The sequence below is a fragment of the Desulfobacterales bacterium genome, assembly GCA_034003325.1.
In the GTDB taxonomy this organism is placed as follows: domain Bacteria; phylum Desulfobacterota; class Desulfobacteria; order Desulfobacterales; family JAFDDL01; genus JAVEYW01.
In genome coordinates this window covers 115,343-173,013 of sequence record JAVEYW010000003.1, presented here as the reverse complement: position 1 = coordinate 173,013, position 57,671 = coordinate 115,343, and the positions used below count along the sequence as shown (strand labels likewise).

At 48.3% G+C, this 57,671-nt stretch carries 46 protein-coding genes, 2 tRNA genes and 1 other RNA gene (2 of these 49 running past the window's edge); 38 read left to right on the top strand and 11 right to left on the bottom strand.

The features are described 5' to 3' along the window. The 12 genes from htpG to RBT11_04370 all read left to right on the top strand — a co-directional run. Positions 1-1,763: the 3' portion of a molecular chaperone HtpG gene (gene htpG, locus RBT11_04425; protein MDX9785991.1), read on the top strand. Its footprint begins 166 nt before the window's first position; 1,763 of the gene's 1,929 nt are visible here — the last part of the coding sequence; its start codon lies off the left edge, out of view; the stop codon is at positions 1,761-1,763. A gap of 235 nt (positions 1,764-1,998) precedes the next feature. Next, complete coding sequence (gene hisB / locus RBT11_04420) at positions 1,999-2,592, top strand: imidazoleglycerol-phosphate dehydratase HisB (protein ID MDX9785990.1); 594 nt, start codon at positions 1,999-2,001, stop codon at positions 2,590-2,592. 22 nt (positions 2,593-2,614) lie between these two features. Then, entirely contained in the window at positions 2,615-3,316 is a 702-nt protein-coding gene (locus RBT11_04415) for a hypothetical protein (protein MDX9785989.1), read from the top strand. A 258-nt stretch (positions 3,317-3,574) separates the two neighbouring features. Then, entirely contained in the window at positions 3,575-5,392 is a 1,818-nt protein-coding gene (gene dnaG, locus RBT11_04410) for a DNA primase (GenBank protein MDX9785988.1), read from the top strand. Between the two features lie 103 nt (positions 5,393-5,495). Further along, positions 5,496-7,253: an RNA polymerase sigma factor RpoD gene (gene rpoD / locus RBT11_04405; GenBank protein ID MDX9785987.1), complete on the top strand. Its 1,758-nt coding sequence runs from the start codon at positions 5,496-5,498 to the stop codon at positions 7,251-7,253. A 77-nt stretch (positions 7,254-7,330) separates the two neighbouring features. Further along, positions 7,331-7,403, top strand: a tRNA-Ile gene (locus RBT11_04400). A 206-nt stretch (positions 7,404-7,609) separates the two neighbouring features. Further along, positions 7,610-8,443 (top strand): Nif3-like dinuclear metal center hexameric protein, encoded by an 834-nt coding sequence (locus tag RBT11_04395; protein ID MDX9785986.1) that lies wholly within the window; start codon positions 7,610-7,612, stop codon positions 8,441-8,443. 74 nt (positions 8,444-8,517) lie between these two features. Then, entirely contained in the window at positions 8,518-9,231 is a 714-nt protein-coding gene (locus RBT11_04390) for a C4-type zinc ribbon domain-containing protein (protein ID MDX9785985.1), read from the top strand. A gap of 6 nt (positions 9,232-9,237) precedes the next feature. Further along, an RNA gene (gene rnpB / locus RBT11_04385) (RNase P RNA component class A) lies at positions 9,238-9,616 on the top strand. Positions 9,617-9,670: 54 nt separating this feature from the next. Continuing rightward, positions 9,671-11,017, top strand: a complete 1,347-nt coding sequence (locus RBT11_04380) for an HPr family phosphocarrier protein (GenBank protein ID MDX9785984.1) — start codon at positions 9,671-9,673, stop codon at positions 11,015-11,017. Positions 11,018-11,049: 32 nt separating this feature from the next. After that, on the top strand, positions 11,050-11,751 hold the full coding sequence (gene ispD / locus RBT11_04375) for a 2-C-methyl-D-erythritol 4-phosphate cytidylyltransferase (protein ID MDX9785983.1): 702 nt from the start codon (positions 11,050-11,052) through the stop codon (positions 11,749-11,751). A gap of 56 nt (positions 11,752-11,807) precedes the next feature. Then, positions 11,808-13,415, top strand: a complete 1,608-nt coding sequence (locus RBT11_04370) for an FAD-dependent oxidoreductase (protein MDX9785982.1) — start codon at positions 11,808-11,810, stop codon at positions 13,413-13,415. A 24-nt stretch (positions 13,416-13,439) separates the two neighbouring features. Here RBT11_04370 and RBT11_04365 read toward each other — a convergent pair whose 3' ends face one another. After that, positions 13,440-13,889, bottom strand: a complete 450-nt coding sequence (locus RBT11_04365; GenBank protein ID MDX9785981.1) for a DnaJ domain-containing protein — start codon at positions 13,887-13,889, stop codon at positions 13,440-13,442. A gap of 616 nt (positions 13,890-14,505) precedes the next feature. On the opposite strand from RBT11_04365, the gene RBT11_04360 reads away from it, so the two are divergent. The 16 genes from RBT11_04360 to RBT11_04285 all read left to right on the top strand — a co-directional run bounded on the left by RBT11_04360 (position 14,506) and on the right by RBT11_04285 (position 34,419). Continuing rightward, positions 14,506-15,270 carry a DUF2760 domain-containing protein gene (locus RBT11_04360; GenBank protein ID MDX9785980.1) on the top strand — a complete coding sequence of 255 codons (765 nt, stop codon included), beginning with the start codon at positions 14,506-14,508 and terminating at the stop codon, positions 15,268-15,270. A 62-nt stretch (positions 15,271-15,332) separates the two neighbouring features. Continuing rightward, positions 15,333-17,159, top strand: coding sequence for an Hsp70 family protein (locus tag RBT11_04355; protein ID MDX9785979.1), 1,827 nt, complete (start codon positions 15,333-15,335; stop codon positions 17,157-17,159). Then, positions 17,149-19,947 carry an Hsp70 family protein gene (locus RBT11_04350; protein ID MDX9785978.1) on the top strand — a complete coding sequence of 933 codons (2,799 nt, stop codon included), beginning with the start codon at positions 17,149-17,151 and terminating at the stop codon, positions 19,945-19,947. The genes RBT11_04355 and RBT11_04350 overlap by 11 nt, the downstream gene beginning before the upstream one ends. A gap of 216 nt (positions 19,948-20,163) precedes the next feature. Then, positions 20,164-20,655: a 2-C-methyl-D-erythritol 2,4-cyclodiphosphate synthase gene (ispF, locus tag RBT11_04345; protein MDX9785977.1), complete on the top strand. Its 492-nt coding sequence runs from the start codon at positions 20,164-20,166 to the stop codon at positions 20,653-20,655. Between the two features lie 107 nt (positions 20,656-20,762). Then, positions 20,763-22,199, top strand: a complete 1,437-nt coding sequence (gene cysS / locus RBT11_04340; protein MDX9785976.1) for a cysteine--tRNA ligase — start codon at positions 20,763-20,765, stop codon at positions 22,197-22,199. A 40-nt stretch (positions 22,200-22,239) separates the two neighbouring features. Continuing rightward, entirely contained in the window at positions 22,240-24,234 is a 1,995-nt protein-coding gene (gene uvrB, locus RBT11_04335; protein ID MDX9785975.1) for an excinuclease ABC subunit UvrB, read from the top strand. Between the two features lie 15 nt (positions 24,235-24,249). Continuing rightward, on the top strand, positions 24,250-26,067 hold the full coding sequence (uvrC, locus tag RBT11_04330) for an excinuclease ABC subunit UvrC (GenBank protein ID MDX9785974.1): 1,818 nt from the start codon (positions 24,250-24,252) through the stop codon (positions 26,065-26,067). Positions 26,068-26,377: 310 nt separating this feature from the next. Then, the gene (locus tag RBT11_04325; protein ID MDX9785973.1) at positions 26,378-27,295 is read left to right on the top strand and encodes a hypothetical protein; all 918 of its coding nucleotides are present in this window, start codon (positions 26,378-26,380) and stop codon (positions 27,293-27,295) included. 134 nt (positions 27,296-27,429) lie between these two features. After that, entirely contained in the window at positions 27,430-28,044 is a 615-nt protein-coding gene (locus tag RBT11_04320; GenBank protein MDX9785972.1) for a GTPase domain-containing protein, read from the top strand. Positions 28,045-28,069: 25 nt separating this feature from the next. Continuing rightward, the gene (locus RBT11_04315; protein ID MDX9785971.1) at positions 28,070-29,254 is read left to right on the top strand and encodes a cyclic nucleotide-binding domain-containing protein; all 1,185 of its coding nucleotides are present in this window, start codon (positions 28,070-28,072) and stop codon (positions 29,252-29,254) included. A 29-nt stretch (positions 29,255-29,283) separates the two neighbouring features. Then, positions 29,284-29,637, top strand: coding sequence for a PilZ domain-containing protein (locus RBT11_04310; GenBank protein ID MDX9785970.1), 354 nt, complete (start codon positions 29,284-29,286; stop codon positions 29,635-29,637). Positions 29,638-29,816: 179 nt separating this feature from the next. Further along, positions 29,817-30,716 carry a phosphoribosylaminoimidazolesuccinocarboxamide synthase gene (locus tag RBT11_04305; protein MDX9785969.1) on the top strand — a complete coding sequence of 300 codons (900 nt, stop codon included), beginning with the start codon at positions 29,817-29,819 and terminating at the stop codon, positions 30,714-30,716. After that, entirely contained in the window at positions 30,703-31,671 is a 969-nt protein-coding gene (locus RBT11_04300) for a ParB/RepB/Spo0J family partition protein (protein ID MDX9785968.1), read from the top strand. Before RBT11_04305 ends, RBT11_04300 begins: the two co-directional genes overlap by 14 nt. Before the next feature lie 134 nt (positions 31,672-31,805). After that, positions 31,806-32,468, top strand: a complete 663-nt coding sequence (locus RBT11_04295; GenBank protein MDX9785967.1) for a TetR/AcrR family transcriptional regulator — start codon at positions 31,806-31,808, stop codon at positions 32,466-32,468. Between the two features lie 183 nt (positions 32,469-32,651). Next, complete coding sequence (locus RBT11_04290; GenBank protein MDX9785966.1) at positions 32,652-33,266, top strand: cytidylate kinase-like family protein; 615 nt, start codon at positions 32,652-32,654, stop codon at positions 33,264-33,266. 49 nt (positions 33,267-33,315) lie between these two features. Next, positions 33,316-34,419: a DNA photolyase gene (locus RBT11_04285; protein MDX9785965.1), complete on the top strand. Its 1,104-nt coding sequence runs from the start codon at positions 33,316-33,318 to the stop codon at positions 34,417-34,419. Between the two features lie 117 nt (positions 34,420-34,536). Here RBT11_04285 and fusA read toward each other — a convergent pair whose 3' ends face one another. The 6 genes from fusA to xseA all read right to left on the bottom strand — a co-directional run bounded on the left by fusA (position 34,537) and on the right by xseA (position 42,010). Then, entirely contained in the window at positions 34,537-36,600 is a 2,064-nt protein-coding gene (gene fusA / locus RBT11_04280) for an elongation factor G (GenBank protein MDX9785964.1), read from the bottom strand. A gap of 151 nt (positions 36,601-36,751) precedes the next feature. Further along, on the bottom strand, positions 36,752-37,489 hold the full coding sequence (locus tag RBT11_04275; protein MDX9785963.1) for a TlyA family RNA methyltransferase: 738 nt from the start codon (positions 37,487-37,489) through the stop codon (positions 36,752-36,754). Beyond that, positions 37,486-39,381, bottom strand: coding sequence for a 1-deoxy-D-xylulose-5-phosphate synthase (dxs, locus tag RBT11_04270; protein MDX9785962.1), 1,896 nt, complete (start codon positions 39,379-39,381; stop codon positions 37,486-37,488). Before dxs ends, RBT11_04275 begins: the two co-directional genes overlap by 4 nt. 70 nt (positions 39,382-39,451) lie before the next feature. Beyond that, positions 39,452-40,345: a polyprenyl synthetase family protein gene (locus RBT11_04265; GenBank protein ID MDX9785961.1), complete on the bottom strand. Its 894-nt coding sequence runs from the start codon at positions 40,343-40,345 to the stop codon at positions 39,452-39,454. Positions 40,346-40,366: 21 nt separating this feature from the next. Beyond that, the gene (xseB, locus tag RBT11_04260; protein ID MDX9785960.1) at positions 40,367-40,600 is read right to left on the bottom strand and encodes an exodeoxyribonuclease VII small subunit; all 234 of its coding nucleotides are present in this window, start codon (positions 40,598-40,600) and stop codon (positions 40,367-40,369) included. A 42-nt stretch (positions 40,601-40,642) separates the two neighbouring features. Continuing rightward, complete coding sequence (gene xseA, locus RBT11_04255; protein ID MDX9785959.1) at positions 40,643-42,010, bottom strand: exodeoxyribonuclease VII large subunit; 1,368 nt, start codon at positions 42,008-42,010, stop codon at positions 40,643-40,645. Positions 42,011-42,323: 313 nt separating this feature from the next. Here xseA and RBT11_04250 point away from each other — a divergent pair. After that, positions 42,324-42,411: transfer RNA gene (locus RBT11_04250), tRNA-Leu, on the top strand. Positions 42,412-42,612: 201 nt separating this feature from the next. Then, complete coding sequence (locus RBT11_04245) at positions 42,613-43,593, top strand: calcium/sodium antiporter (protein MDX9785958.1); 981 nt, start codon at positions 42,613-42,615, stop codon at positions 43,591-43,593. Between the two features lie 21 nt (positions 43,594-43,614). On the opposite strand, the gene RBT11_04240 is transcribed toward RBT11_04245, so the two are convergent. The 3 genes from RBT11_04240 to RBT11_04230 all read right to left on the bottom strand — a co-directional run bounded on the left by RBT11_04240 (position 43,615) and on the right by RBT11_04230 (position 46,862). After that, a complete protein-coding gene (locus tag RBT11_04240) occupies positions 43,615-44,781 on the bottom strand; it encodes a site-specific DNA-methyltransferase (GenBank protein ID MDX9785957.1) in 1,167 nt (388 codons plus the stop codon). A gap of 50 nt (positions 44,782-44,831) precedes the next feature. Further along, on the bottom strand, positions 44,832-45,914 hold the full coding sequence (locus RBT11_04235; GenBank protein MDX9785956.1) for a 3-isopropylmalate dehydrogenase: 1,083 nt from the start codon (positions 45,912-45,914) through the stop codon (positions 44,832-44,834). A 204-nt stretch (positions 45,915-46,118) separates the two neighbouring features. Beyond that, positions 46,119-46,862, bottom strand: coding sequence for a DUF4197 domain-containing protein (locus RBT11_04230; protein MDX9785955.1), 744 nt, complete (start codon positions 46,860-46,862; stop codon positions 46,119-46,121). Positions 46,863-47,103: 241 nt separating this feature from the next. On the opposite strand from RBT11_04230, the gene RBT11_04225 reads away from it, so the two are divergent. The 5 genes from RBT11_04225 (at position 47,104) to RBT11_04205 (ending at position 50,833) form a co-directional block, all read left to right on the top strand. Further along, a complete protein-coding gene (locus RBT11_04225) occupies positions 47,104-47,583 on the top strand; it encodes a cytochrome c3 family protein (protein ID MDX9785954.1) in 480 nt (159 codons plus the stop codon). Between the two features lie 313 nt (positions 47,584-47,896). After that, the gene (locus tag RBT11_04220; protein MDX9785953.1) at positions 47,897-48,172 is read left to right on the top strand and encodes a hypothetical protein; all 276 of its coding nucleotides are present in this window, start codon (positions 47,897-47,899) and stop codon (positions 48,170-48,172) included. 213 nt (positions 48,173-48,385) lie between these two features. Then, the gene (locus tag RBT11_04215; protein MDX9785952.1) at positions 48,386-49,528 is read left to right on the top strand and encodes a methionine aminotransferase; all 1,143 of its coding nucleotides are present in this window, start codon (positions 48,386-48,388) and stop codon (positions 49,526-49,528) included. A gap of 166 nt (positions 49,529-49,694) precedes the next feature. Further along, positions 49,695-49,925 (top strand): KH domain-containing protein, encoded by a 231-nt coding sequence (locus RBT11_04210; protein MDX9785951.1) that lies wholly within the window; start codon positions 49,695-49,697, stop codon positions 49,923-49,925. 113 nt (positions 49,926-50,038) lie between these two features. Further along, on the top strand, positions 50,039-50,833 hold the full coding sequence (locus tag RBT11_04205) for an amidohydrolase (protein MDX9785950.1): 795 nt from the start codon (positions 50,039-50,041) through the stop codon (positions 50,831-50,833). Positions 50,834-50,888: 55 nt separating this feature from the next. Here RBT11_04205 and RBT11_04200 read toward each other — a convergent pair whose 3' ends face one another. Further along, a complete protein-coding gene (locus tag RBT11_04200) occupies positions 50,889-52,310 on the bottom strand; it encodes an exonuclease domain-containing protein (GenBank protein MDX9785949.1) in 1,422 nt (473 codons plus the stop codon). A 346-nt stretch (positions 52,311-52,656) separates the two neighbouring features. Here RBT11_04200 and RBT11_04195 point away from each other — a divergent pair, with 346 nt between their 5' ends. The 3 genes from RBT11_04195 to recC all read left to right on the top strand — a co-directional run. Continuing rightward, positions 52,657-54,708 carry a radical SAM protein gene (locus tag RBT11_04195; GenBank protein MDX9785948.1) on the top strand — a complete coding sequence of 684 codons (2,052 nt, stop codon included), beginning with the start codon at positions 52,657-52,659 and terminating at the stop codon, positions 54,706-54,708. A 274-nt stretch (positions 54,709-54,982) separates the two neighbouring features. Then, on the top strand, positions 54,983-55,954 hold the full coding sequence (locus tag RBT11_04190) for a membrane dipeptidase (protein MDX9785947.1): 972 nt from the start codon (positions 54,983-54,985) through the stop codon (positions 55,952-55,954). 59 nt (positions 55,955-56,013) lie between these two features. After that, positions 56,014-57,671 carry the start of an exodeoxyribonuclease V subunit gamma gene (gene recC / locus RBT11_04185; GenBank protein MDX9785946.1) on the top strand. Its footprint extends 1,699 nt past the window's final position, so only the first 1,658 of its 3,357 coding nucleotides appear in the window; its start codon is at positions 56,014-56,016; its stop codon lies beyond the right edge, outside the window.

Below are 57,671 nucleotides of genomic sequence, written 5' to 3'. Positions count from 1 at the left end.
ACTTACTGGGGAATGATACGGAATTTAAAATTCGAATTGATGCGGACAAGGGCAAAAACACATTGACCATTACCGATAACGGTATCGGTATGACCTACGATGAGGTCCTTGAAAATATCGGCACCATTGCCAAGAGCGGAACCGCCGGTTTTCTGAAAGCGATCGAGCAATCTAAAAAAGAAAATTCACTCTCCCCCGAGCTGATCGGACAATTCGGTGTCGGCTTTTATAGTGCTTTCATGGTGGCAGATCGCGTGGAGCTCATTTCAAGATCTGCCGGATCACCATCAGCGGTTCGGTGGGAGTCCACCGGAGGTGGCACTTATACCATTGCGGAAGACGAAAGAGACGCCCGCGGAACGGCGATTGTGCTGCATTTAAAAAAACCGGAGAAAGAAGAGCAGGACTACACGGACGAGTGGACCCTTCGGCAAATTGTCAAGAAACATTCGGACTTTGTAAACTATCCCATTGTGATGGAGTTGGAACGCACCGAGCCCATTCCTGAAAACGAGCAACTTAAAGATAAAGACGGAAAGCCGATTGGTGAAACGACACGCAAGGTATTACGGACCGAAACCCTTAACTCCATGAAAGCCATTTGGGCAAAAGACAAAAAAGAGGTTTCGGAAGAAGAATACAATGAATTTTATACCCATATCAGCCATGATTGGGCACCCCCTCTCGCGCACCTGCATATTAAGTTGGAAGGGGCGACCGAATACACGGCCTTGTTATACATTCCCGGTCAGGCCCCGTTCGATCTCTTTCATCCGGAGCGCAAGCATGGCGTGAATCTGTATTGTAAACGAATATTTATCATGGATAACTGTAAGGAGCTGATGCCGGAATACTTCAGCTTTGTTAAGGGGGTCGTTGACGCAGCGGATTTGAACTTGAATGTAAGCCGGGAAATTCTGCAACAAGACCGGATTGTTCGAAATATCCGCAGAAATCTTGTCAATAAATTATTTGAGCTATTAGGGAATCTCGAAAAGGACAAATATGAATCATTTTATCAAAATTTCGGACAAATTCTTAAAATCGGCATTCCTACCGACTCTGAAAACCGGAACAAGATCGCTGATCTTATCCGTTATCAAAGCACGAAGTCCGATGGCCAGGTGGTTTCGTTAAAAGATTATGTCAGCCGAATGAAAGCGGATCAAAAAGAAATTTTCTTTATAACGGGCGAAAATGCCACGCTGCTGCTCAATAGTCCTCATCTGGAGCGGCTTAAGGCCGATGATATCGAAGTGCTGATCATGACGGATCCGGTGGACGAATGGGTGGTGCAAACGCTCTCGGAATATGACGGAAAACCGTTTAAAAGTGCTGAAAAGGGCGAGCTAGAAACGATCGATGAAGGGAAGAAAAACGAGTACTCAGCCGTATTCGGATTCATAAAATCAAAACTTGACGGCAAAGTGAAAGAGGTAAAAGCTTCTACGCGGCTGAAAACATCCCTGGCATGCCTATCAGGTGATGCTGCGGATATGAGCGCCTATATGGGAAAAATCTTAAAAGCCACCGGTCAGGAGGCGCCAGAGGTCAAGCGCGTGCTGGAGTTAAACGTGGATCATCCGGTACTGCCTAAAATTAAAGAGATTTATGAAAACGATCGGGACAACCCGATGCTTCCGAATATCAGTACCCTTTTGTTTGACGTCGCTGTTATCTCCGAGGGGGGAAAGGTGGAAGACCCGTCTAAATTCTCCCAAACCATCGGCGAGTTATTGTCTCGCGCACTTGTTAAATCATGAAAAAATCACGGTGGGTACACTTAACGTGTTGAATAATCATTGCTTGCTTTTTTGGAACAGAAAATATAACGTTAAAAACCGGTAAATATTTTATAATCCATTATATCAATAGGTTGTCTTCTTGAAACCGATTGCGTGCGTCTATGTGCCGGACAGTACCATTGCCCCTTAGTGTGCTGTCCGTTTTTGCGTGTATGTTTTCGATGGATGGCCCGGAATGTGTGAGGATAATGCTATGAAAGATCGTACGGCGCGTGTCGAAAGAAAAACAACGGAAACCGACATTCGAATTGAGCTGAATCTGGACGGTCAGGGAAAAACAAATGATATCGCCACCGGAATTCCTTTTTTCGATCACATGTTAACGCTTTTCAGCCACCATGGCTTTTTTGACCTTTGCGTATACGCAAAGGGAGACTTGGAGGTTGATTTCCACCATACAGTGGAGGATTTGGGTCTGGCACTGGGCGATGCCTTTTCCATTGCCTTGTCGGATCGAAAGGGAATTTGCCGGTATGGCCACCAGGCAACGCCAATGGATGAAGCCTTGGCGGTTGTTACATTGGACTTATCCAACCGGCCGTTTCTCGTTTACGACGTCCCCGAGGAACTGCTAAAAAACGGGGTGAGTTTTTCCTGCCTCGCCAAGGAGTTTCTGAGAGCCTTTGCCGTTAGGGGTGGAATCACCTTGCATGTGAATGTTGCCTATGGTGAAAATGAACACCACATTCTGGAGGCTGTTTTTAAATCATTGGGCAGAGCGATGGACCAGGCTGTCTCGATGGATGCACGCATTAGCGGCGTTCGGTCATCCAAAGGTCGCCTTTAAACCAGATACGATGCGGGGAATAATGGGAACTGTTTTTAGCCGTGCGATGGCACTCGCGGTGATCGGCATGATGGCCCTATTGATAGGTTCCGGCTATGCAGAACAAAACGAAAACATGGATCAAAATATAGAACAGTCCCATTATCGCAAAATACTGTTGCTGCCGATCAGCAATGCCGTTGATATATATGGCGAGGGTGAGGTTGGAACATGCAGAATTTGCGGCGCAAGTTATGTAACCGGACCGGTCATGGCCTCAGCGCCGGCATTTCTGACTGAAAACCTTAGAACAGCCTTGTCGAAAAAAAAGCCCATCACCGTTATTTCCGAAGAGCATTACCGGGATCTGCGGTCCCGCATTCTGCTGTTGAAGCCGGACGGAGTTTCGGAAAAAGAAATTATGATGACCATCGGTGCGGAGCTGGATGCGGATGCGATTCTCACGGGAAGCGTATATCGTTTTCAGGAGCGCATTGGCAGCGACTACGCCGCTGAATCTCCGGCATCCATAGGGTTTGGCTTGGACCTGATTGAAACGAAAACCGGTAGTATTCGATGGAGTCGACGGTTTGAGGATACGCAGCGGGCCTTATCCGAAAATTTATTCAGCCTGGGGGCTTTTATTAAAAGAAAAGCCAGATGGGTGTCCGCCGAAGATTTGGCGCTTGAGGCCATTGAGCGGGTACTTGAAACGATCCCTATTCAGAATGAAAATGAAAAATGAATTAATAACGATATTGACAGTCACCACCTGAAAGATTATGTTAACAGTTTGACAAAAAATGAAATGCGGTGTTGCTGTCCGTTGATGGCCAAAAAATAACGAGCTACTATACCGGTTTTCATTTATTTTGCTCACTATGGATACCGTTTAAAAGAAAGCATTTGTGGCACGTGATCAGCAATTCAATATCGGGTGCCATTCACACGTCCTTCCTTAATCGTCAAAAAATCTTTTCCCTGACATTGGGGGGTGCTGTTATTGACCGTTGCAATCCCTGAGGATAAAATCTCTGAAATCAAGAACGCGGCTGATATTGTTGAAATCGTATCGGAAACGGTTATTTTAAGGAAAACCGGGAAAGATTTCCAAGGGCTGTGCCCTTTTCACACGGAGAAAACCCCGTCTTTTACCGTAAGCCCGGCAAAACAGATATTTTATTGCTTCGGCTGTGGCGCAGGCGGCAACGTTTTTAATTTTTTAATGAAGAAGGAAGGGCTGACATTCCCTGAAGCACTGAGTAAGCTTGCCAGACGGTGCGGCATTGAATTGCCTTCGGCTCAATTATCACCGACCCAAAAGCAACGGTTAAACGAACGCGAAAAACTATTGACCGTGAACGCAATGGCGATGGCGTTTTTTAATACGAATCTAAAAACAGCCATCGGGTCATCAGCAAGGGTGTATTTGACAAAAAGAGGGATTAACGAACAGACAATTAATCAATATAAAATCGGTTTTGCCCCGGAGGGATGGGACCATCTTGCACGTTTTTTAAAATCAAAAACCGTGCCGCTTCAATTGGGAGAAAAATCCGGATTGTTGCGCGCCAAACAACAGCAGGGTCGCTATTACGATAATTTTAGAAACCGGATAATTTTCCCGATTTTTGACATGGAAAACCGTGTCATCGGATTCGGGGGAAGAGTGATGGACAAGGCGCTGCCCAAATATCTGAACTCTCCTGAAACCCCGGTTTATAACAAACGTCGCTCCTTATACGGAATGCAGGCCGCTAGATCAGAGAGTCGCGCGCGGGAATGTGTGTTTGTGGTTGAAGGGTATTTTGATTTGCTGGCGCTTCATCAAAACGGCATTCAAAATTCCGTTGCCACGTTAGGCACCGCCTTGACGCCCGAGCATATTCAGATTCTGAAAGGATTTATTGGGAGTACCGGTCATATTATCCTGGTATTTGATTCCGATGATGCGGGAATTAAAGCCGCTGAAAGGAGCGTTGAGGTTTTCTCGAAAGGATTTGTTGATGCCAGGATTATTGTCTTGCCGACGGGGCATGATCCGGATTCTTTTATAATGGAAAAGGGACGAGGCGCCTTTCTTGAAAAAGCGTCCCATTCTCTTTCGATTATCCCGTTTTTAATCGAATCCGCCATTAAACGGCATGGGCTTTCAACCGAGGGGAAGGTGCGTATTGTCTCCAACTTGAAAGATGCGCTTGCGGCCATTGAAGATGGGTTGACCCGATCGCTCCATATTCGTGATTTGGCGGAACGGCTTGGTGTGGATGAGACGGCCGTCAGGGAAAAGATAACCGCCGCTATCACTGAACATACGGGCAGGAGAACGCAAAACGCATCGCCGGTCGATAGCAAAAGGGCCATTAACACGGATGCAGGCGGATTGAATATATCGGGTCGTAACCGGATAGAACGCAACATCATTGCGATGATGTTGCAGTTTCCCGACATTATCGCAGAAATTCGGAAAAGAAAATTGCTTGATTTATTTGAAAATACTCAATTAAGGCATCTCGGTGAAATCATACTGGATCAAATAACATCCAGTGGTGAAGATAAAAACGTAGCCGATATCATATCGGCTATTGGCGATGACGCGCATAGAAATGCCGCTGCATCTTTGGCGATCGGCAATGCCCCGTGGGATGATGTCGGTTGCCAAAAACTGATGGACCAGTTTGAAACAAGCTGCGGCAGATACGATAAAAACCTGATACAAAGAATCCGATCTGCTGAAAGCGCGGGAGATTATGAGTTGGTGACGCAATTACAACGGCAATTGCTCGAGGGAAAACAACCCTTGAATGGTCGAACACATTAATTTTTAATATGATGGGTTCTTGCCGGCGCAATGCCTTTTTTCGGCATTGTGCCGGAATAAATACCAAACTGAAACCACCTGAGCCAACAGGAGGCGAGTGTCTATGACGAAGAAGACCGCCCAAGATGAAACGAACGATAAAAAAGTGGACCCAAAGGTGCTGACGGAACTTATCACTCGTGGAAAAAAACAAGGGCATTTAACATATGATGAAATTAACGCTGTCCTGCCGGACGAGATGCTCTCATCGGACCAGATAGATGAAACGCTCATGATGTTCGATGAGCTCAATATAGAAATATTGGACGATGAAAAAGGGATATTGCTTGAAAAGCCCGATAATGCCCCTGTCCTGAAAGAAGACAGTGATGATACCGATTTCGGGACTGTAACAGATCCCGTGAAGATGTATTTGCGCGAAATGGGTATGGTGACCCTTCTCAGCAGGGAAGGGGAGGTTGAAATTGCCAAAAAAATCGAGGCCGGAGAGCAGGAAATCCTTAGATCCCTTTTGGAAACACCAATAGGCATCGACTCTCTCATTACGCTCGGAGATGAAATTGAAAAAGAGGTTCTTCGCCCCAAACATGTTCTCAGGGATTTGGATGAAGGTGATGCCTACATTGACGAAGCACTTCAAATCGAGAATTTTCTCAGTACCATTCACGAGATTAAAAAAATAAACGTCGAGTGTATTGAGTTGCGAGATAAGCTTTTCGAGATCGATATGCCGCAAGATGAGAGGCGTCGGGTTCGACGAAGCGTGGGGCGCCGGAACAGAAAGATTTTTGAACTTCTCAAAGGCTGGCGACTTGAGAGCAATGTCATCGAGCGAATTGAAAATAAAATAAAAAAACACATCGATTGGTTTGATGAAAGGGAAGACCAGCTTACCAGAAGCGCCAATGCCCTCGGTGTGAGCGTAAACGATATACGCATTCAGATGGGTTCAGGGGAAGATGTTATCACATGGGCCGCTGGTCAGTGTGAAAAGGGTAGCGATGAAATCGCCAATCATTTTGAAAAAATAAAAAACACCTTATCTGAAATCGAAGTAAAGGAAAATGAAATCCGGGCAAAGAACCGAGCCCTGAAACGAGTGATGAGCGGCGTTGAAGATGGAAGAATCCGTGCCAAAACCGCCAAGAGTGAATTGATAAAAGCAAATTTGAGACTGGTGGTGAGCATTGCCAAAAAATATACCAATCGCGGGCTTCAATTTCTTGATTTAATTCAAGAGGGTAATATCGGCCTGATGAAAGCGGTGGACAAGTTTGAGTATCGGCGCGGATATAAATTTTCGACCTATGCCACCTGGTGGATTCGCCAGGCGATTACACGCGCCATTGCGGATCAGGCCCGTACGATCCGTATTCCGGTGCACATGATAGAAACCATCAACAAGCTGATCAGAACCTCCCGATATTTGGTTCAGGAACTTGGCCGCGAGCCGTCGCCTGAAGAAATTGCTGAAAAAATGGAAATCCCATTGGATAAGGTTCGAAAAGTATTAAAAATAGCCCGGGAACCCATATCCTTGGAAACCCCCATCGGTGAAGAGGAAGACAGCCATCTTGGTGACTTTATTGAAGATAAAAAATTCATGCTGCCTTCAGACGCCGCTGTCAGCATGAATCTGGCAGAGCAAACCCGAAAGGTACTTGCCACCTTGACACCGCGTGAGGAAAAAGTGTTGAGAATGCGATTCGGGATCGGCGAGAAAGCAGACCACACGCTCGAAGAGGTCGGCCAGGACTTTGCGGTGACTCGTGAGCGTATTCGACAAATAGAAGCCAAAGCGCTCCGGAAACTCAGGCATCCGACCCGAAGCCGAAAGCTGAAAAGTTTTATTGAAAATTAAATCCGATTCAAAATGTGGACCGACACTTGACAAAACAGTATTCTAAAGTTAGATAAGCACTTTCATTACAGCGCTGTGGGCCCATAGCTCAGCTGGTAGAGCCACCGGCTCATAACCGGTCGGTCCCTGGTTCGAATCCAGGTGGGCCCATGTTTTGCTACAATACGATGATGAAGGGCAAACACATATGGCGCGAAACCATAATGAGCGCGATGAACGGGTGGGCGTGGTCGTAAAAACCACGCCTTTTTTTTGTTTTAAAATTATAAATCAACAGATGAGTTTCACTAAACCCGGCTATCGGCTTCAGGTAAGTAAATTGTTAACGATCTATTATAGAGATCGATGATTCGATTATGACCCTATTCGTACAGGATATCATATCCATCATGGAGGCAATTGCGCCCCCCGAATTGGCTGAAAAATGGGATAATGTCGGCCTTCAAATCGGAAAACGAAATTGGCCCGTTCAAAAAGTGGTGACAGCCCTTGATCCATGCCCGGAAGTGTTTCGTGATGCAATCCATCAACAAGCGAATTTACTGATTACACACCACCCCTTGTTATTTAGCCCCATCAAAAGCATTGATCTTGATAGCCCCGTTGGTGCGATGATTGACGATGCGTTGAAAAATCGACTGGCTGTTTATGCCGCTCACACCAACCTGGACAGCACCGCGGATGGATTAAATGATATCCTGGCGCAACGCATCGGCTTAACGAATATTGCCGTCTTGCTGTCTGCTGAAAGGCCTGGGGAAAGCCCTAAAAAAAATTCCTTGCCGGTTCTCCAGGGGTTAGGGCGAATCGGAACTCTGCCTCAGCCCACCAATCTGAAAACGTTGGCGTTAACGATTAAAAAAAGCCTATCCCTCGATCATGTGGCCATGGTCGGCAACCCGGAAATGGCGGTTTATACAATAGCGGTTTGTACCGGCAGCGGAGCAGGCCTTTTGAGTTCTGTTTATGCTTCCGGGGCCGAGGTGTATGTTAGTGGTGATCTGCGATATCATGATGCACGGGAAGCCGAAATGAACCGTTTGGGACTTATCGATATCGGCCATTTTGCCTCTGAACACCTTATGGTGGATGCGCTTGCGGCAAGACTGACGGAAGTGTTCAATGCCCGGGGAGATTCCGTTATAGTTCAAGCGAGTCATGTTGAGAACAATCCGTTTGTCATTTTGTAATCATATAAAAAAACAAAAATGCGCCGAGAAGGAACCGCTCGGCCTGAAAACAAACTACGAATTTACAGGGTGCCATGAAAAATAAACTTGATGTTCTGATTGCGTTCCAAACGCTGGAAACTGATTTGGCCCGCCTTGGTGCTGCACTTGAAAAAATTCCGGAAAGAATCGAAGCGTTGGATGTCGTTTTTTTGGATTTAAAACAAAGAATATCCGAAAAATCCGACAGTCTTGCCGCTCTCAAAAAAGAGTATCGCGCTAAGGAAATCGAGGTGGAAACCAACCTTTCCCGAATCAAGAAAAGCAGGGAAAAGATGGATGCCGTGAAAACAAACAAAGAATATCAATCTATCCTGAAGGAAATTCAGGACATGCAAGACAAAAACTCCCTGATCGAAGACGAAATGCTTGCCGTGTTGGATCGTATCGAAAGTGGACAGAAGGATCTGAAGCAATTAAATGAGAAGATGCTGGTACTGGAAAAAAAGGTGACGGACCAGAAAGCGATTATCCAAAAAGAGGCGGATGAATTAAAGCAACAACTTTCTATAATAAAACAGAAAAAAGATGACCAGTATCTATTGGTTGACCCAAAAATGCTTGAGACCTATAACCGGGTCAAGTTGCGCGTGGGGGCATTTGTTGTGGTGCCGGTAACAAAAGCGGTTTGTAAGGGCTGTCACCTGACCATTCCCCCACAGATGTATAATGAGCTTCAACGGCAAGATAGCTTGCAGTTCTGTCCGCATTGTCATAGAATTATATATTCTGTATCAGAGGAAACATAACCGGTCGGAGTCGACTAAACGATCGTCGGCCTCGAAAGAGGTCGGAGGAAAGTCCGAACACCACAGGGCAGGGTGCTCCATAACGTGGAGTCGCGGTAACGTGAAGGAAAGTGCAACAGAAAGTAAACCGCCCGTCACCAATTGGTGCCGGGTAAGGGTGAAACGGTGCGGTAAGAGCGCACCAGTCCTCCGGGTGACCGGGGGAGCTCGGTAAACCCCACCCGGTGCAAGACCAAATAGAGAAGCGTTTGAGGGTTGCCCGCCCGAGCTTCCGGGTAGGTCGCAAGAGGCGCCTGGCAACAGGCCCCTTAAGATGAATGATCGTTCCTCAGCCTTCGGGTAACCGGGGTTGAGCACAGAATTCGGCTTATTGGCGGCTCCGACCGGTTTTTTCCGCTTTTTACAACGTCGTCGCTATTAACGCGTGGAAATACGATATATGAACGTTTTGGAAACCATTGCATCATCGGGCGCTAACGCCGCCGAAAATGAATCATGCGGCATTTCTTTCTCCGAAAAGGTCAGAATATTTTCTCATGATTATTTGAAATGTTGCCGTTATATTGCCGCATTTACCACCCCCCAGCATTTTTTCACTAAAAAACTTTATTCCACATTGATTTCTTCCTCTCAACTTCTGGAAGACTTTCTGGATTTTCACGGGGCTAAAAACAGCAAGGATTGGTTTTTTTACCGTGAATTATGTGCGGCTGTTCGCCATCTGGGGGCTGCCGGCTATTCACAGAAACACATCTCCAACCGTCTGGATTTTTATTTTCTTTCGGATACGGACGAATTTGAACGAGAAGGCGCTGAAACGCTTGATTTTTTAACCAATACATTGATGAAGATGGCGCCGGTGATATTGAACGAGGCCAAGCGTCTTAATATTCAGTTGCCGACGGATGACTATAAGGCCGATGATTTTCCGGGGGTTACGACCAGTGAGATGCTCCCTTATGACATTGATGATCTGGATAAGGAAAGTCAAAAAGAAAATATTGTTTATATCGCCAGTGAATTTTTAAATATTGCGCGCAGTTTCGATCAGCTCGGGTTTTATGATCCTTATGATATTCAGGAAATCATGAGCATTATTCCCGACAAGGTAAACGAAGTCAAAATGCGCAGTTTTGAAATGATGGTTCACAATCTGCAATCCCAGTTCGATACCTATGTCATTCATGGCGGATACCTGTTCGGGAATCGAAAAATGAAGCAGCTTCGCGGACATTTTTCCGTTGTTTTTCACCTGTTGCAGGTAATTGGCAGGCTGCTTCATTTTTATGAACGGCATCTTCATGATGCCGGATATAAAAACATTTACAAACAGGTCAGCGACAGGCTGTCGGAACTCATTGATTCTCAAAGACTTTTAGATCGAACCATCAATTACGGACTCTATTATGTTTGTCATTTTCTCACGACCGGTAAAGAATTGGCGCGGGAAATTTTAAATGAAAATATTGAAAAAGGCAGCATAACCGTCGGCATTCCCCAAAAATTGGGTTTTCATAGCCGACCGAGCCTTCTGGTCGCTAAAATTGTTCAGCATTACGGTGGCCATGTGGAGCTGTGCATTGATAAGGACCGGTTTGATGCCAGCAGCGTGTTGGATATTCAATGGGCCGGCGGAAAAATTCAAAAAGAAAATATTATCCATGTCGTTTTTCAAGGCGATATTCGTGCGTTACGGGATATTGAAGTGTTGTCGGAGGTCAATTATGGTGAAGACACGATGGGCAAAGGGATCCCTTTGCCTCAAGAATTAAATTACTTAAAATGATTTTAGTCATATAACGCATTCTTTATTATCTTATGAATTCCGCTGTAATTGTCGCCGCCGGTCAAGGCCTTCGAATGGGAGGGCTGGTACGAAAACAGTTTTTACAATTGGACGGCCTGCCGATTCTATCTCATACGTTGCGTGTTTTTAATCAAAGCCGGGAAACAGATCATATCGTATTGGTAATTCCGGAAAGCGATTTTGATTTTTGCAGACAGGTTGTACTACCTCCCGTTTCACCTAAAAAGCCCATTACGCTGGTTCCCGGCGGTAAGGTGCGGCAGGAATCCGTTTATAATGGGTTAAGAACCATTAATGACCCAACCGGCTTGGTTGCCATTCATGACGGGGTTCGACCGTTTATCACCACGGCGCAGTTATCCGCCTGCTATAAAGCAGCCCGGAATCATCACGGTTGCATATTGGGCATACCGGCCTCGGATACGTTAAAGGTCATTTCGGAAAATGGCGGTATTATTCGCACCGTTGACCGGGCAAATGTCTGGTTGGCACAAACCCCTCAGGTATTTCGATATGATTTGATCCGGCATGCCCATGAGCAGGCACTGGCGTCGGGCATTTTGGGAACGGATGATGCGGTTCTTTTGGAAAAGACCGGCCACCGGATTAAAATGATTCTCGGGAGTCGAAACAATATTAAAATTACCACGCCGGAGGATCTTTTGCTTGCCGAGGCCCTTCTTCAATTGATGAGACAAAACGAAAGTCGCTAAGGCAACCGGCAATTTTATTTTTATGGTTCCAAAACGAAGCGGAAAGGAAGGCTATCATGGATACGCACGAACAAGAATCTGAAAATGCCAATATCATGAAACAGCTTCGAGCGACCTTTGAGAAGCTTCCCAATGAAATTCCCGTTTATCATTTTGTATCTCGTGGCGATGACAGCCTATTTGTTCAGACCAATCGGCAAATCATGCGGGCATTTAGAGAGTTGACGGATAAAATAAAATTCAGGGAATATTTTCTGGACAACGAACTGGCCAAAAAATGGAATGCGACAAGATCGCCAACGCTTTTAATCGCACCCGAAAAATACAAGATTAGATGGCTTGGTGCCCCTTTGGGCGAAGAAGGCCGAACCATGCTGGAAACACTGATTCTGGTTGGTCTAGGCAGCAGTCAATTAAGTGATGAAGCTAAAAAAGTATTAAAAAAAATCGATTCTCCCAGAGATGTTAAAGTGTTCGTGAGCGCCACCTGTCCGTATTGCCCACAAGAAGCGGTCAATGGCGTTCGGGCGGCCATCGAAGCACCGGAAACGGTATCATTGGAAATTATAGATATTCAAAGCAACATCGATCTGGCTGAAAAATATTCGGCCATGAGTGTGCCGCAATGTTATGCCAATGATATTCTGGTAGGCCAGGGAGCTCGGCCCGAAGAGCTTTTTATGGCATCATTGCAAAAGCTGGAGCCGGTGACCGTTTTTATACCGGAAAGCGACGCTGCGCTGGTTGAAACCGATCTGGTCATCGTCGGTGGGGGACCCGCCGGGTTGACGGCCGGTATTTATGCCGAAAGATCCGGTTTAAAGGCCGCCGTCATCGAGCGTGATGCACTGGGCGGGCAGGTGGCCACAACGCCTATTGTTGAAAACTACCCCGGTTTCACGCAAGTCGGCGGCAAAACCCTGGTGGATATTATGGTCAGCCATGCCCTTGAGTATGTGCCGATTTTTCAGGGTGAGGAGGTTTTGAATGTCGCTCCCGGCAATCCCATGGTCGTCACCACCACCCGCCGCAAGTTTCATACCAAGACCCTTCTGTTGGCAACAGGCGCCACCCACAGACTGTTGGGCGCAGAAGGTGAAAAGGAATTTAGCGGCAAAGGTGTCAGCTATTGCAGTACCTGTGACGGTCCTTTGTTTAAGGGAAAAGAAGTGGTGATGGTCGGCGGCGGCAACAGTGCGGTGACGGAGGCCTTGCATTTGCATCATATGGGGGTTCGGGTGACGCTGATTCATCGTGGGGATAAATTGCGGGCACAGGAATTTCTTGCCAGGAATTTATTTGAAAATAAGATCCCCATTCTGTGGAATACTCGGATTCAAGCCATTCAAGGCAAAAAGCAGGTGGAATCCGTGCTTCTCGTCAACACCAAAACCAATGAAACCTCCGAATTTAAAACGAACGGCGTTTTTATTGCGATCGGCTATGAACCGAGCGTGAAACTGGCTCAAAAAATCGGCGTTGAGCTCACGCCTGACGGATTTATCAAGCACGATGGCCATCACCGGACCAATATTCCCGGAATATATTCGGCCGGAGATGTGGAGGGCGGATACAAACAGATTGTTACGGCCACCGGGCAGGGATCTGCGGCCGCCTTGGCCATTTTTGAAGATCTGATCAACCCCTACTGGTTGAAAAAATAGGATTCGCGGAAAAGCAGGGGAGATCTATGGTTTCATCAAGGATTGATAGGCTTCCTGAATTTCTTTAAACCGCTTTTCCGCTAATAGTTTAAACTCATCACCGAGGTGGCTGACCTTGTCTGGATGGTATTGATTCGCCAATCGCCGGTAGGCTTGCTTTATCTCCTCTCCGGAAGCATTCGGCAAGACCCCCAAGATGGTATGCGGGGACTTTTTAAATTGTTTTCCGTTGGTTTGGTCTTTTGACTCGTGCGCTCGACCCGCATCATTTTGTCGGGCGCCTTTCCCGTCATGTTGATCTGCAGACCCGGATTCCATGAGACGTTGCTGAATCCGCTTATACAGATGCCATAGGAACCATATAACGGCGATATCATCAAGCCACCCCCAGCCCGGAATGAAATCCGGAAAAATATCATAGGGGGAGGCTCCGTAAAGGACCGCCAATAATATGAGTAAGACTGTTTTCCACATCGTATGGTGACGGTTACCGGTAACAGGTTATGCTTCTGGATAAAACAGAATGGAGTTTATCCAATACTTGACAGGACTCTGCGCAATTCGGCAATTCCGGCTGATTCGCACAGATGCGACACGGACTTTTTCTAAGATAGCCGATGTCAAAATCAAATCTGAATTGATAACCGGATGCGGGGGATAATAGAGACTCATTGCCGGAACCGGACTCAATCGGTATTGAAGGGATACCGGATAAGAGTTGCTCAGGTGCAATTAGTTCGTTTTGAAAAGTCTTTTTTCCGTATTTTAAGGTCATTACTTTAAATTTTGATATTTGTTCCCGTTGTATTCGGTTCGTTGTCCACTTCCCTGACGCTTGCATCATTTCCTTAGCATGGAGTACCGGCGCAGGTAAAGCCTCAATATCCACTTATTCGCGCACAGCTTTGTCGATACAACAAAAAACGGAAGATGATAGGGGGAGAAGCCGCAAAAGCCCCTTGACAGCAGCATTCGATGTATTTAGTGTCCAAACGAAAACAGGCACTTCCCAATCGGAAGCGGTATGTTTCAACCTCATTCAACACGATAACTGCATGTTATAAAATCTGCTGTGAAGGAGATAGTGATTTTGGATATTTTAAAAATGTTTTCACGCCGCGCTTTTTTCAGAATTATCATTTATTTTTTTCTGCTGGGCGCTTTGGTATTTCTACTCATGTTTTTTGGCATGACGCTCTTGAAAACCGACCTGCCGGGAATGATCGGCATCACCCCTGATTCCGAGCTATTTCCGAAAATCACCCAGCTGCTGGCGTCAACCGAAAAGCATCTGTTTCAGTGCGCGCTGCCGACCTTGGCCATTGTTTTTTTGATTACCGCTCTTTCCCTGTGGATGGGGGTTAGAAAATCGCTCAAGAAATTGATGCCGCTCTCAATTGACAAAAAGCAGGGGCGGACGCTAACACCCAAAAAATCGGATGACAGTGAGCTTCACGCACAAAAGCGCCGCCATGATAAACAGATGTATTTTTATTTAGTATCACTGCTTCAGCGTGAAGGGCGCCTGATCGACTTTATGGCTGAAGATTTGAGCTTGTATGACGATGCGCAAATCGGTGCCGCGGTCCGCGGTATTCACGAAAGCTGCAAAAAAATTATCGATAAATCCCTTGCTCCCAAACCGATCATCGATAAAACCGAAGGGGACGCCGTTACGGTTGAACCGGGGTTTAATCCGGCAGCGATCAAACTGATTGGAAATGTGAGCGGGGAACCGCCATTTCAGGGCATTTTGCGTCATCGCGGATGGCAATCCAAAAAAGAGGAGTTGCCGACGCTATCCGGAACCCAGGATGAAGGAATTCTGGCCCCTGCGGAAGTGGAAATCCAATAATATCTCTTTTATAAACCCGTACCGCCCCAGTCGGCGCCATGAGTTGGAAATACATAACCTAAATGATGGAATCTGAATATATCATCGGGATCGATCTCGGTACCACAAACAGCGTGGTCTCGTATACGAAAGCAAGGTTACAACCCGGTCAAACCCCGGTTGTTCATGTGTTGAATATTCCTCAGACCGTCGGGCCCGGCGTGGTGGAAGAACGGCAGATGCTTCCGTCGTTTATTCTGGCCCCGGGTCCGCATGATGTGCCGCAAGACGCGTTATCGCTTCCCTGGCCCGATGAGGCCGCGTTTACCGTGGGAGAATTTGCCAAGACAAGAGGCGTTGAAATTTCTCAACGGCTCATATCCTCTGCAAAATCATGGCTTTGCCATACGCACGTGGATCGCAATAAAGCCATTCTTCCCTGGAAAGGCCCGGAGGATTGCCCGAAGCTCTCACCCGTGGAAGCGTCCGCCAAAATTTTACATCATATTCGACAGGCCTGGAACCACTTGATGGCACAAAAGGACAACGGGGTCGATGAACGGCTCCTGCTGGAAAACCAGGACATTTTGTTGACGGTACCGGCTTCCTTTGACGCCGTCGCCCGGGAACTGACCGTTCAAGCGGCCCGGTTGGCCGGACTTTCGCATGTGACCCTTTTGGAAGAGCCACAGGCTGCTTTTTATGCCTGGATCGCCGCGTCTGGTGAGTCCTGGCGGGAACAGGTTTCCGTTGGGGATATGATTCTGGTGTTTGACATTGGTGGCGGCACCAGCGATTTCAGCATGATTCGTGTGTCCGAAAGTGAAGGGGAGTTGGCCTTGGAGCGAATCGCCGTGGGCGAGCATTTGCTGGTGGGAGGCGACAATATGGATCTGACCCTTGCCTATTCGCTTTCAAAACGGCTTTCAGATCAGGGAAAACGTCTGGACGCCCGCCAAATGCAAGGATTATGGCATAGTTGCCGAAACGCCAAGGAAAAAATATTGGCCGCCGATGGTCTGGCACAGCACCCGATTTCCATTCTCGGTTCCGGAAGAAGCTTGATCGGGGGCACCCTTCGAACGGATCTCACACGGCAGGATGCCGAATCGATCATTCTGGACGGTTTTTTCCCCGCCTGTGACAGGAGCGAGACACCGAAGGCGCCGCAACGGATCGGATTAAAGGAGATTGGCTTGGCCTATGAGGCTGATCCCTCTATTTCCCGGCACTTGGCGCGTTTTCTAAGCAGGCTGGATGCGCATTTGAAGGCACCGGCCCATCCGACGGCCGTGTTGTTTAACGGCGGCGTGATGAAGGCCGATGAACTGCGAAAACGTGTGTTGCATATTCTCAATCAATGGCAAGATTCCGAAAAAGCCGCTCCGGTCAGGGAAATAGCCGCGACCGATTATGATCTGGCGGTCGCTAAGGGGGCGGCTTATTATGGTCTTGCGCGACGCGGCCACGGCATCCGAATTCGCAGCGGTCTTGGAAAATCTTATTATTTGGGTATTGCCGCGGCCATGCCGGCAGTTCCAGGCATGCCCACGCCCATTCGCGCCTTATGCATTGCGCCATTCGGCATGGAGGAGGGGAGCATGGCGGTTGTGTCTTCCCGGGAATTCGTGCTGGTTGTAGGCGAGCCGGTTATGTTTGATTTTTTGGGTTCCGCAGAGCGATTTGACGATGCGCCCGGTACCATTATCGATGATTGGGAAGGGCAGATCGAACCGATTACGACCTTGGAAACCACCCTGGATGGCGAACTGGGCTCTCTGGTTCCCGTTACCCTGGAAATCGCGGTAACGGAAATCGGTACATTGGAAGTCTGGTGCGCTTCCACGACAAACGATCGCAAATGGAAGCTCGAATTCAACGTTCGAGAAAGGGACAGCGGTGGCGATTGATCAGCGGTACATCATCGGTATTGACCTGGGCACAACCAACTCAGCGGTATCCTATGTGGATTTACAGGAAATCCCCCCCCATATTTCTCAAAAAGCCAAACAACAAGCAATCAAGCTGTTTCGCGTGTCCCAATTAACTGGTCCCGGCGAGATAACCAAGCTTTCCGTGCTGCCTTCCTTTTTATACATTCCGGGGGAGTACGACATTTCAAAAGAAGCCGTTGCGCTTCCCTGGTCGGATTCTCCCGCGCATGTGGTGGGCGCTTTTGCCAGGGACCATGGGATCAAAGTGCCTGCCAGATTAATTTCTTCCGCCAAAAGCTGGCTTTGCCACAGCAACGTGGACCGGCAGGCGAAAATTCTTCCCTGGGGCGTTTCCGGAAATATCAATAAGGTGTCGCCAGTGCAGGCGACGGCCGCCTACCTTTCTCATATTCGCAATGCCTGGAACCACGGCAAGGGAGACAACGACGATCTGTTTTTCGAAAACCAGATGATCATTATTACCGTGCCGGCGTCTTTTGACGAGGTGGCCCGGGATCTGACGGTTGAAGCCGCCGCCATGGCCGGTTTAAAAAATATCACCTTGCTCGAAGAACCCCTGGCTGTTTTTTATTCCTGGCTCATTCGGCATGAACACCATTGGCAAGACTTGGTCCGGCCCGGTGAATTGATTCTCGTCTGCGACGTGGGGGGCGGCACCTCCGATTTTACATTGATCAGCTTGCGGGAGACAGATGGCAGCCCTCGTTTTGAAAGAATTGCGGTGGGCGATCATTTGATTCTGGGCGGCGACAATGTTGATCTCGCGTTGGCCCGCACAGTAGAAATGCGGTTTTCCGGCAAGTCCGCATCGCTTGGCGCGGATCGTTGGAAATCTCTCTGCCATCAATGCCGTCAGGCCAAAGAAACCCTTTTGGATGGCCATGCCGCAGCGGTTAAAATTACCTTGATGGGCGAGGGCGGAAAGCTTATTTCCGGTACCTTGTCCGCCGAGCTGACCCGAAAGGACGTGGAGTCGGTCGTGACGGAGGGATTTTTCCCGTTGGTACCCTCCGGCACGATCAGAAAGCGAACCGAACGAAAAGGCATATCGGAACTCGGTCTTCTTTATGAACCCGAAGCGGCCGTGACCAAGCATTTATGCTGGTTCATTGAGCAACACCGAAACGATATCACGATGGCGCTGCAGCGCGAGGATCCCGCCCCCAACCATATCTTATTCAATGGTGGATCTTTAAAGCCAGATATCATTCAGGATAATATTAGAGAAGCGCTGCGTCACTGGTTTGGTGAATCGAACAAGGGACGTCCCAACGTGCTGGATAACCCGGTTCCGGATCTGGCGGTGGCCTTGGGCGCCGCTTATTACGGACTGGTTAAAACCGGTATCGGTATTCGTGTCGGCTCCGGCAGCGCCCGGGCCTATTATCTTGGTGTGGCCACCCAAACGGATAGTCCGGAAAATACACCCGGTGAAGCCATATGTCTGGTAGAACGCGGCCTGGATGAAGGATCGGAAATTGAACTAAGAGACCGTAATTTTAAGGTGCTGGCCAATCAACCGGTTCGCTTTGATGTCTATAGCTCCAGCTTTCGGTCCGGTGATGCTTGCGGTGATCTGGTAACTGTGGATGATTCGTTGACCCCCATGCCGCCATTGCAAACCGTGATTGAATTCGGAAAAAAGAGCCAGCAAACCGAAATTCCGGTTCAACTCGAAGCGACCTATACCGAAATAGGAACACTGTCGCTCTGGTGCCGCAGTCGAGCGACCAATCACCGCTGGCAGCTTCAATTTCAACTTCGGGACCGAGTGAATGTATCCCCTACGGTGGCCGATACACGCGTGATAGAGGCCTCGATTGTGGATGGGATTCGCCATAAAATCGAACGGGTGTTCTCATCACAAGTCAATCGAAATGAACTTGAGTCGGTTGTCAAGGAGATCTCGCAGACGGTGGGGCATGCAAAAGAACACTGGCCCTTGTCCTTTATCCGTATGCTGAGCGATGATCTGCTTGAATTGGAATCGGCCCGCTATATCGTTGCGGAGCAGGAAAGCCGCTGGATGAACCTCGTGGGATTTTGCATGCGGCCTGGGTTCGGGGACGCATTTGACCCCCAACGGCTTAAAAAACTATGGAAATTCCACAAACAGGGGCCGATTCATTCAAAAAACGCACAGGTGCGCTCCGAGTGGTGGATTATGTGGCGCCGAATTTGCGCCGGGCTTACCGCAGGCCAACAACGGCAGTTGAGTCAGGAACTGACATCCGTACTGATGCCCAAAAAAGGGGCGCGAACCAAGATGCCGGCCCAGGAGGTGCTCGAAATCTGGCTGCTGCTGGCCAACCTGGAACATTTGCAGCCGACCGACAAAACGCGATGGGGTGAGATGCTGCTTTCTGAAATTACGCCTAAGAGGAGCAATCCGCAGATGTTTTGGGCGCTCTCGCGCTTCGGCGCAAGAGAACTCCTCTATGGTTCCGTGGACCGGGTTATTCCACCGGACCAAGCCTTTCATTGGTGTCAAGCATTAATGGATCAGTCGTGGCTTCACGTCCGACCGGTTGGCATGGCAGTTTCTCAATTGGCCAGAAAAACGGGCGACCGAATGCGCGACCTGGCCGATGACCAGTTGACGCGTATCGTCGATTGGATGAAAAGATTTCCGGAGCTATCTTCCTGCCTGCCGTTCGTCACTGAAACAACTCCCTTGGCGGCGATAGAAGAAAGTGCGATTTTTGGAGAGCAATTACCATCCGGTCTCATCCTTCACGATTGACCGCATTGTAAAAATAGAAATATCGCCTCGAATGAGATTTAAGTGAGAATAAAAAAATGAATATGCCGCCATCACCCTATAACCTTGCCGTGATTGGCGCCGGTCGATCGACTATCTGGTCGGCTTTACGTATCCCCCTATTTATGTTAACAGTCTGTTTCTCGCGCACTCCGGCGCGGATGCTTATTGATCAATTCATCGATCGGAAATAAATCTATGCGGGTCGGAACGGGATATGATGTCCATCGGTTGGTTCCGGGACGAAAACTGGTCATCGGCGGTGTAGCCATTCCTTATGAAAAAGGGTTGTTGGGCCATTCGGATGCAGATGTGTTGATTCATGCAATTTGTGACGCATTGTTGGGTGCGGCCGGCTTAGATGATATCGGTGTGCATTTTCCGGATACCGCCCTTGAATATCAGAATATCAATAGTATTCGCTTGCTGGAACAAACTAGAGATATCCTATCTGATCACGCCTATTTGATCGAAAACCTCGATGCCGTTATATTGGCGCAAGCACCCAAAATGTCTCCCCATCGCCTCCTTATGCGTCAAAGAATTGCGACAGCGTTGGGGGTGAACGAAGATCAGGTCAATATCAAGGCGACCACGACGGAAGGGCTTGGTTATATCGGAAAAGGTGATGGGATCGCCGCCATGTGCACCGTACTGATTCGTCGGCGGGAACCTGATAACGAGACTTGATTCAGCCACAACTCAGCTTATATTTTGTAAACATTTAAAATCAATTTAATCCAAGCGCATCGTATGGCCGAACAGGATGCTGAGGGTTACTCGATAAGGAAAAAAGAATGTCGATCCGTATTTATAATACGCTTACCAGAAAAAAAGAACATTTCGAACCGCTTCAGGCCGGAAAGGTCTCCATGTATGTCTGCGGACCGACAGTCTATGATAGTTGCCATATCGGCCATGCGCGATCCGCGGTTGTCTTTGACGTTATCATTCGATATTTCGAAGCTTGTGGATATGATGTGACTTATGTCCGGAATTTCACCGACGTGGACGATAAAATTATTCAGCGGGCACAGAAACTCAATACGGATTACAAAATTATCGCGGAAAAGTACATTGCTGAATTTTATAACGATATGGATGCGCTCTATGTGCGACGAGCGACCATCGAACCGAAAGCCACAGATCATATCGCACATATTATCCATATTATCGAAGCCTTAATAGAAAAAAACTTTGCCTACAGGATTGATGGCGATGTATTTTTTTCAGTGAAGTCCTTTGACGGCTATGGAAAACTTTCGGGCCGGAAGTTAGAGGATATGGAAGCCGGTGCTCGGGTGGATGTCGACACCCGAAAACACAATCCGTTTGATTTTGCACTCTGGAAAGCTGCCAAACCCGGGGAGCCATTTTGGGAAAGCCCATGGGGAAAGGGCCGGCCCGGCTGGCATATCGAATGCTCGGCCATGAGTTCCTCCTATCTGGGGCAAACCTTTGATATTCACGGCGGAGGAAAGGATTTGATTTTTCCCCATCATGAAAATGAAATTGCCCAATCCGAAGCCGCCAACGGCAAACCCTTTGCCAGATACTGGATCCATAATGGATTCGTTAATATTGATCATGAAAAAATGTCCAAATCCCTTGGAAATTTTTTATTGATTCGCGATGTATTGAAATCCTTTCACCCGGAGGCGGTTCGTTTGTTTCTCCTGTCCAACCATTACCGAAGCCCGGTTGATTTCACGGGAAAAGCCATGGAAGAAGCCGATAGTGCGCTGGATAAAATATACGCCCTGCTTGAGCGAGTTGAAAAAGAGTTGCCCGGTGCGATAAAGCAGGCCTCCGATGCCGACATTTATTGGCAGCGATTTAAACAGGCCATGGATGATGATTTTAATTCCGCGCTGGGCATCGGTATCCTTTTTGAGGCTGTTCGCGCCATCAACCGTCTATTGGATGAAAACAGGGGCACTGACGCGGTGGATCATATTGAATTTGTCGAAACCGCCGTTTTTGAAATAAAACGAATGGGGAATGTGCTCGGGTTGTTGACTGAATCGTGGAACGATTATTTTAGCAAAAAACGGGAACGAGCTCTTACCGAAACAAAGATCGACCCCGTTAAAATTGAAACGATGATTCAGGAGAGACAAGCAGCGCGAAAAGCCAAGGACTGGGCAAAGGCGGATCAAATCAGAGACCGGTTGGCCGAATTGAAGGTGACCATAAAGGACGGTCCCGAAGGTACGACCTGGAAGGTTGATTAACCCCAAAACGCGATGGCCAGAAGAAACTCTGAGAACCTTCATGCCGTTATTCGAACTTACCTCGCCTTTTACACCCAAAGGCGATCAGCCCGCCGCTATCGCCGAACTCAGCCGCAGTATATTATCCGGTGAAGCGCACCGGGTATTGTTGGGCGTGACCGGCTCGGGGAAAACCTTTACCATGGCACATGTGATTGCCTCTGTTGAAAAACCGGCCCTGGTGATCGCCCCGAATAAAACCTTGGCTGCGCAGTTGTATAACGAGTTTCGGTCGTTGTTTCCATTTAACGCCGTCGAATATTTTGTCAGCTACTACGACTATTATCAACCGGAAGCCTATATTCCCGCCAGTGATACCTACATTCAGAAAGACTCTTCCATCAACGAAATGATCGATAAGCTGCGGCACAGCGCGACCAGATCCGTTCTGTCGCGTCAAGACGTGATCGTGGTGGCCAGCGTGTCGTGTATTTACGGCTTGGGTGCCCCGGAAGACTACCTGGGCATGCGCATCAACCTTAAAACCGATGGGGAATTAAGCCGTGAAAAACTCCTTCGCGGCCTGGTGGATATGCAATATGAACGAAATGATGTTGATTTTCACCGGGGAACTTTCAGGGTACGGGGAGATCGCGTGGAGATCTTTCCGGCATATGAAGAAGACAAGGCGTTACGGATCGAGTTTTTTGGGGATCAGATCGATTGCCTTGCCGAGATCGATCCGCTTAGGGGAATTGTTGTAAACCGGATGGCAAAAGCAACCATTTTCCCGGCAAGCCATTTTGTTACGGACAAGGCCACCTTGCGCCGTGCCATAGACACCATCAAAGCCGAGCTGAAGGATCGGGTGGCCTATTTCGTTTCACAAAAAAAATTCGTGGAAGCGCAACGAATCGAGGAACGAACGAATTTTGATCTCGAAATGATGCTGGAGCTCGGGTATTGTAATGGCATTGAAAATTATTCCCGCCATCTTACCGGCCGAAAGCAAGGCGAGCCCCCGCCCACCTTGCTAGAGTATTTTCCCGACGACTTTATTGTATTTCTTGATGAAAGCCATATTACCGTGCCGCAGTTGGGCGCTATGTACAAAGGGGATCGCTCTCGCAAATCAACATTGGCGGAATACGGCTTCAGATTACCGTCCGCTCTGGACAACCGGCCATTGATGTTTGAGGAATTTCAAGCGCGGGTTTCCCAGACCATTTATGTTTCGGCCACGCCGGCGACATATGAGTTAAGCAGATCAGCCCATCCGCCCGTGGAGCTGATTGTTCGGCCCACAGGGCTTTTGGACCCGCTGATAGACGTCCGGCAAGCCACCCATCAGGTGGATGATCTGTATGAAGAAATTTTGCGATGTACCCGTAACAGAGCACGGGCGCTCGTGACCACCCTGACCAAGCGCATGGCCGAGGATTTAACGGAATACTATGCAGACCTGGGCGTTCGTGTGCGCTACCTGCATGCCGATGTAACGACACTGGAGCGAATGGAGATTATTCGAGATCTGCGAATCGGCGTTTTTGATGTTCTGGTGGGCATCAATTTGCTGCGAGAGGGATTGGATATTCCCGAGGTGTCGCTGGTGGCCATACTCGATGCGGATAAGGAGGGATTCCTCCGATCCGCGCGCTCACTGGTTCAGACTTTCGGCCGAGCGGCTCGAAATGTCGAGGGGCGAGTGATCATGTATGCGGATCGAATGACAAACGCTATGAAACAGGCAATGGAAGAAACCGAACGCAGACGAAAGACGCAAATGGTATACAACCTCCGGCACGGCATTACGCCGGCGACTATTACCAAACCCCTGGGCACCGCCCTTGATATTTTTTACAAAGCGGAGCCGATTGAAAAAACAGGTGTTTCCGAGTCTATTAGTCCATACGACTCAAAAGAAAGTATTGAAGAAACGATTCTGGGACTGGAGAAAGAAATGCATGCGGCCGCCAGGGATTTAAATTTTGAACAAGCGGCTGTTCTTAGGGACCGGATACACGAGTTGAAAAAATTGATGGTGTTTGAACTTTGATAAGGGAATCGCAGGGTGTCCGAAAGTTTTAGAGAAAAACTGTTGCATGTATCCAAGGGTCCCGGTGTCTATCTGATGAAAGATACCGAGCAGACCATTCTCTATGTCGGCAAGGCCCGTAACCTGAAAGCCAGACTTTCCTCCTATTTCGTCAATCAAAGCCAAACAGATATCAAAACAGTCGTTCTCATCTCAAAAATTGCGAGTTTTGACACCATTGTCACTGCCACGGAACAAGAGGCGCTGATTCTTGAATCAAACCTGATTAAACAATACCGCCCGCGCTATAATGTTATTTTGAAGGATGATAAGCGCTATCCGATGATACGACTCGACACCACGAACCCATACCCGAATCTGACGATTGTCCGTAAAACGGCAAAGGATGGCGCACTGTATTTTGGCCCTTATTCCTCAGCAAAGGCCGTTCATCAGACGCTTAATCTCATCAATAAAACCTTTCAACTTCGAAAATGCGGGAAATCCAAATTTAGCAATCGATCCCGGCCTTGCTTGAATTATCAAATGGGACGGTGTTTAGGGCCCTGTTGTTTGCCTGTTGATGCAGCTGCCTATGACGATATGGTGCATGAGGTGGTTTTGTTCCTTGGTGGTCGCACACCGGATCTTATTCGAAAAATAAGAGCGGCAATGACAACGGCCGCCGGTGTTCAAGATTTCGAGAAAGCCGCCGTGCTGAGGGACAAGATGTATTCCATTCAACACATCACGGAAAAACTCGTGGTAGTCACACGTGATCAAAAGGACAGGGATGTGCTTGCCCTTTCGCGCACGCCGGATTTATCCGTCATGACCTTATTGACCATACGCAGCGGGTATATGGTGGGCTATCGTCACTTCGAATTTCAGGAAACGATCGCCACCGATGAGGAGATGGCGGCTGCCTTTATCCGGCAATATTACGAGCAAGCCCAGCAAGCACCGGAGGAAATACTTCTTTCCATTGCCATTGAAGAGGCCCCCTTGCTTGAAAACTGGTTAAAGGACCAAAAAGGAAAAAAAATCAGCATCCTGTGCCCTCAGCGAGGCGAAAAATGGAAACTCGTGCGCATGGCGAAAGAAAATGCGGATAACCGGCTAAACGATCTTCGAATGGCCGCCACATTCGAAAAGGAGTTGCTCTATCGACTTCAACAACGATTGAAATTGAAAAGGTATCCAGCTCGAATCGAATGCTTCGATAATTCGAACACCTATGCATCGAATCCGGTTTCGGGAATGGTCGTCTTTGAAAACGGAAGGGCCAAAAAATCTGACTACCGGAGCTATAAGCTTCGCACGGTTGCAGCGCCTGACGATTATGCCGGTATGGCTGAGGTGTTAACCCGACGATTCGATAAAAAAAACGATTTGATGCCCTATCCGAATCTCCTGATGGTAGACGGCGGCAAGGGGCAACTGCAAATCGCCTGCAGTGTACTGACGTCACTAGGGCTTGAAAATGATTTCGATATCCTGGGCATTGCAAAAAAAGATGAAAAACGAGGGGAAGTTAAAGATAAGATTTTTCTGCCGGGCCGTGCCAACCCGGTCAATTTCGGCAGGGAAGAGGATCTGCTTTTGTTTCTGCAACGAATCCGTGATGAATCGCATCGATTTGCCGTATCCTTTCACCGGCGGCAACGGGGGAGTACGGCTATCGAATCGATTTTGGATACGGTTCCGGGTATCGGGAAAAAGCGAAAAGAGGCTCTGTTAAAAAAATTCGGCAGTATTGCAGAAATTCGCACTGCTTCCAATACAGCGTTGTTATCTGTGCCGGGCATGAATCGTGCGGCAATCAAAACGTTGCGTAACACCTTGTCGGATTGACATAACCAAGAAAATCGGACCGCTATATTCCAGAATAGCGTCTTTTTTCACACAACAACGCGCATTCCCGGTATCATCGTCGATCATTTTGGACGATATTTGTCGTAACGCCACAAAATTATTAAAAAATAACTAAAAATGGCGCCGATGAGCCAGAGAGAATCTTGGCTTTATTATGTTTGAAATCAGTGTTATAAGTAAGGTATCTTCTTGACATCCGAGTTAAAAACGGAAAAACTGACACCGTTTTAACACATCGATCTTTATCCGGTAAATAGGCGTGCAGGCCAGTCGCATTGGAGATGAGCGAATGGATATTAAAACGGGACTTGAAAAAGAATTGAAATCGGCGGAACTATACAAGTCGCAGGGCCTTTACGTCGAAGCTAGGAAGGCCTACGATGCAGCCGTCAAAATTATCGAGGCCCATCCCCAAATTAAAAACAGGGAAAACCTTCTCTCCGCCATGGTGCAGAGGATCGATGAGCTTGAAGAAACATTTGAGAAGGTCGAAGCTGCTCCATTGACGCATGAAATGACCCCTCAGGTTCAATCGCTGATTAAAAATCTCTTTACATTTTCCAACAAAGAAGATCCGGACAACGCGGCACTTGATGGCGCCATAACGCTGGCAAAATTCGGTCAGATCGAGCGGGCCATTTTTGAACTCGGCAATTTGCTTGAAAGAGATTCAGTTCGAGTGGCTGCGGCTAAAAATATACTTCGGTGCTACCAGCTTCTTTCAAAACCGCAGAAAGCCGAAGAAATGTATCGCGAATGGCTTTCCAATTCGTTTTTTTCGCCCAAGGATCTCGAACAGGTTCGTTTGTTTCTGGATAAGCTTATTGCGAAAAACGAAACAGGCGCTTCGATAATTGACCCCGCCCTTCTTGATACCCAAAGAACTCAGCCCATCGTATATGGGGAAGCCCCCAATGAATTGGATATCGGCTCTGTCATAATTACATTGGACAGCGGGCCGCTGCAAGGAAAACCCATCGAGCTGGATGTTCGTTTGCAGGCCGGCAACATCGTCAGCGTGATTATTGAAAGCAAGGAGAAGTCTCTTCTTGATAACTTAAGCGTGGGATTCCGTTTGACGAATATACAATTCAATTCGACGGTCGCAATCTTTCGTGGGGACGGCATCGTGTCCGCCAAGGCCCGGATTGACTCCGGTCCCAAGAGGGGAGCTTATCATCTGGATATAAAGATTGCGCAATCATAGACGACTCAACAAAATATCAGGATGAAGATGATGATCAAATAGCACCCATCCGCAAGTAGTTTGATATCAGTTTTTATGTGGGGTTTACAGAGGGTTTGGTTCTATCGCATCGCAATTGAGACGGAGTAGGCTTTATGGCAATTTTCAACATGAAAAAAAGAGAAATCGAGTGTAAAATTGTATATTATGGACCCGGCCGTTGCGGCAAAACCACCAATCTTGAGCAAATTTTTAAATCGTATAAAAAACAGATCTCAGGAGAAATGGTTTCAATTAACACCGAAGGTGATAGAACACTGTTTTTTGATTTTCTTCCCATGGGGTTGGGAAAAATTCGTGATTGTGAGGTTCGGGTGCAACTTTATACGGTGCCCGGCCAGGTGAAATATAAATCGACGCGGAAACTTGTGCTCAAAGGCGTAGACGGCATTATTTTTGTCGCCGACTCACTCATCGTCCGACGCGAAAGCAATATGAAATCGCTGAAAGATCTTCACGAAAATCTAAAGGATTATGGATTAAGTATTTTTAAAATACCGCTTGTAATGCAATACAATAAGCGCGACCTCGAAAAGCAGGGTATTCCATTGATGCCTATTGAACAGATGGAGCGAGAACTGAATCATCAGCTCAAGGTTCCAACTTTTCCGGCGAGTGCGGTTTCGGGTGACGGCGTCGGCAAAACGCTTCTGGAAGGGTTGAAACTTACCCTTCAACATCTTCAAAAAGAGCTTAAATGGGCGAAGTAGACGCGTTGTACAGACGAGACGGTATATGAAAAATATCGTATTTTCCGGAAAGCTTGAATTCTTGAATCTCGCGGAGTTAATCCAATTGATCGGGAATAACGGATCGACCGGAATCCTGGAGATTCGGCATTCAGCCGCCTCTGCGCTGGGTGTTATCTATTTTTTAAATGGAAATCCGGTCGATGCGCATGCCGGAAAAGCCAGGGGGTTACCGGCTGTATACGATCTTTTTGGATGGCAATCGGGCGAGTTTTTTTTTAGCGAAGAATCCGCAAGAAGACATAAGGTCATTTCGAAAAACCGGATGGAAATTATTTTAGATGGCCTTAGAATGGTTGACGACGGGAAAACTAAAATTTTAGGGGTACGCTCTGTGGACACACATTTATCTCCTTTATCCGTATCACATGACAAAATGCTGGAGGTCAAAGGCCCACTCGTTGATTATATCTATGTGGTGGATGAAGAATCCTTTCTGGATGGTCAAATTGTTGCTGCAGAGGGCAAGCACGGCAGTTGGATTTGGGTAGTGCTCGAAGGAATGGTGGACATCGTAAAAGAAACCAAAAGGGGACCCGAGGTGATTTTAAGGCTATCCGAAGGTGCTTTCGTCGGCAGCTTCGCTTCTTTTTTGCCGGGAGATCACGTCCGTAGTGCAGCCGCTATCGCCAAGGGCAATGTTCAGCTCGGGGTTCTCGATGCGCCTCGTCTTGCCGGTGAATTTGCTAGCCTTTCCCCCACATTTCGTCGAATTTTAATCAGCCTTGACAAACGACTCAAAGAAGTGACCAGCCGTTTGTTGGAAATTCGTGAAAAGAAATTGGATGGTCTTGAAGTACCGAAAGGGCTTGAGCCCTTTTCATTGGATGGAGAAAGAAAGGACAAGCTGTTTTTCATTAAAAAAGGACAACTCGCAATTGTTCGCCACACGGATTATGGCCATATTCAGCTTGCCAAGCTTGTAAAAGGGGATATATTCGGCTATCTTTCATTTGTTCAGACCGGTCATGAGCCTTTTTCCGCCGCAGTGTATGCTTCTTCCGATCTTGAAGTCACCGAGATAGATGAAGAGGCACTTCAGGTTGAATATGCAAAACAATCAAACACGTTGAAAAACCTTCTTGAGCACACAATCGCTTGTACGACCATCACGACACAATTGGTGATGGATGCTTTTTTAAAAGCAAAGAGTGGCACGGGAAAGCGTTGAAACAAAAAAAAGGAGGCGCTTGAAGCGTTATGTCCATGCCTAACAAAAGAATATCCGGTCGTCTCGACTCTCTGAATTTGTCATATATCCTGTTAAATGAAGCGGATCAGATTATTCATCAAGGGATGGGCCGCACGCTGAATCTGTCTGCAAAAGGCGCATTTTTAGAGACATCTTTCAATATTGCGTCGAATCATATCGTTGTTCTTTCCATCGGGCTTGCCGATGAGCTTATAGATATAAGAGGGAAAGTGGCGCACAGCCGTCCACTTGAAAAAGGAATGTTTGGAACAGGTATCGAATTTATCGACGTATCGGATACCGAGCTCGAAGCGCTGAAGCGGTTTCTTGAAACGCACACCCATCATTTTATCGAGCCATAAAAGATTTATTGTTTTCCTTCGAATTAACAGTGCCGTTTGGCGATAATTGCGTTAAGTGGCACAACTCTGATTTGCCTTGATCACTCAACTATTTCGTTTTATAAGTCACGACGCGTTGAACTGAGGGGTGTTATACCTTTTAGCGCATTTCTTCCTCAAAAAAAAAGGATGGATAAGTTATGGTGAGCCAAGCAGTAATAGAGACCGATTTTCCCGATTTACCGCTCATTAAAAAAGGAAAAGTCAGGGATATATATGACATGGGAGATAGCCTTCTGATGGTAGCCTCGGATCGAATCTCAGCCTTTGATGTCATCATGCCTGATCCTATTCCGGACAAAGGAAAAATTTTAACTCAAATTTCCCTGTTTTGGTTCGATATCATGCAGCCCCTTGTAAAAAACCATGTAATAACAAGCGATGTTACTAAATATCCGAGGTGTTGCAAGCCTTATGCGGATGCCCTTGCGTCGCGGAGCATGCTGGTCAAAAAGGCGGAACCGCTTGCCATCGAATGCGTCGTCAGAGGGTATCTTTCGGGTTCAGGGTGGAGCGCCTATAAACAAACGGGAAGTGTCTGCGGTATTAAGCTGCCCTCCGGTTTAAAGGAGTCGGAACAGTTGCCAACCCCCTTATTCACCCCGTCTACCAAAGCGGAACTCGGCGAACACGATATCAATATCGATTTCAAAGAAGCCGCTCGCATTGTCGGGAAATCCGTTGCTGAAAAAGTGCGCGCGTTAAGCCTTGCGATTTATCAAAAAGGCGCTGAAATAGCGGCTGCCAAAGGAATAATCATTGCGGATACAAAATTTGAATTCGGCATGTTGAACGACGAATTGATTCTCATTGATGAAGTGCTTACGCCGGATTCCTCGCGTTTCTGGCCCAGTGCCTTCTATCAGCCAGGTAGCGGTCAAAAAAGTTATGACAAACAATATCTCAGGGATTATCTCTTGTCTCTTGACTGGGATAAAACCCCGCCGGGACCGCCATTGCCCAAAGAAGTAATTGAAAATACGCGCGCCAAATACGTGGAGGCGCTAAAAGCGCTGACGGGCAGAAATGATGTCGTTTGATGATATTCAAATCGTCTCCTTGTCCCGAATCAATTTGGATGAGGAGACTTATCGAATTACAACCGACAGACAAAAGAACGATATATCGTTATCCATAAGTTGTGTCGGAATGATTAATCCTCCCATATTGCTGCCGCGAGATGGCGCATATATCATTGTGTGCGGTTTTCGCCGTGTGCTTGCAGCCGCGCAATTGCGCTGGACAGATTTGCCGGCCAAGGTTTTGGATTCGAACATCTCTCACTTAGCATGCATCCAACTTGCTATCGCCGACAATGCCGGTCAAAGACCGCTTAATCCTGTTGAGGCTTCCAGAGCCATCAACTTGTTGATCTCATCGATCAGCGATAGCAAGGAGTTGATTCGAATATCGAATGCGCTCGGACTACCTGTGAACGACCGTCTCATTGAAAAGATGGTGCCGGTTTGTCAATTGTCTCTGGAGATTCAAGAAGGCATCCTATCAAACGATATTTCTTTGTCCGTCGCGCTGATGCTGGCTGCGTTTGACCCGAACACTGCCAAAATGTTCGCGACTCTGTTTAACAGGTTGAAAATCAGCCTGAGCAAGCAAAGAGAAATAATTACATTGATGCAGGAAATCTCACTTAGGGAGGATCGTTCTATTCTTTCGGTCTTAAAGGACGAGGCCATCCAATCCGCATTGAATGATTCGAATCTTGATCGCGCCAGAAAAACCGATATGATTCGAACCTATCTGAAACGAAAACGTTTTCCAGCCATCACGCAGGCAAAAACTGCCTATGAGATCCTGCTCAAGTCCCTACAGCTCGGCCATACCGCAAAATTAATCCCGCCACCGGATTTTGAAGGCACCCACTACACACTCAATCTGTCTTTTTCAAATCCACACGATCTAAAAAAACATATAAAAACCATAGATCGCCTTCTATCCCATCCCGATTTTTGTAATCTTATCGACTCGACAAAATAGACATTATTCCCTCGGCAACCTACTAACAACCTGAATATTTGGATAAAACAAATTGTTTTGGGGCCATTCGCTTGACAAATTTAAATACATATTTTACATAGTATTTTAAGAAATAAATACAGTTCATTATTTATATGGGCATACATGAAAGAAAAAAGCGCGAAAAGGAACACCGGCGCCAACAAATTATGGTTGCTGCCAAGAAGCTTTTTGCGGCCAAAGGATTTAGCCGAGCGACAATCGAGGAAATAGCAACAGAAGCAGAGTTAAGCCCTGGAACACTCTACTTATATTTTAAAAACAAGGACGAACTTTTTGCCGCACTGTCCATTAAAATCCTAAAATATCTCATTGCGCGCCTGGAAAAACTATGTTCTGAGACCGAGCTTTCCCCTGATCTGCGACTTATAGCGTTAAAAGATGTGTTATACGATGCCTGCGCCTTCGATTCTTGGATACTAATCAATACGTTTCGTCTTCAGGCAAGCGATATGCTTAGAAACTTAACCGATGAGCTTGTTGCGGAGATCGATGCATACACATGCAGAATTGTCAGTATCATGGCCGATATTTTGGCAAAAGGCATTGTTTCCGGCGTATTTATCGACCGACCGGCCAATAGCGTTGCCTCCGTACTTTGGGCACTTTTTTCGGGCGCGGTTCTGTTTGATGAAAGTCAACGTGGCGACCACGAGCAAAGCCGTGCCCTGCAAACATTAGACAGCGCCTTTGAGATTTTTTCACGTGGTATTAGTCGGATGGAGCCAGTGACTTCAAAAACAATTCCCGGATTGTAACCGGAAGCGACAAGACCCGTTTGCATCTTCTTATCTTATCGCCCCCCAATGATCAGATGCTGCTATTCAGCATGATTTTTTTTTGATCTATGCAAATTATCATGATAAAGGAAAAGCATGGCGTTATTCTAACGCCGATAATAATGTTGAGCCGGTGTGTTTTCAACTACGAGGAGGAGATATATGGGGGTTGTGACCATTTCACGCCAATTTGGGGCGGGTGGATTGACATTGGGAAAAATGATCGCCCAAAAAAACGGATACACTCTTTTTGATAGTGAAATTTTGACGATGGTTGCGGAAAAGGCCAAGGTCTCGACTGATTGGGTAAAAGCAATGGAAAAAGAGGCAGGCGGCACATTTCAGAAAATTTTATCCGGATTGGTGTCCAAATCACTTGTAGATCGAATCCTATCGGATGAACATGGGTACATTGACGAAGTAATATATGTCGATCTTCTTGATAAAATTATTACAAAAATAGCGGATGAGGGAAATGCCGTTATTATCGGTCGCGGAAGCCAGTATATTTTAAAAGAACGCAAAGGCGTCATTAGTGTGTTATTGGTCGCCGAAAAAGACGACCGAATCGAATTTATTGAAAATAAATATAACCTCTCACACAAACAAGCGTTGCAATCGATTCTTACAGAAGATAAACGGCGAAGTGGTTTATATAAGAAATTTGGAAAAGAAGACTACGATGAGCCCGGACTATATGACATGGTTATTAACACAAGCAAGGTGGATCTTAAAACCGCGTGTGATCTGGTTTGCCAACTGGTGGCCGCATTATAACTGAAAACGATCAGCTGTTATAAGACAACTTGGATCCGGATTATTTTTATTGCGGCCCTTAAAACTATATATTGATCAGTGTGTGGCTCGGGATCGTGTTGCCCTTGACATCGTATCCCGTTTTTCTCATATTCCTCATGAAACGGTTAACGCTTCCGCTACGGTTTATGATGCCGTAACAAAAGGGCAAGAAGATCCTGTTGCTCGGGGGAAACAGATATTATTTCTGACGCGCAACAAAGGCGCATTTGTCAGGTCTTGCCCGGGCACCGCGCATTATACTTGTTGCGGATATAAGATTCTTCATATTGGCACTTATTGCACCATGGATTGTGCTTACTGTATTTTGCAGTCATATTTTCACCCGCCCGTCCTTCAATTTTTTGTCAATCACTCGAATCTGTTCAAAGAACTTGACGATCTTTTCTCGTCAAAGGGAATTCACCGAATCGGCACCGGTGAGTTTACGGACAGCATGATTTGGGAGCCGGTAACGAATCTTTCCAGATCTCTCGTATCAAGGTTTTCCCATCAATCACGGGCGGTGCTTGAGCTCAAATCCAAAACCGTCAATATCGGCGGGCTTGAGGGAATCGATCACCAGCGTAAAACCATTATGGCCTGGTCCCTAAACGCCCTGAGTGTCATCGAAAAACAAGAACGTGGCACCGCTTCGTTGACTGCACGATTGAAGGCGGCATCAACCTGCGAAGCCTGGGGCTATCCCTTGGCTTTTCACTTTGACCCCATGATGATTTACGAAGGGTGCGAGCAAGAGTATCGATATGTGGTCGAACAGATTGTAAAACACGTCTCTGCGGACAATATCGTTTGGGTGAGTCTCGGTACCTTTCGCTTTATGCCCGATTTAAAACCGATAATTCAGAGGCGTTTTAAGGAATCAAAAATCGTATATGGCGAGTTCATTTCCGGCATAGACGGTAAAATGCGATATTTCAAGCCGCTACGTATCGCGCTGTATCGGAAAATGGTGAGCTGGTTTCGGGAACTCGCGCCGAATGCGGTGGTGTATTTATGTATGGAAGACGATGAGGTGTGGCAAAAGTCTTTTGGATTTACGCCTGCTGAGCATGGCGGGCTTTCAAACATGCTGGATGCAAGTGCGGCAAAGCATTGCGGGGTTCTTCCCTAGCGGAAAGGCCGGTATGTGCACCATACCGGCCTTTCGTATTTTAAATCACAACATAACTACTCAGGAATACAGAATTCAGGATTCTGTCTCCTGGCTACTGAGCAGTTACATCACAACTTACTCTTTTTCTTTATTGGCTGCCTCGATGACTTTCTGGGCCAGTTGAGCCGGAACCTCATCATAATGAGAGAACTCCATTGAAAAAACCCCTCTGCCGCCGGTAATAGATCGCAGATCCATTGCATAGGTTAAAAATTCAGACATGGGAACATGAGCATTGATTACCTGGTTTTTCCCCTTGGTGTCCATGCCCAGCACACGCCCCCGGCGTCCGTTTAAATCTCCCATAATATCACCCATAAACTCGTCGGGCGTGGTAATGGAAACGGTCATAATCGGCTCCAAGAGTACTGGATTGGCCTCCTGAAGGGCTTTTTTGTATGCGAGTGACCCTGCGATTTTGAATGCCATTTCGGACGAATCCACCGCATGAAAGGAGCCGTCATCTAGAATGACCTTGAAATCAACCATGGGATACCCCGCCAAAATGCCTTTTGCAGAGGCATCAATGATGCCTTTTTCAACTGCCGGAATGTAGGTCTTGGGAATAACACCCCCGACAATTCCATCCACAAATTCAAACCCGGCCCCGCGGGGCAGTGGTTCCATTTGAATCCAGCAATCTCCGAATTGGCCGTGACCACCTGTCTGCTTTTTGTGGCGACCTTGAACCCGCACTTTCTTTTTAATGGTTTCACGATAGGGAACCTTTGGCGGATTTAAATTCACTTCAACATTAAATTTGCGTTTCACCTTTTCAACCGCGGTTTCGATATGAATTTCCCCGCGCCCGGCTAACAGAATCTCCTTGGTTTCCGAGTTGCGAGTCAATTTCAAGGCGATATCTTCTTCCAGCAACTTATTCAGGGAAGAAAACACTTTATCCTCATCGCCCTTGTTTTTTGCCTCGACTGCAAATGAGATAAGTGTGGGAAGCGCTTCCGCGCATTGAAACCGAACTTTTCTATTCTCCGCGCAAAGGGTGTCTCCGGTGCTGGTATCCTTAAGTTTGGCCACTGCCGCAATCGATCCGGGACCGGCTGCTTCAGCAGGTTTTTGTTCCTTTCCGGCCAGACGAAGCAGTTGGCTGTATCGTTCTTTAATTCCTTTATTGGTATTATAAAACGTGCCGTCTCCGCCGATGGAACCGGATACGACGCGAAAGACCGATAACCGTCCCGCATAAGGATCTGTAATGGTTTTAAAAACAAAAGCGGAAAAGGGGGCCGCGGGGTCCGGTGTACATTCAATCTCATTTTTCCCGGCTTCGTCCATCGCCTTAAAACCGCCGCGATCGATCGGAGAGGGCATACAATTGACTATAAAATCAGACAATAAATCAATCCCGATATTTTGTGTGGCGGAACCGCAGATCACCGGCACGAAAGTTCTGGAGAGGGTGCCGGTTTTCAAGGCCGATTTTATTTCCTCATCCGTTAAGGATTCTCCTTCAAGATATCTTTCAAGCAGCGCGTCATCGGCTTCGGCGACGTTTTCAATCAAGGCTTCCCGCGCAGCTTCTACGCTATCCGTCATGTCAGCGGGGATAGGGATTGCAGAGGCCTTTCCTTTTTCGTCATAAATGTATGCCTTCATATTCACCAAATCGACAAGACCTTTAAAGTCAGCTTCCGAGCCGATGGGTAGTTGTGTGACAATGGGTTTTGGCGTGAAGCATTGCGCCGCATCCTCAAACGCCCTGGAAAAATCAGACCGTTCCCGGTCTAGCTTGTTGATAAAAATAACTACGGGGAGACCGAATTCTTCCGCAAAGTCCCATCCCATTTCCGTTTGAACTTTCACGCCATCGACTGCATCAATGACCATTACAATCCCATCAACAGCCTGCATGCAGCTTTTGGTATCCGTGAAAAAGTTCTGATCGCCGGGCGTGTCCAGAATATTGATTGTATGTTTCTTCCAGGGGAATTGATGAATTCCGGTACTGATACTCGATCGTCGTTTGATTTCCTCCGGCTCGAAATCCATCACGGTGTTGCCTTCTTCCACCTTGCCCAGCCTGTTGGTCAGTCCGTTATTGTATAACAAGACCTCGGCAAGGGAAGTTTTCCCGGCGCCGCCATGCGCGACGAGTGCGATGCTTCTGATTTTATCAACCATTTCAGTCACTTAATCTCCTCTCTGCAAAAAATATGTTGGCTCCCCGCTATGGATATGAATAAGTGTTAAAATTGTGATTTTTATCCACATCATCCGGAAAAATCAAGGGAAAAAAGGGCCGGTGCGCATGAATCACGGAATCCTGATTGGCTTAACGCGTTAACCGAATGATAAACTCCCGGTTTCCCTTGGGGCCCAGAATCGGGGATGGAATCGGATGGTTGGCGCATAAGCCGATTTTTTGAAAAAAGAGACTTAAATCATGAATCACGGCATCATGTTGCGCCTTGTTTCGAACCACACCGCCTTTGCCGACATGGCCCCGTCCCACTTCAAACTGGGGTTTGATCAGCGCCAGAATGAATGCATCTTCCTTCATAAATTTCAGTGCCGCCGGAACCACTATCTTTAAAGAGATAAAAGAAACATCGATAGTAACTACATCCACATGCGCTTCAATTTTGTTTGCGGGTAAATGGCGAATATTTTGTCGCTCAAGCACCACGACACGCGGGTCTTGCCGTAATTTCCATGCCAGTTGGCCGTATCCGACATCCACTGCATAAACGCGGCGAGCGCCATGCTGCAGCAAACAGTCCGTAAATCCGCCGGTGGATGCGCCGATGTCCAGGCAATCGGTATCTTGAACACTCACCGGAAAAGCTTTCAAGGCGGCTTCCAATTTCAGCCCACCGCGACTGACATAGGGAATATCCGAACCCTTTAGTTCAACATGAGAATTGATGGTTACCAGCGTTGCGGGTTTATCAACGGGAAACCGGTTGATAAGCACATCGCCGGCGAGGATTCTGTCGTGCGCGCGTTCACGACTTGAAACCAGTCCTTTTTCAACCAGGTATCGATCAAGTCTTATTCTTTTTTCTGTCATAAAAGGAATGGCGATGAGTCTTTTTGTAATAGTTCGCCGGCCGCATGGACAATTGCATCGGCATCGATTCCATGCAACGAACGAAGCATTTTCTGAGGACCATGTTCAACGAAATGATCTGCGATGCCGATACGCTTCATCTGAAAGCCGGTAACTCCCCGGTCACTTAAACATTCCAGGACGGCACTTCCGAAACCGCCTTGGCGTACATTTTCCTCCACGGTGATAATCCGGGGTATTTTCATTGCCAAGCGGCAGATTAAGTTTGAATCGAGTGGTTTTATAAAACGGCAATTGACGACGGTAGCACCAATGCCGTCTTTGGATAATCTCTCTGCTGCGGTAAGCGCTTCCTGGACGGAATAACCAACGGCAAGAACTAAAATATCATTTCCATCGGTGAGTTGCTCTGCTTCGCCTATGGGAATAGGGGTGATGTTCGAATCGACAGGAACACCGGTAGCGCTTCCGCGCGGGTATCGAAATGCGATGGGGCCGGAATGTTCCAGGGCGGTTCTAATCATTCGGGCCAACTCGTTTTCGTCCTTTGGCGCCATAAGCACCATGTTGGGAAGGCTTCTTAGAAAAGACAAGTCAAACAGGCCGTTATGCGTCGAACCGTCTTCTCCGACAATCCCGCCCCGATCCAATGCAAATACCACGGGTAAGGATTCGATGCACACATCATGAAGAATCTGGTCATAAGCCCGCTGTAGAAAAGTGGAATAAATCGCTACCACGGGCTTAAGGCCTTCAGCCGCCAGGCCTGCCGCAAAGGTCACGCCGTGCTGTTCGGCAATTCCGACATCGAAAAAACGATCCGGAAAGGTTTCCGCGAATTTAACAAGACCGGTGCCTTCCGGCATGGCAGCCGTCACTGCCACAATCCGGGAATCGTTTTGGGCAAGCTTGACCATGGTGTCCCCGAAAATCTGCGTATAAGACGGTATGCCGCAATACTCTTTAAGGCTGGCACCCGTTTTCACTTCAAAGCATCCCACTCCGTGAAAGTAGACGGGATTTTTCTCGGCGGGTAAATACCCTTTGCCTTTTTTGGTCGTGACATGCAGCAGAACCGGCTCGTTCAGGTATTTCACATTTTGCAATATATCGATTAAATGATTCAGACGGTGACCGTTTATCGGGCCAAAGTAGTCAAAATTGAATGCCTCAAAGAGCATACCGGGTGTTATAAATGTCTTGAATGAGTCTTCGGAGCGTTTAGCGAAATTATAGACATCATCACCAATTTTCGGCAATGATTTCAAAAATTCTCCTATTTCCTTCTTGAAGCCTTGAAGTCTTTTTTTGGAAAAGGCCCGGCTTAAAAAGGACGATAGCGCCCCGACGTTTTTGGCAATGGACATATCATTGTCATTGAGTATAACAATCAAATCCTTATGAATGCCGCCGGCTTGATTAAGGCCTTCATAGGCGATTCCCGCAGTCATTGATCCATCACCGATAACGGCGACAACCTTGGCATCTTCCTCTTTCATGCGTTTGGCGCAAGCCATTCCCAGTCCTGCGGATATAGACGTGCTGCTATGGCCGGTTGTAAAGGCGTCATAAGGACTTTCGCTCATGCGGGTAAAGCCGGCAAGCCCCTTATATTGACGAAGGGTTTGGAATTGATCCCGTCTTCCGGTCAACAATTTGTGTGCATAAGCTTGATGGCCGACATCCCAGATAACCTTATCCGTCGGTGTATCGAAAACATAGTGAATCGCAATGGCCAGCTCGACAGCCCCCAAGCTTGAAGCCAGATGTCCCCCTGATTTGGAAACCACCTCCACGATAACGTTTCGAATCTCTTGCGCCAAGTCGGGGAGGGCTGTGCGCGGCAACGCTTTAAGATCGATCGGGGAATTAATTTTGTCCAGATAACTCAAATTTCAGGAAACTCCAGCACCGTAGGTTGATAAAAAAAGTTAATGAAACGAACCACCTTCGAGACGTCGTTTACCTTTTTCTGTCAATAATATAAGTTGCAATCGCGCGAAGCGGTTCAGCCCTGCTATCAAAAATGGAAAGCGCTTGCAAGGCATTGTCCACCAGTACGCTCACCTTTTTCTTTGAGGCGGCCATACCGCAGATGGACGGAAAGGTGTTTTTGCGATGGGCCTGGTCGGTTCCCACCGACTTGCCCATTAGAAGCATGTCGCCTTCCACATTTAAAATATCATCGGTCACTTGAAAGGCAATACCGATGTTTTGCGCATAGGTTTGTAACTGTTCAGTTTGAGCCGGAGTGGCGCCCGCAATTGCCGCGCCGGCAATTACAGATGCAGTGATCAACGCACCGGTCTTTAAACGATGAATCGCCTCCAGCTCATCGACGGCTATTAGGCGCCCCTCGGCTGCGACGTCCCGCATTTGCCCTTCCACCATCCCCCTTGGTCCGGCCGCTCCGGCAATGCTTTGAATTATAAAAAGCCACGTTTCCAGAGGGGTGGTTTCCGGGATATAGGCAGTGGTCAACACTTCAAATGACAGGGTCAACAGCGCATCGCCGGCCAAAATGGCCGTAGCCGCATCAAATTCAATGTGGCAAGTCGGTTTTCCCCGCCTGAGCACATCATTATCCATTGCCGGCAGATCATCATGAATAAGCGAGTAGGTATGGATAAGCTCTAATGCACAAGCGGCTCGGAGTAGGGCCCCCGAATCGGTGTCACCAACCGCTTCGGCGGCCGCAACGCATAAAATGGGTCGAAGTCGTTTTCCGCCCGCCGTCACTGCATATTTCATGGCATCGGATAATCGTCCCGAAAAAGTGGACTTATCTAAAATTTCATCAAGTGCATGATTAATCCCCTTCCGTTTTTCAGACAGATAGGCCGTTAGGTCAAACATTCCGAACCTCATTTCAAATAGTTATCCATCGAACTCGGCATCAATGCGTTGCTCCTTCATATGGCCGTTTGAATCCTTTAGCAAGAGCGAGATTTTTTTTTCATATTCATCCAACTTTTCGGTGCAAAATCTTGACAGTGCCACCCCTTCTTCGAATTTTTTTAAGGATTTTTCAAGCGGCAATTCCCCGGACTCCATTTCCTCCACAATTTTTTCAAGTTTTACTAAAGCGGTTTCAAATGATTGAATGGCCATGAGGGATTCCTTATTCGGCGTTATGGTCATATAGGGCAATATTTATTGAATATCGTTAACGCTTGGCACCGGCGTTAACACACTAACCCGAAGAGATCCTTTTTGAATTAAAATTTCCAATTCCTGTCCGCTGACAACCTGTCTTGCGTCCTTTACGATATCCTCACCCGGCACGGTTCGCGTGATGCTGTACCCGCGAGAGAGCACTGCTAGCGGACTTAAAGCATGCAGCTTTGCCATCAGTTCCCGAAGCACTCTTTGTTTTTCATTATAATTGAATCGATGCGATACAAACAGCTTGCCGTTGATTTGCCGCAACTGATCATAAAATCGTTCGATTCGTACGGCGGGGTTATTGGCGCCGAGTCGTTCAGTGCGCCGGGCGAGACGCTCTCGGGATAACGTCTGTGAGCCTTGAATGCTCCGGATCAAACGGCCCACCAACTCATCAAGACGAAGCAGAAAATCCTGATACTTTTTGCGCGGATCAATCAGCCGTCGCTCCAATTGGACGACTCGGAATCGTTTTCGGTCAATGTCCTGATGGAAATACAAGCGAAGCCGTTGCGAGAGCATTTCCACCCGTCGGACCAAGTCGTATTTGAGCGGGACAACCAGTTCAGCGGCGGCAGACGGCGTCGGGGCACGCAAATCTGCAACAAAATCGGCTATCGTAAAATCCGTTTCATGACCGATTGCCGATACGATGGGAATATCCGCCTCATAAATGGCGCGCGCGACAGACTCATGATTGAACGCTTGAAGATCTTCTATCGACCCTCCCCCCCGCGCCAATATTGCCAGATCCACGTGCTCTATAACATTTAGTAACCGAATCGCGGCCACCACATCTTCGGCCGCGCCTTCCCCTTGCACCTTCACCGGTAAAATTAAAAGATCCATGCCCGGAAAGCGACGATTCAATACCTGAACCATGTCATGAACCACGGCACCGGAAGGGGAAGTGATTAAAACGATTTTTTTCGGGAGAAAGGGTAGGGGCTTTTTATGCGCCGCATCAAACAACCCCTCATCCGCCAGTCGCGTTTTTAACTGTTCAAAGGCAAATTGTAACGCGCCCACCCCCTTGGGTTCGAGAAACTCGAATATCAACTGATAGCTTCCCCGGGGTTCATACACGCTAATTCTTCCCAACCCGACCATTTGCATTCCGTCGACAATTTCGAATTTCAATTGACGGTTTTGACCACGAAACATAACGGCGCTGATCTGGGCGTTTTTATCCTTTAGCGTAAAATAGCAGTGGCCGGAAGCAGGGATGCTTAGATTTGATATTTCGCCGGAAATCCAAATGAATGGGAATTTGTTCTCAAGTATTGCTTTAATTTCTTTAGTAAGCTTTGAAACGGAATATATCGGTTGTTGAATCTGCGAATTTTTTAATTCCATGCGAATCAATCAACTTTAATTGAAGGCAAAACAATACGGCGTCGGGTATCGAATTCGAAATAATTTTAACAAATGAAATCTCGTACCATAGTTCACCAATCCATACAAATCTTTTCAGCGTGGCGGTTATCACCTCCGGCGCTCTTTGACGAGGGTTTTATGCCTTGGCCTGTGCGTCTGTTGCTCTTGGCCCAAGGGGCGGAAAAGGTCCATGGCCATGTGCTCAGTAATATGGCTTTCTGGGCATTTCCCCTTGCAATCCAATGAGATTTGGGGTATCAGAAACGGCACAAAACAAGAGTCGGCGATAAATGCCTGGGTGGCGGAATAGGTAGACGCAAGGGACTTAAAATCCCTCGGTCCTTGTGACTGTACGAGTTCGATTCTCGTCCTAGGCACCAAATAAAACAATGGGTTACGGATAATGCCGAGCCCATTTTTTATTTCCTGGTTTCTTAAAGACATGATTTTGTACAAGGACTGCTGATGTGTTGTAACAATTACTTATTCCCGCGTATGCCCATTGAAACGACAGAATATCGTTCCATATAACACCCACACGCGCGGTTGACGGCGAGACCAGTCAGGAAAGAGAGAGAGCAATGGGCGCGAATATTGCGTGGTGCTTGATGGGGTTCTCCTTATTATACTACGGTGCGGAATGGCTGGTTAAAGGCGCCTCCAATCTGGCAAGCAGTCTCGGTATTCGTCCCGTCGTGATCGGGTTGACCGTGGTGGCGTTCGGTACTTCTGCGCCGGAGTTGGTGGTGAGCATTGTTGCCGCTATTGAGGGCAAGAGCATGATTGCCGTCGGAAATGTGGTGGGCAGTAATATTTGTAACATTGCTCTGGTGCTGGGTACCGCCACTGTGTTTCATCCCATCTCATGCCACCCCTCTATCCTTCAGCGCGATATTCCCATTATGATGGGTGTGTCCGTTTATCTGCTGGTCGTAACAGCCAATTCCGTTATCGGCAGGTGGGAGGGGGCAAGTCTTTTCGGCGGTGTTATTTTCTACATCTTTTACAACTATGTGCTGGTTAAGGAAAAGGTTGATTTAGGCGTCGGAGACGAGAAAACGGCGGTGATTTTGGAAAGAGAAGAAATTTCCATTGTTAAAAAACGATCCCGTCAGATTTTATGGATTCTGATCGGTATTGCCGGCGTGATTGGAGGCGCTCAGATAGTGGTGAATGCGGCCGTTAACATTATGACAACCTTGGGGCTCAGCGAAAAGCTGATCGGTCTTACGATCGTTGCCTTCGGCACGTCCCTGCCGGAGCTGGCTACCTCCGTGGTTGCCGCCGTTCGAAGGCAAATGGATATCAGCCTTGGAAATTTAGTGGGCAGCAATGTGTTTAACATTCTTTCCGTCATCGGCGGCGCCGCCATTTTTCGGCCCATATTGATTCCAGGCGGGTTTTTAAAAAGCGGCTTGATGATGGATTATTTCGTGATGATGTTCATCAGTTTTCTACCGTGGGTGATGATGAGACGGACTTATACCCTTACCCGTGTAAATGGATTGGTGTTACTGGCCTGCTACGCCGGCTACCTGATATATCTGGTGGGGAGAAGATGAATCGGTGTGATCCGTTTTGAATTAAAAACCAAACAGCTGCTGCTGTGAAGGTTTTTCAGGAACTGCTTTCTTTTTTCCGCTTGGTCTGCCCGGCCCGGCGCCGGTTTCCGGAGGCTCTTCCCATTTCAGTATAAAGTCGGGTTGAGGGTTTTTCCCATAATCGATGGAAATCGTCGTGTCATTGATCTTTTCGGCTTTCTGCAGCGCGTTGATGATCAAACGGGCTTCCTGGCTAGTGACCACGGGAAAGCCGTAATATTCATTTCGATGCTTCAACGGGCCGTTTGTTCGCACTCTTTCTTTCACAAATTCAACATGCGCGGCAAGTCTTTCTTTAATCCGTTCATTGGCGAATTGTACGATGGTGTCAATTCGATTGTGAATGACGGTGAGAAACTCGGAAGATAATTCGAACCCGACGCTGTCCCGCCCGGCCGCAATGGCCGCAGCCATGGTGGCGCCGGTTCCGAGAAAAGGATCCAACACCAAATCCCCCTTGACAGAGAACATGTTGATCAGCCGGTACGGCAATTCAAAGGGATAGGCCGCGCTGCGTTGACGGGCGTCATTATCGATCAGCCGCTGGGTTGTTCCTTTTAAATCCATCCAAACATCTGAGAACCATTGGTTGCGCTCTTCCCAGAAAAACGCGCTTTCCTGACGGTTTCGTTTTTCCTCCGGGGTGGCAAATTCCCGTTTTGCGCCTTTTCTCAAGATGAGAATATGCTCGTGCTCCAAAGTCACATAAGCGCCGGGCGGCAGCATGCCCGAGCCCATGAATTTATTGGGCGCATTGGTTTGTTTGCGCCAGAGAATTTCCGGCAACGGAGAAAATCCGATGGTGACCAGAGCGCTCAGAATGCGCGCATGGTTCGGGTAAAGCCCGAAATTACCCGCGATGGTTCGGGTGGCATCCCCGATATTGATACAGGCGATGCCGCCGGGAACCAGTACCCGGTATACTTCGCGCCATACGGGATCAAGACAGTGATGTATCAGTTCAAAGGCCGTCATCGCCTCACCGTCCCGAAGCGCCTTTTTAATGGAACGATCCATTTGAACAAATAACTCATCCCACATAGCGATCATCGGGTATGGGGGAGAAGTGACCATCAGGGCGACGCTTTCGTTTGACAGCGCCGCCATTTTCTTGGCGTTTTGAAAAAATATTCGGTGAACCGTTTTCATGGTTACCATATCGCAATGGGTAAATATTATCTGATTTTAATCACTGGACGCTATATTCGCTCAGCCACGAGATCGCCTACTTGGGTGGTGGTATGCCCCATACGACCGGCACTCAGGCTTTGTATCTTGGTAGCGGTAACATTCCTTACCGCGGCCTCGATGGCGTTGGCGGCTTCATCTTCGCCGAGGGTTTCCAGCATCATGGCACCGGCACAGATGGCCGCCAGGGGGTTAATGATGTTCTGCCCCGTATACTTGGGCGCCGAGCCGCCGATAGGCTCAAACATGCTGACACCACTCGGATTGATATTTCCGCCCGCGGCGATACCCATGCCGCCTTGCGTTTCCGCACCGAGATCCGTGATGATGTCGCCGAACATATTGCTGGTCACCAACACATCGAACCACTCGGGGCTTTTGACCATATACATACAGGTAGCGTCCACATGATAGTATTCCCGTTTAACATCCGGGTAATCGGCGGCACCCACCTCGTGAAACACCCGGTCCCAAAGGTCGAATACAAAGGTAAGAACATTGGTTTTTCCAACGAGCGCGAGCGTGTTGGCGTCCCCCTTGCCGCGTGCTTTCTTGCCATGCTTTTGCGCATATTCAAAGGCATAGCGAAGGCATCGTTCCACCTGAAATCGATTATAAACCATGCTTTGAACGGCTACTTCATGGGGCGTTCCCTTCATGGAAATGCCGCCGGTTCCGGTATAAATGCCACCGGTATTTTCCCGGACGACCACATAGTCGATATGTTCCGGTGTTTTGTTTTTCAATGGCGTTTCAACGCCCGGATAAAGCCGGACCGGTCGCAAATTGATATATTGATCCAGCCCGAAACGGAGGGTTAACAAAATACCCTTTTCGAGAATGCCGGGCTTAACTTCCGGATGACCGATAGCGCCGAGGAAGATCGCATCAAATTGTTTCAAGTCCTCAATGGCCGAGGACGGAAGAATTTCACCGGTGCGGATATAGCGATCTCCACCGAAGTCAAAATCAGTCATTTCCAATTTGAAGTCATACTTGCTTGCAGCCGTCTGGAGCGCTTTTTTCCCTTCGGCAACCACTTCAGGCCCTGTCCCGTCGCCCGGAATAACGGCGATGTTATAAGTTTTACTCATGGTGTGCTCCTTGCATCCTTCCTTTTTTCATCTGTTGTTCATCGGCCTAAGCAATAACGACACGATGGCGCATCAATTCACCCGGAACATCGCGACCTCCCCCGGCGCACTGACGTAACATGGTTGACCATGCCCCCTTGCCGTCATAAAACTTGTTTAATTAGGTCATCTCGGCAGGTTGGTCAACATTAAAAGTCTTGATGTTTATTTGGCGAAAACTTTTTTAAGAATATCGGTGACTCTGGCAGTCGGGTTTTCCCGAATCTTTTTTTCCTCTTGGGCGATCATGAAAAAAAGGCCATCCAATGTTTTATCGGTGACATAGCTGTCCAGATCAAGGTTCAGGCTGCTTGCCATGGGTATCATCTCAAGCTTTTGGCTCATGTCCTGAAAGTTTTTGGTGACGCCCACTTCGTTCATGGCGTTATGAACGATCGGTTTAAAGAGCCCGGTGAGATCATCCGAGGTTTTTTCTTTAAAAAACAAAGTGGCTTCGTTATCGCGCCCATTTAATATTTTGTTCGCATCCTCAAAACTCATTTGCAGAATGGCGTTCTTAAAAATGCCGGTGGCTTCGGGGACGGCTTTTTCCGCAGCCCTGTTCATGCTGAGTTCAAAGTTATCTACTGTTTGGCCATATCCGGCCGCTCTAAGCAGGCCTTCCGCCTTTTTTACGGAATCGGGCAGTAATATTTTGACGTCCCGGTTTGACAAAAAACCATCCGATTGGGATAACGTACCGACCGCGTTTTCTGTACCGATATTCAAAGCTTCCTTCAGCCCCTGAATAATATCGGAATCGCTCAGGGAGCCGCCGGCGCCCCCAAGAGAACCTTTCAGCACCTGGTCCTTGGTTTGAGTGATGATATCACCCCATTCGGCATGGCAATACTGAGGGGCGAACAAAAAGATGCCAATCGCTATGAATGTAATTCGAAACATATTCATGAACAGATCCTCCTTTTGTTTGAAATTGAATAAAAGACATTTTCCCAAGTATAAGCGGAGCCGATCATTCCTGCAAGCGCGATGTCAAGTATCCGGCATTGGCCGCTAAAAGTTCGATAAATTGAAAAAACAAGCCGCGGATGAATTTATGATTGAAAGTTTTTTAAAGACATACTATAGAAACCGCCTTGGAGCCAATGATAATATATGGGAACTTAAGCTTTAATTTAGGAGGAAGAGGATGCGTAGCATAGGTTTGGTGGTTCTGTGCGTAGTTTTGTCGACGGCTGTATGTTTTTCAGTTGCGGTTTCCGAGGAATTGGATGAATTGTGTATTCCGATGCAGGTCCTGACGCTTGAGCCGCTCAGTGGGGCTGAGCAGCTCAGGGCATCGGTTGAATTTCCTCATGGCACTCATTTCAGCTATGCCTGCCAGCGTTGCCACCATACATGGACTGGAAAAGAGACGGTTCAGAACTGCACAACATCGGGATGTCATGACCAGCTTAAAACGCCGCAAACGGCCGACGCAGATACTTCACCTGACAAACTGGCTTTGAAATATTATAAAAAAGCCTATCATGAGCTATGTATCGGCTGTCACAAACAGATTAAGCAAGAAAATAAAGCGCTTGAACTTTCGAAGACCCAGTTGACCGCCGAGTTGCCTAAAACCGGGCCAACCGGTTGTATTGAATGCCATCCCAAAGAGGGAAATTAGTCAGTCTAATCAAAACTGTCTGATATAATTTGGCATACGTGTTGAATTGGTCGTTTCTCTTAAATCGATGCAGTGCCCCGTTTTCCGCATAAAGAAAACGGGCACTGTTTCCGTATTTTCCAGTCTGCATTTTTCATGCGTTCTCACCATCCATTGCCACGATGATCTTCTGAAAACGCATCGATCTCTTTCAAAATATTCGCAAGATTTTTTAGCGTTAACATCGACATCTGAAAAAAAGTAGGTTATATTCCCGTCTGTTTTTGAACGGTTAAATAGGGTGGCACATTAATGGCCCAGAGGAGTGTGCAACATGTCGAAATGGTCAATCACCGGGGGTTTGTTTTGTATTGCGGGCTTGCTGCTGTTGGGTTTTCAGGCGCTATCCAGTTTAACGGGGCAAGAGGGGCAATGGAAAAGCCTGTGCCTTTATGATGTTGTAAACCCCGAACATCTCGAATGGATCGATAAACTCTCCTGGCTGGGTATGGATCGCGCGGCTGATTATATCGCCGCTTCACCGCTCTATGTCCTGCTGCTGATCGTGGGCGGAATATTGGTGATTATCAGTGGGTTTATCAAAAATTGACATTTTTTTTGCCGACTGTCCGGAGCTATCGGCTTGCTCTTGGGCGGGCAATCTTTCCGCGATGAATGGAACAGCTGAGTTCTTTCGCTCGACCCCCACCAATAATAACGCCTTGTATATGATGGCCCCTTTTGAAAACCCTTGCCGGACGTACAGAATCTTCTTTTGATACAGCGCTATTCAAATAATACGAGAAGAGGGGGGTGTAGCCATATGGAGATAGACTCCAAGTTGCCTGATGTGGGCGTCACTATTTTTGCTGTAATGACGGCGCTTTCCAACGAAAATAACGCCATTAATCTCTCCCAGGGATTTCCAGACTTTGATGTTTCCCCTGAACTGGTGGCACTGGTGGACCGGCATATGCGCGCCGGGCATAACCAATATGCGCCGATGCAGGGAATTTTACCCCTACGAGAAGCCATTGCCGACAAGGTTAAGCAGTTATACCGTGCGACTTACGACCCGATCACTGAAATGACGGTGACTTCGGGTGCGACCGAAGCGCTGTTTTGCGCGATTACTTCAGTCGTGAAACCGGGCGATGAGGTGGTGATGTTTGAACCGGCCTACGACGCCTATGTGCCGGTCGTTCGATTGAGCGGTGGGATTCCCGTGTTTGTACCATTGCACCATCCATCCTATCACATTGATTGGCGTGAAGTTCGAAGAGCGATTACGGCCAGGACGCGACTGATTATCCTTAACTCGCCGCATAACCCGACCGGCGCAGTGCTGTCCGCTGAAGATATCTCTGAATTGATAGGGCTTGTCAGTAAAACAGGTGTGCTGATCGTCAGTGATGAGGTCTATGAGCATATCATTTTTGATGATATTCAACATGAAAGCATGGCGTGTTATCCGGAACTGGCCGAGAGAAGCTTTGTCATCAGCTCGTTTGGTAAAACCTATCATACGACCGGATGGAAAGTCGGATATTGTCTTGCGCCACCGTCGCTTACCAGGGAATTTCAAAAAATCCATCAGTTTGTTAATTTCGCAACGAGTACGCCCGTGCAACATGCCTATGCCGAGTTCATGCGTAATCCCGGCACGTATTCGCCCCTGGCCGGTTTTTACCAGGCAAAACGGGATTTTTTCCTCAGCCTGATCGAATCATCTCGCTTTCGGCCCATTGATTGCCGTGGTACCTATTTTCAACTACTCGACTATTCGAACATTACCGATGAGCCGGATATCGCCTTTGCCAAGCGCATGACCCTTGAACACGGTGTAGCGGCAATTCCAACTTCCGTTTTTTGCCATAACGGATCAGACCAAAAGGTGCTGCGTTTCTGCTTTGCAAAAAAGGATGAAACGCTCAGAGCAGCAGCGGAAATATTAAGCAGAATTTGACAAAATCCACCAATCGAACCTGTCAGAAAGGGCACTGTCTCTTAATTCTCAACTTTAGTTAATCATGTATTTGTGGTAATAACAAAAAAACGGCCCAGCCGGTTATCAAAAGTAGATAAGCCCGGCGGGCAGAATCTAACTGACGTAGAAACAGAAAGGGCTTTCCATGAAAGAACTTGTTGCCGAGATTGCAAAGGCGCTGGTAGATTATCCTGATCAGGTGGTGGTCAATGAGATTAAAGGAACTCAGAGCACGATTTTCGAGCTTCGAGTAGCCAAAGAAGATGTTGGAAAGGTTATCGGCAGAAAAGGCAAAACCGCTTTGGCTATTCGTACCATCCTCTTTGGTGTTTCTGCCAAGATGAAAAACAACTATATTCTTGAAATAATTGAATGATCAGTAGGTTACAGCTTGTTCGGTACAATAAAAACCACAGCGCATGGAACCATCTCGAGACAATGCGGGAAGTATAACCTCAGGACCAACAATGGAATCACTCTCATTCAATCATGAATCTATCCGATTTAAAAGTGACGCTGGTTCAGACGGCGCTTTTCTGGGAGGATGCGTCTTTAAACCTGGCCATGTTTGATGAAACGCTGGAGACGATTTCTCGGGAAACGGATCTGATTGTGCTGCCGGAGATGTTTTCAACCGGTTTCAGTATGGCTGCGGCCAAACACGCTGAGGGAATGGACGGGAGGGCTGTTCGATGGCTTCGCGAAACATCAAGGAAAAAAAGTGTTGATATCGTCGGCAGCCTGATGATTCGGGACAAGAATCGATTTTTTAACCGGCTTCTCTGGGCCAAGCCTGATGGCGTGCTGCTTACCTATGACAAGCGTCACTTGTTTCGAATGGCCGGGGAAGAAAAGGTGTATAGCGCCGGGAATTCACTTCTGACGGTTCGTCTCAAAGGATGGAAAATAAGACCTTTTATCTGTTATGATTTGCGGTTTCCCGCTTGGACACGAAATGTTGACAATGCCTATGACCTTGCCGTTTTTGTCGCCAATTGGCCGGAAAAACGATCCCTGCATTGGCAAAAATTATTGGTTGCCCGCGCGATCGAAAACCAGTGCTTTGTCGTCGGGGTCAATCGAGTGGGAAAAGATGGCCACGGGGTCAATTTCAGCGGCGATTCCGTAGTGATCGACCCCGTGGGGATCGAACTTGTGTTGCTGCGATATGAACCCTGCGTTCATACGGTCAATCTCTCCGGGCAACAGCTTTTGGACTATCGAAAGAATTTTCCGGCCTGGATGGACGCGGATGCGGATCTGATAAATATAAAATACGAGTAACTTGCGCTGGCCAGCCGGCGTCATTATGTTGAATTTAGCCCCTCGGGAAACCGCATCAGCCAAACGTTTGTATCAGATATCCCCGTAATTCGGTCAGCAAACGGCGTTGTTCCGCGTCCAGACTGTCTTCCCTTTGCAGGCGATCAATTTCAAGTTTCGCCTCAACCGGTGTGGTTTTACGCCCGCCTTTATAATCACAAAGCGCCTCTTCGACACGCGGCACATTGACGCGCAGCATATACTGTTGATAACCCGGATTGAATGCGGAAGGCGCCGATTGCGGATAATTTCTAAACAAAACTCGGGCGGCAAGCTGTCTGATTTCCTCTCGGGGGAATTTGGGAATGATTTGTTTTTTTTCAGCAGGCGCAGCCAAATGAAATTGCTCGCATACCCGGGCCTCAGCGGAAGAGAGAAACCCCAATTGATACAGGGCGGCATCCGGATCCAAATCCGGTATCTCGGGATACCGGAAATGTTGATGGTAGGTGATTATTTCCCGAAAAAGATCGGGATGGGCGCTGATCCAGGACAGGTTTTGCCGTACCAGCGCTTTTCTGTCCTCGGAAAGCAGACTCAAAAATCGCGCATGCGGGGGAAGGATGATCGGCGGCTCTCCTATCCGTTTTCGAATCGCCCACGTCGATTCCGTCAAGGTGTCCAACGTGGTGTTCTGAAGTTCGGGTAAATCCAGGCGAAGCCAGAGAGTCTGGTTCGAATAGGGAACTGAATTCCCGATAGAGAGCACGGGTGTCTGATAGTTCAGCTCGAAGCCGAATTCACTGCCGATCAAAAGTCCCATTCGGTGATCAAGGCCGTCGCTTTGAAGCGCCACGGGTAACTTGGAAATACGGTCGCTATCCGTTGCCTTATGAAAACAGCCGGCCAAATAGCGCCACATTTCCTCATGGCGGGAAAATATGCCGGCAAGAGCAAGTGTAGCGATGACATCGGTTTGCGCATCGTGAGCGCGACCCGATGCCAGATCGTTGGCGGTGCTGAGGTGCTCGAGTTTCATGGTGGGCTTGCCGTTTACCTCCGGCCAGATAAGCGCCTCTTTTTTAAAAAGATAGAACAGGATGGCAACCGGCAGAATGTCCATTCGGCGGCATCCGTTTTGATACTGGTGGGTGTAAGGGGGGAATAGGTTCCGATGAAAAGAAAAACGCAGAAATTCATCATCGAACCCCATGGTATTATATCCCAGACTCACCGTGCCGGGCGTATTGAGCAATCGATGTATGCGGCCGATGGCCTCATATTCCGGAACCCCCTTCAGGCATTGATGCATGGTGATTCGATGCGTGATCAGCGCGCCGGGCGAAGGGATCACATCCGGTCGAAGGCGAATCGCCAGATTCACCCGGTCGATTTCCTTAAACGTCGAATCGGTTCGAATGCCGGAAAATTGAAGCACCTGATCAAATGCCTTGTTCAGCCCGGTGGTTTCTAAATCGTAGAATAGATAACTGGTCATAGCTCGCTTATCCATATGGGTCCGGCAAGTCGGTTGGCCCGGTAGCATTGGCTCGGGGTGATGGGTCCGTTGGGGTGGCGAATAAATGTCAAAAAACATACACGCCCGTTTGATGAAAAGCAATCGGAAAAAAATGACTAACCTGCTATTCCTGTTGCAAATAAAGTAGGATCTTGAACGCAGGCGCTTGGCAGTTAAGGGCCATGCTGAACGCCCCTTGCATCAAAACCGAGTTTATGGTAGTTTTTTTTAAAACTGCCGAATCCGTATTGTTTTGAAACCGGGTAATTTCATGGGTGTCAATCGCGCCCTTAGCCGTTTGCCTTGTTCCTTGCAGCCGATTTAGATGAAAACAACTTTTGTTTTTCCACCTTTTTTTCTTGATGGCATTTATAACCTGCCCCCGCTTGGACTGATCAATCTGGCTACCGCGCTGAACGCAAGCGGCCGGGAAGTGATCATTCAGGACTTTGTGCTGGATTTACGAACCAAAGCGCTTGCGATGGATCGGCACTTATATGATCGATGCGCGGAACGCATTCTTGCGGACGGCGCCGGCATCATTGCTTTTTCCGCGCAGTGTACCACCTATCCTTCGGTGGTTCAAATTGCCAAAAGGATTAAGGCAAAGCAGCCGGAGGCCAAGATTGTGATTGGCGGTCATAATGCGTCTTTTGTCGATATGGCAACGCTGAATCAATTTTCATGGATCGATGCGGTGGTCCGTGGAGAAGGCGAAGAAACCCTTCCGGAACTGGTCGGGGCTTATGAGAAGGGGGAATGCGAGGCGCAAATACTAGGCGTCACCTGGCGGCAACGCGGTATAGCAACAAGGAATCCGGACCGTCCGCTGATCAACGACCTATCCAGCCTGCCGCTGCCGGATTACAGCCTTGTGGCGCCGCTTCAAACATACCGGAATGCATGCGAACTTCCCCGAAGCATCGCCATTTTAGAGGTCGGGCGGGGATGCCCTCACCAGTGTGTCTATTGCTCGGAATCGGTATTGTGGCGCCGGCGCACGCGTACATTTGACGTGGCGCGCCTGGTCATGGAAATGCGCATTTTGCATGAGGCCTACGGCGCGGAATGTTTTTTGCTGGCATACGACCAGTTCACCGCCAGCAAGCCCTTTGTGGAATCATTTTGTCAAACGGTCATCGATGAAAGGCTCAATCACCTTCCCTGGTACTGCATATCGCGGCTTGACACCGTGGATGCGCAAACCCTTCGGCTGATGAAGGCGGCTGGCTGTGAGTCCATGTGCTACGGCATCGATTCGGGATCCTCCCGAACGCTGGCCTTTATCGGCAAACGGATCGATGAGGCCATTCTATATCAGCGTGTTCGGGAAACAACGGATGAGGGAATGGTGCCGACCTTGAGTTTTGTGGTCGGATTCCCGGAAGAAGAAAAAGAAGACATAGACGCTACCTTGATACTGGCGCTGAAAACCGGCATTCAGGGAAACAGCAATCCCCTGATGCAAATGCCCACGGTATTGCCAGGAACCGGACTTTACGAACGGTATCTTTCAACCCTGGTCCGGCGCGTTGATACCTATTTTTCGCTCGGTATCGAGTTTGACAACGGCGGCAGAATCGCTGAAGATGAACAAATGATTAACGCGAGTCCTGAAATTTTCAGCAGCTTTTATAATTTGCCGTCCCGCGCCATGTCCCTTGATATGCTGATGCAGATCGCCGCTTTCTTTCCGCTGGTGGTCACCCTTTACCCGAAATCTTTTTTGCTTTCGGCCCTGGCGCTGAACCGATCCGTATCCGCTCTTTTTTTCGAATGGATGGCATGGGTCAACGAAAAGGAAGGGCGAGAAAAGCCGCTGCTGACGCCGGCGGATTGTTTCGCCCATATGACAGGGTTCGTAACTCACCGGGTCGCTGTTTCAACGGTTGCAAAGTGGAACCATCTGGGGCAGGTGGTTAATTATGAAACCTGTGCCATTGAAGCCGCCAAACATCACCCGGCTTCAGCCGTTGCCACCGTGGATCGTAGCGGTGCGAAAACTTGGTCGCCGTCCCGCTGCGAGCAACTGGTGATTGCCGGGTTCACGAAAAACATGCCGGCCATTGTGTCCGATTTAAAGAATGGGGATTTCAGAGAAAGTTATCCGGATGCGTCGGGATGGCTGCTGTTTCGCCAAACCGGAAAAGAGCTGGACGTGATGGAAATAAACGATTTCGGGAAAGATTTTCTCTGTCTTTGCGATGGCGCTTCATCCCTCGATGATATTATCGGGAAGCTTTATCCGTTATATGGAAGGGAATTGTCAACCGAGGCGTTTAGCGCCGTCTGCCGACAGACACTTGAACAGCTTGCCGAGATGAATATATTGAGCAACGAGAATCGGGTTGATCCATTATCTACTGTATTCGTATAAAAGAAAGGAGGTGATCATATGCTCAAAATCAGCAGAGTAGAAAAGAAGGTGTCCGTTGCGGCCGGTTGCCATGCACCGTCTTGTCACGCACCCTCTTGTCATGCCCCTGCATGTCATGCGCCGTCATGTCATTCACCGGCGTGTCACGCACCATCCTGTCATGCACCCATGTGCCATGCACCGTCTTGCCACGGACCGGCCTAAGCAAAAAGGGTGAACGGCCAATCGGAGCGGGAAGGTAGCGATATCTTCCCGCTCTTCTTTTTGAGATAACATGATGGAAAAAACATTTTCAGACAGGATTCCCGTGATAGACGGTCATGTGGATCTTTTATACAGCCTGATGCGATATTCGCCCGGCACGGCGTTTTCGGCGTTGACCGACGGCGAGATAACCCCCGACAGGCTTCGGGAAGGAAACGTGCGCCTGATCATTTCGGCCTTTTACTGCGCCGACCCTCACAATGGCCCGGTGACAGCGCGCGCGCATCTGAACGACCTATATGCGCAAGCCCAAACCCTGCTGCGCGGTCTGACCCCGATTCTTTCTGCCGGTGATTTGGAACAGACCTGGCGCGGCACGGGCGAGCCGGGTGTTCTCTATTTATTGGAAAATGCCGATGCGCTGGTGGATGAGAATGTCAGCCGGTGGCAGGCGCGTGGAATTCGGGTGGTGGGGTTGACCCATGCCGGAGAAAATCGCATCGGAAGCGGCAACGGGGTGAATTCGCCGGGCGGGCTCACAGCGGCGGGCCTTCGATTGGTGCGGGAACTGGCGCGGTTGGGAATCGTGATCGATGTGGCGCACTTGTCGGACCCGTGCTTTTGGCAGTTGATGGACTGCTATAGCGGCCCATTGATTTCATCCCACACGGGCTTCAGGCGATTTTGCCATTTGCCGAGAAATTTATCCGACGAACAGGTTCGCGTATTGATGGATAGAAACGGCATGATCGGCGTCAGCGTAAACCCCGATATGCTGGACAAGAATTTGAGCGCCGGCCTGTTTCAGGTGGTTGAACAAATCGACTGGCTGGTGCAGCAATACGGTGACCATCAAGTGGCGATCGGTAGCGATTTTGGCGGGTTCGAATCGACCGCCCCCGGAATGGAGCATCCCGGTAAATTTCAATCGCTTGCCGGCGGCTTGCAAGCCATCGGCTATTCGCAATCCGCTGTAGAAAACATTCTGGGCAACAACTGGTACCGGTTTTACAAAAAGCTTCTTTCAAAAACTGTTCTGTGACGGAACTTGACCGGGTCGAGCATATTTCTAAGTAGCCCGCGACACCGCAAGGAATACCTATGTTATTGGTTTACCAGAGCAATCAAATGGAAAGGCTTGTGGACGGACTGGCCGAAGTGCTCAGTGCGCCACTGCCGTCACCGCATATGCCCGAATGGGTGGGCGTGCAGACGCAGGGGCTCGGCGTTTGGCTGGGATTGGAAGTATCCCGGAGGACCGGAATCTGGGCCAATGTGTATCAACCCTATCCCAGAGCCCTGATAGAAAACATTTTTCATGCCGTCATGGGCGAATCCTGCCCGGATACCAGCCTGTTTGAACCAAATGTTCTCACCTGGTCGATCATGGACCTCTTGCCGAAGCTGCTGCGTCGCCCGGAATTTGGTACCCTGTCTTATTATCTGGCGGACGATAGCCATGGCATCAAACAATTTCAGCTGGCCCGGCGCATTGCAGATACCTTTGACCGGTACGCCGTGTATCGGCCCGACATGGTGCTGGCATGGGAAACGCCGGGCGGAACCGCTTCGGTTACACCGGAAGACAGTTGGCAACCGGTGCTTTGGCGGGCGCTGGTTGAACAACACGGCCGGGTGCACGTTGCTGCCGTGACCAAGCTGTTTTTTAAGCTCATTCAAGATGGAACCGGGCGGCTTAAAGACTTGCCTCACCGCATATCTCTCTTCGGTATTTCTACACTGCCGCCACTTTATCTGAAAGTGCTTTCCGCGCTCCCGGATGAAATTCCGGTTCATCTCTTTTTACTCAACCCGTCCAGGGAATATTGGGCCTATGTTCAATCCAAAAAAGAAATGCTTCGAGAATGGAGCCGGGCGGGGGCAGGGGAGGCCCTGGTGGATGAGGCCCTCTATATGGAGGAGGGGCACGCATTGTTATCTTCTTTGGGCAAGTCGGGAAGAGATTTTCAATGCATATTGGAAGAATCAGCGGACTATGTGTCGCCGGCCGAAGAACTCTATGAAGACCCTGAAAGAGCGGGTCAGCCGAATCTGCTTCACACGATACAATCCGACATACTGAATCTTCGCCTGCGGCGAATCGGCGCGGTGCCGCCCCTTGCGATGCCATCCGATGACGAGTCCATAAGGATTCATAGTTGCCATGGTCCCATGCGGGAAGTGCAGGTGCTTCAGGATCAGCTTCTGAATATTTTTCATCAAGATCCCACCATTTCTCCCGGGGATGTGGTGGTGATGGTACCAGATATTACCGAATATGCCCCTTTCATCGAAGCGGTCTTTAGCACGTCAGCCCCTTCGGAGAACTTAATTCCCTATGCCATCAGCGATCGCGGGCGTGCCGAGGAAAGCCCGGTCGCGCAGGCGTTTCTTCAGCTTCTCGGGCTTGCCCGAACCCGGTTGCAGGTAAGGGACGTACTGGATCTGCTTGCCTTGGAACCGGTAAGGCGACGATTTGCGCTCTCGGTTGAAGAGCTGGAGACGGCCCGAAAATGGATCGCCGAGACCGGTATCCGCTGGGGGCAGAATGCAGCGCACCGGGCGGCTTTTGGGCAACCGGCCGTGCATCAGAATACCTGGCGGTTCGGGCTGGACCGGCTGCTTCTGGGCATTGCCATGCCGGCGCAAAGCGCACCCCTTTTCGGCGGGGTGTTGCCCTACACGGAGATCGAAGGAAAAGAAACCGAATGCCTCGGCAAGGTGGTTGATTTTTGCGAAACGCTTTTTCCCATTCTGAC

What these genes read in the sequence shown, in the direction of transcription:
- hisB (MDX9785990.1), top strand. Translation starts at nt 1,999, where the DNA reads ATGAAAGATCGTACGGCGCGTGTCGAAAGAAAAACAACGGAAACCGAC.
- RBT11_04415 (MDX9785989.1), top strand. Translation starts at nt 2,615, where the DNA reads ATGGGAACTGTTTTTAGCCGTGCGATGGCACTCGCGGTGATCGGCATG.
- rpoD (MDX9785987.1), top strand. Translation starts at nt 5,496, where the DNA reads ATGACGAAGAAGACCGCCCAAGATGAAACGAACGATAAAAAAGTGGAC.
- RBT11_04395 (MDX9785986.1), top strand. Translation starts at nt 7,610, where the DNA reads ATGACCCTATTCGTACAGGATATCATATCCATCATGGAGGCAATTGCG.
- RBT11_04390 (MDX9785985.1), top strand. Translation starts at nt 8,518, where the DNA reads ATGAAAAATAAACTTGATGTTCTGATTGCGTTCCAAACGCTGGAAACT.
- RBT11_04380 (MDX9785984.1), top strand. Translation starts at nt 9,671, where the DNA reads ATGAACGTTTTGGAAACCATTGCATCATCGGGCGCTAACGCCGCCGAA.
- ispD (MDX9785983.1), top strand. Translation starts at nt 11,050, where the DNA reads ATGAATTCCGCTGTAATTGTCGCCGCCGGTCAAGGCCTTCGAATGGGA.
- RBT11_04370 (MDX9785982.1), top strand. Translation starts at nt 11,808, where the DNA reads ATGGATACGCACGAACAAGAATCTGAAAATGCCAATATCATGAAACAG.
- RBT11_04365 (MDX9785981.1), bottom strand. Translation starts at nt 13,889, where the DNA reads ATGTGGAAAACAGTCTTACTCATATTATTGGCGGTCCTTTACGGAGCC.
- RBT11_04355 (MDX9785979.1), top strand. Translation starts at nt 15,333, where the DNA reads ATGATGGAATCTGAATATATCATCGGGATCGATCTCGGTACCACAAAC.
- ispF (MDX9785977.1), top strand. Translation starts at nt 20,164, where the DNA reads ATGCGGGTCGGAACGGGATATGATGTCCATCGGTTGGTTCCGGGACGA.
- cysS (MDX9785976.1), top strand. Translation starts at nt 20,763, where the DNA reads ATGTCGATCCGTATTTATAATACGCTTACCAGAAAAAAAGAACATTTC.
- uvrB (MDX9785975.1), top strand. Translation starts at nt 22,240, where the DNA reads ATGCCGTTATTCGAACTTACCTCGCCTTTTACACCCAAAGGCGATCAG.
- RBT11_04325 (MDX9785973.1), top strand. Translation starts at nt 26,378, where the DNA reads ATGGATATTAAAACGGGACTTGAAAAAGAATTGAAATCGGCGGAACTA.
- RBT11_04320 (MDX9785972.1), top strand. Translation starts at nt 27,430, where the DNA reads ATGGCAATTTTCAACATGAAAAAAAGAGAAATCGAGTGTAAAATTGTA.
- RBT11_04315 (MDX9785971.1), top strand. Translation starts at nt 28,070, where the DNA reads ATGAAAAATATCGTATTTTCCGGAAAGCTTGAATTCTTGAATCTCGCG.
- RBT11_04310 (MDX9785970.1), top strand. Translation starts at nt 29,284, where the DNA reads ATGTCCATGCCTAACAAAAGAATATCCGGTCGTCTCGACTCTCTGAAT.
- RBT11_04305 (MDX9785969.1), top strand. Translation starts at nt 29,817, where the DNA reads ATGGTGAGCCAAGCAGTAATAGAGACCGATTTTCCCGATTTACCGCTC.
- RBT11_04300 (MDX9785968.1), top strand. Translation starts at nt 30,703, where the DNA reads ATGATGTCGTTTGATGATATTCAAATCGTCTCCTTGTCCCGAATCAAT.
- RBT11_04295 (MDX9785967.1), top strand. Translation starts at nt 31,806, where the DNA reads ATGGGCATACATGAAAGAAAAAAGCGCGAAAAGGAACACCGGCGCCAA.
- RBT11_04290 (MDX9785966.1), top strand. Translation starts at nt 32,652, where the DNA reads ATGGGGGTTGTGACCATTTCACGCCAATTTGGGGCGGGTGGATTGACA.
- fusA (MDX9785964.1), bottom strand. Translation starts at nt 36,600, where the DNA reads ATGGTTGATAAAATCAGAAGCATCGCACTCGTCGCGCATGGCGGCGCC.
- RBT11_04275 (MDX9785963.1), bottom strand. Translation starts at nt 37,489, where the DNA reads ATGACAGAAAAAAGAATAAGACTTGATCGATACCTGGTTGAAAAAGGA.
- RBT11_04265 (MDX9785961.1), bottom strand. Translation starts at nt 40,345, where the DNA reads ATGTTTGACCTAACGGCCTATCTGTCTGAAAAACGGAAGGGGATTAAT.
- xseB (MDX9785960.1), bottom strand. Translation starts at nt 40,600, where the DNA reads ATGGCCATTCAATCATTTGAAACCGCTTTAGTAAAACTTGAAAAAATT.
- xseA (MDX9785959.1), bottom strand. Translation starts at nt 42,010, where the DNA reads ATGGAATTAAAAAATTCGCAGATTCAACAACCGATATATTCCGTTTCA.
- RBT11_04245 (MDX9785958.1), top strand. Translation starts at nt 42,613, where the DNA reads ATGGGCGCGAATATTGCGTGGTGCTTGATGGGGTTCTCCTTATTATAC.
- RBT11_04240 (MDX9785957.1), bottom strand. Translation starts at nt 44,781, where the DNA reads ATGAAAACGGTTCACCGAATATTTTTTCAAAACGCCAAGAAAATGGCG.
- RBT11_04235 (MDX9785956.1), bottom strand. Translation starts at nt 45,914, where the DNA reads ATGAGTAAAACTTATAACATCGCCGTTATTCCGGGCGACGGGACAGGG.
- RBT11_04230 (MDX9785955.1), bottom strand. Translation starts at nt 46,862, where the DNA reads ATGAATATGTTTCGAATTACATTCATAGCGATTGGCATCTTTTTGTTC.
- RBT11_04225 (MDX9785954.1), top strand. Translation starts at nt 47,104, where the DNA reads ATGCGTAGCATAGGTTTGGTGGTTCTGTGCGTAGTTTTGTCGACGGCT.
- RBT11_04220 (MDX9785953.1), top strand. Translation starts at nt 47,897, where the DNA reads ATGTCGAAATGGTCAATCACCGGGGGTTTGTTTTGTATTGCGGGCTTG.
- RBT11_04215 (MDX9785952.1), top strand. Translation starts at nt 48,386, where the DNA reads ATGGAGATAGACTCCAAGTTGCCTGATGTGGGCGTCACTATTTTTGCT.
- RBT11_04210 (MDX9785951.1), top strand. Translation starts at nt 49,695, where the DNA reads ATGAAAGAACTTGTTGCCGAGATTGCAAAGGCGCTGGTAGATTATCCT.
- RBT11_04205 (MDX9785950.1), top strand. Translation starts at nt 50,039, where the DNA reads ATGAATCTATCCGATTTAAAAGTGACGCTGGTTCAGACGGCGCTTTTC.
- RBT11_04200 (MDX9785949.1), bottom strand. Translation starts at nt 52,310, where the DNA reads ATGACCAGTTATCTATTCTACGATTTAGAAACCACCGGGCTGAACAAG.
- RBT11_04195 (MDX9785948.1), top strand. Translation starts at nt 52,657, where the DNA reads ATGAAAACAACTTTTGTTTTTCCACCTTTTTTTCTTGATGGCATTTAT.
- RBT11_04190 (MDX9785947.1), top strand. Translation starts at nt 54,983, where the DNA reads ATGATGGAAAAAACATTTTCAGACAGGATTCCCGTGATAGACGGTCAT.